42 protein-coding genes and 4 pseudogenes (2 of these 46 cut by a window edge) are annotated in these 57671 nt (G+C 59.4%); 29 read left to right on the top strand and 17 right to left on the bottom strand.

The genetic code is table 11. The features are described 5' to 3' along the window. The 13 genes from ACZ9IM_RS13220 to ACZ9IM_RS13160 form a co-directional block, all read left to right on the top strand. Nucleotides 1-38, top strand: partial view of a (2Fe-2S)-binding protein gene (locus ACZ9IM_RS13220; protein WP_476224159.1) — the 3' portion only. 199 nt of this gene lie to the left of the window's left edge; 38 of the gene's 237 nt are visible here — the last part of the coding sequence; its start codon lies off the left edge, out of view; the stop codon is at nt 36-38. Beyond that, the gene (locus tag ACZ9IM_RS13215; protein ID WP_476224158.1) at nt 35-1291 is read left to right on the top strand and encodes an FAD-dependent oxidoreductase; all 1257 of its coding nucleotides are present in this window, start codon (nt 35-37) and stop codon (nt 1289-1291) included. The genes ACZ9IM_RS13220 and ACZ9IM_RS13215 overlap by 4 nt, the downstream gene beginning before the upstream one ends. Before the next feature lie 71 nt (nt 1292-1362). Then, nucleotides 1363-2112 carry an AraC family transcriptional regulator gene (locus tag ACZ9IM_RS13210; protein ID WP_476224157.1) on the top strand — a complete coding sequence of 250 codons (750 nt, stop codon included), beginning with the start codon at nt 1363-1365 and terminating at the stop codon, nt 2110-2112. Between the two features lie 479 nt (nt 2113-2591). Then, nucleotides 2592-2951 (top strand): DUF6124 family protein, encoded by a 360-nt coding sequence (locus ACZ9IM_RS13205; protein ID WP_476224156.1) that lies wholly within the window; start codon nt 2592-2594, stop codon nt 2949-2951. A gap of 369 nt (nt 2952-3320) precedes the next feature. Further along, nucleotides 3321-4139: an ABC transporter substrate-binding protein gene (locus ACZ9IM_RS13200; protein ID WP_007903735.1), complete on the top strand. Its 819-nt coding sequence runs from the start codon at nt 3321-3323 to the stop codon at nt 4137-4139. 10 nt (nt 4140-4149) lie between these two features. Further along, nucleotides 4150-5928: a cis-3-hydroxy-L-proline dehydratase gene (gene lhpI / locus ACZ9IM_RS13195; protein WP_476224155.1), complete on the top strand. Its 1779-nt coding sequence runs from the start codon at nt 4150-4152 to the stop codon at nt 5926-5928. Next, nucleotides 5921-6586 (top strand): amino acid ABC transporter permease, encoded by a 666-nt coding sequence (locus tag ACZ9IM_RS13190; protein ID WP_476224154.1) that lies wholly within the window; start codon nt 5921-5923, stop codon nt 6584-6586. The genes lhpI and ACZ9IM_RS13190 overlap by 8 nt, the downstream gene beginning before the upstream one ends. A gap of 10 nt (nt 6587-6596) precedes the next feature. Next, nucleotides 6597-7247 (top strand): amino acid ABC transporter permease, encoded by a 651-nt coding sequence (locus tag ACZ9IM_RS13185; RefSeq protein WP_007903724.1) that lies wholly within the window; start codon nt 6597-6599, stop codon nt 7245-7247. After that, nucleotides 7240-7962, top strand: coding sequence for an amino acid ABC transporter ATP-binding protein (locus ACZ9IM_RS13180; RefSeq protein WP_007903722.1), 723 nt, complete (start codon nt 7240-7242; stop codon nt 7960-7962). Before ACZ9IM_RS13185 ends, ACZ9IM_RS13180 begins: the two co-directional genes overlap by 8 nt. Before the next feature lie 134 nt (nt 7963-8096). After that, entirely contained in the window at nt 8097-9125 is a 1029-nt protein-coding gene (locus ACZ9IM_RS13175) for a trans-3-hydroxy-L-proline dehydratase (protein WP_476224153.1), read from the top strand. A gap of 361 nt (nt 9126-9486) precedes the next feature. Beyond that, nucleotides 9487-10404 carry a dihydrodipicolinate synthase family protein gene (locus ACZ9IM_RS13170; protein ID WP_007903713.1) on the top strand — a complete coding sequence of 306 codons (918 nt, stop codon included), beginning with the start codon at nt 9487-9489 and terminating at the stop codon, nt 10402-10404. Between the two features lie 71 nt (nt 10405-10475). Further along, nucleotides 10476-11873 (top strand): fosfomycin efflux MFS transporter AbaF, encoded by a 1398-nt coding sequence (abaF, locus tag ACZ9IM_RS13165; RefSeq protein WP_476224152.1) that lies wholly within the window; start codon nt 10476-10478, stop codon nt 11871-11873. A gap of 213 nt (nt 11874-12086) precedes the next feature. Beyond that, a complete protein-coding gene (locus ACZ9IM_RS13160) occupies nt 12087-13667 on the top strand; it encodes an aldehyde dehydrogenase (NADP(+)) (RefSeq protein WP_476224151.1) in 1581 nt (526 codons plus the stop codon). Between the two features lie 167 nt (nt 13668-13834). Here the strand turns inward: ACZ9IM_RS13160 and ACZ9IM_RS13155 are convergent, their stop codons facing one another. Continuing rightward, entirely contained in the window at nt 13835-14842 is a 1008-nt protein-coding gene (locus ACZ9IM_RS13155; protein ID WP_476224150.1) for an Ldh family oxidoreductase, read from the bottom strand. Nucleotides 14843-15097: 255 nt separating this feature from the next. Here ACZ9IM_RS13155 and ACZ9IM_RS13150 point away from each other — a divergent pair, with 255 nt between their 5' ends. Together ACZ9IM_RS13150 and ACZ9IM_RS13145 are read left to right on the top strand one after the other, a co-directional pair. Further along, on the top strand, nt 15098-15550 hold the full coding sequence (locus ACZ9IM_RS13150) for an Ohr family peroxiredoxin (RefSeq protein ID WP_476224149.1): 453 nt from the start codon (nt 15098-15100) through the stop codon (nt 15548-15550). A 239-nt stretch (nt 15551-15789) separates the two neighbouring features. Beyond that, nucleotides 15790-16251 carry a MarR family winged helix-turn-helix transcriptional regulator gene (locus ACZ9IM_RS13145; protein ID WP_008071723.1) on the top strand — a complete coding sequence of 154 codons (462 nt, stop codon included), beginning with the start codon at nt 15790-15792 and terminating at the stop codon, nt 16249-16251. A 140-nt stretch (nt 16252-16391) separates the two neighbouring features. On the opposite strand, the gene ACZ9IM_RS13140 is transcribed toward ACZ9IM_RS13145, so the two are convergent. The 7 genes from ACZ9IM_RS13140 to ACZ9IM_RS13110 all read right to left on the bottom strand — a co-directional run bounded on the left by ACZ9IM_RS13140 (nt 16392) and on the right by ACZ9IM_RS13110 (nt 27732). After that, nucleotides 16392-18035, bottom strand: coding sequence for a fatty acid--CoA ligase (locus ACZ9IM_RS13140; RefSeq protein ID WP_476224148.1), 1644 nt, complete (start codon nt 18033-18035; stop codon nt 16392-16394). 31 nt (nt 18036-18066) lie between these two features. Continuing rightward, the gene (locus ACZ9IM_RS13135) at nt 18067-19845 is read right to left on the bottom strand and encodes an acyl-CoA dehydrogenase C-terminal domain-containing protein (RefSeq protein ID WP_476224147.1); all 1779 of its coding nucleotides are present in this window, start codon (nt 19843-19845) and stop codon (nt 18067-18069) included. A 7-nt stretch (nt 19846-19852) separates the two neighbouring features. Beyond that, nucleotides 19853-22369 carry an efflux RND transporter permease subunit gene (locus tag ACZ9IM_RS13130; protein WP_476224146.1) on the bottom strand — a complete coding sequence of 839 codons (2517 nt, stop codon included), beginning with the start codon at nt 22367-22369 and terminating at the stop codon, nt 19853-19855. 15 nt (nt 22370-22384) lie between these two features. Next, the gene (locus ACZ9IM_RS13125; protein WP_476224145.1) at nt 22385-23473 is read right to left on the bottom strand and encodes a WD40/YVTN/BNR-like repeat-containing protein; all 1089 of its coding nucleotides are present in this window, start codon (nt 23471-23473) and stop codon (nt 22385-22387) included. 150 nt (nt 23474-23623) lie between these two features. Then, on the bottom strand, nt 23624-24982 hold the full coding sequence (locus ACZ9IM_RS13120; RefSeq protein WP_427623653.1) for a DUF1329 domain-containing protein: 1359 nt from the start codon (nt 24980-24982) through the stop codon (nt 23624-23626). Between the two features lie 41 nt (nt 24983-25023). Then, nucleotides 25024-27036 carry a DUF1302 domain-containing protein gene (locus ACZ9IM_RS13115; protein WP_427623651.1) on the bottom strand — a complete coding sequence of 671 codons (2013 nt, stop codon included), beginning with the start codon at nt 27034-27036 and terminating at the stop codon, nt 25024-25026. Nucleotides 27037-27165: 129 nt separating this feature from the next. Next, nucleotides 27166-27732 (bottom strand): RBBP9/YdeN family alpha/beta hydrolase, encoded by a 567-nt coding sequence (locus ACZ9IM_RS13110; protein WP_476224144.1) that lies wholly within the window; start codon nt 27730-27732, stop codon nt 27166-27168. Between the two features lie 356 nt (nt 27733-28088). Between ACZ9IM_RS13110 and ACZ9IM_RS13105 the strand changes: the two genes are divergently transcribed. Then, nucleotides 28089-29141 (top strand): AraC family transcriptional regulator, encoded by a 1053-nt coding sequence (locus ACZ9IM_RS13105; RefSeq protein ID WP_427623647.1) that lies wholly within the window; start codon nt 28089-28091, stop codon nt 29139-29141. 231 nt (nt 29142-29372) lie between these two features. On the opposite strand, the gene ACZ9IM_RS13100 is transcribed toward ACZ9IM_RS13105, so the two are convergent. The 7 genes from ACZ9IM_RS13100 to ACZ9IM_RS13070 form a co-directional block, all read right to left on the bottom strand. Beyond that, entirely contained in the window at nt 29373-30383 is a 1011-nt protein-coding gene (locus ACZ9IM_RS13100; protein WP_123497775.1) for a YeiH family protein, read from the bottom strand. Then, entirely contained in the window at nt 30380-30706 is a 327-nt protein-coding gene (locus tag ACZ9IM_RS13095) for a Rieske (2Fe-2S) protein (RefSeq protein ID WP_427623646.1), read from the bottom strand. Before ACZ9IM_RS13095 ends, ACZ9IM_RS13100 begins: the two co-directional genes overlap by 4 nt. Beyond that, nucleotides 30703-31365 carry a DsbA family oxidoreductase gene (locus tag ACZ9IM_RS13090; RefSeq protein WP_476224143.1) on the bottom strand — a complete coding sequence of 221 codons (663 nt, stop codon included), beginning with the start codon at nt 31363-31365 and terminating at the stop codon, nt 30703-30705. The genes ACZ9IM_RS13095 and ACZ9IM_RS13090 overlap by 4 nt, the downstream gene beginning before the upstream one ends. Next, nucleotides 31362-32693 (bottom strand): MFS transporter, encoded by a 1332-nt coding sequence (locus ACZ9IM_RS13085; protein WP_476224142.1) that lies wholly within the window; start codon nt 32691-32693, stop codon nt 31362-31364. Before ACZ9IM_RS13085 ends, ACZ9IM_RS13090 begins: the two co-directional genes overlap by 4 nt. Before the next feature lie 91 nt (nt 32694-32784). Next, entirely contained in the window at nt 32785-33837 is a 1053-nt protein-coding gene (locus ACZ9IM_RS13080) for a beta-keto acid cleavage family enzyme (RefSeq protein ID WP_429546151.1), read from the bottom strand. Nucleotides 33838-33924: 87 nt separating this feature from the next. Then, nucleotides 33925-34773, bottom strand: coding sequence for a TauD/TfdA dioxygenase family protein (locus ACZ9IM_RS13075; RefSeq protein ID WP_427623642.1), 849 nt, complete (start codon nt 34771-34773; stop codon nt 33925-33927). 14 nt (nt 34774-34787) lie between these two features. Further along, nucleotides 34788-35768, bottom strand: a complete 981-nt coding sequence (locus ACZ9IM_RS13070) for a quinone oxidoreductase family protein (RefSeq protein ID WP_427623641.1) — start codon at nt 35766-35768, stop codon at nt 34788-34790. 231 nt (nt 35769-35999) lie between these two features. Between ACZ9IM_RS13070 and pdxR the strand changes: the two genes are divergently transcribed. The 4 genes from pdxR (at nt 36000) to ACZ9IM_RS13050 (ending at nt 40285) form a co-directional block, all read left to right on the top strand. Beyond that, entirely contained in the window at nt 36000-37502 is a 1503-nt protein-coding gene (gene pdxR / locus ACZ9IM_RS13065; protein WP_476224141.1) for a MocR-like pyridoxine biosynthesis transcription factor PdxR, read from the top strand. 110 nt (nt 37503-37612) lie between these two features. Then, the gene (locus ACZ9IM_RS13060) at nt 37613-38683 is read left to right on the top strand and encodes a sugar phosphate isomerase/epimerase family protein (RefSeq protein ID WP_476224140.1); all 1071 of its coding nucleotides are present in this window, start codon (nt 37613-37615) and stop codon (nt 38681-38683) included. 38 nt (nt 38684-38721) lie between these two features. Then, on the top strand, nt 38722-39987 hold the full coding sequence (locus ACZ9IM_RS13055; protein ID WP_427623638.1) for an MFS transporter: 1266 nt from the start codon (nt 38722-38724) through the stop codon (nt 39985-39987). Between the two features lie 16 nt (nt 39988-40003). Continuing rightward, entirely contained in the window at nt 40004-40285 is a 282-nt protein-coding gene (locus tag ACZ9IM_RS13050; protein ID WP_427623637.1) for a hypothetical protein, read from the top strand. Nucleotides 40286-40322: 37 nt separating this feature from the next. Here the strand turns inward: ACZ9IM_RS13050 and ACZ9IM_RS13045 are convergent, their stop codons facing one another. Next, nucleotides 40323-40895 carry a hypothetical protein gene (locus tag ACZ9IM_RS13045; protein WP_476224241.1) on the bottom strand — a complete coding sequence of 191 codons (573 nt, stop codon included), beginning with the start codon at nt 40893-40895 and terminating at the stop codon, nt 40323-40325. A 203-nt stretch (nt 40896-41098) separates the two neighbouring features. Here ACZ9IM_RS13045 and ACZ9IM_RS13040 point away from each other — a divergent pair. From ACZ9IM_RS13040 to ACZ9IM_RS13020, 5 genes and pseudogenes are all read left to right on the top strand, one after another. Then, a pseudogene (locus ACZ9IM_RS13040) lies at nt 41099-41457 on the top strand (DinB family protein); the annotation flags it as partial. A 238-nt stretch (nt 41458-41695) separates the two neighbouring features. Continuing rightward, complete coding sequence (locus ACZ9IM_RS13035; RefSeq protein WP_476224139.1) at nt 41696-42235, top strand: winged helix-turn-helix domain-containing protein; 540 nt, start codon at nt 41696-41698, stop codon at nt 42233-42235. Beyond that, a pseudogene (locus ACZ9IM_RS13030) lies at nt 42189-42460 on the top strand (DMT family transporter). Before ACZ9IM_RS13035 ends, ACZ9IM_RS13030 begins: the two are co-directional and overlap by 47 nt. A gap of 385 nt (nt 42461-42845) precedes the next feature. Then, nucleotides 42846-44299: pseudogene (locus tag ACZ9IM_RS13025) on the top strand (tyrosine-type recombinase/integrase). A 187-nt stretch (nt 44300-44486) separates the two neighbouring features. Continuing rightward, nucleotides 44487-44798 (top strand): annotated as a pseudogene (locus tag ACZ9IM_RS13020) (MerR family transcriptional regulator); the annotation flags it as partial. A gap of 10 nt (nt 44799-44808) precedes the next feature. Here ACZ9IM_RS13020 and ACZ9IM_RS13015 read toward each other — a convergent pair. After that, nucleotides 44809-45852 (bottom strand): NAD-dependent epimerase/dehydratase family protein, encoded by a 1044-nt coding sequence (locus tag ACZ9IM_RS13015; protein ID WP_008072392.1) that lies wholly within the window; start codon nt 45850-45852, stop codon nt 44809-44811. 632 nt (nt 45853-46484) lie between these two features. Between ACZ9IM_RS13015 and ACZ9IM_RS13010 the strand changes: the two genes are divergently transcribed. From ACZ9IM_RS13010 to ACZ9IM_RS12995, 4 genes are all read left to right on the top strand, one after another. Further along, a complete protein-coding gene (locus ACZ9IM_RS13010) occupies nt 46485-47813 on the top strand; it encodes a DUF1302 family protein (RefSeq protein WP_008072393.1) in 1329 nt (442 codons plus the stop codon). Nucleotides 47814-47871: 58 nt separating this feature from the next. After that, nucleotides 47872-49551, top strand: a complete 1680-nt coding sequence (locus ACZ9IM_RS13005) for an AMP-binding protein (RefSeq protein WP_008072394.1) — start codon at nt 47872-47874, stop codon at nt 49549-49551. 66 nt (nt 49552-49617) lie between these two features. Beyond that, complete coding sequence (locus ACZ9IM_RS13000) at nt 49618-50037, top strand: acyl carrier protein (RefSeq protein ID WP_008072395.1); 420 nt, start codon at nt 49618-49620, stop codon at nt 50035-50037. 208 nt (nt 50038-50245) lie between these two features. Beyond that, nucleotides 50246-57671, top strand: the 5' portion of a protein-coding gene (locus tag ACZ9IM_RS12995; protein ID WP_427623634.1) for an SDR family NAD(P)-dependent oxidoreductase. Its footprint extends 2591 nt past the window's final position; 7426 of the gene's 10017 nt are visible here — the first part of the coding sequence; the start codon lies at nt 50246-50248; its stop codon lies beyond the right edge, outside the window.

The following is a 57671-nucleotide window of genomic DNA, read 5'->3' as shown; positions in this document are numbered from 1 at the left end:
TGTGCCGAGACGGCATGCAGGTGGAGACACGCTCATGAACGAATACGCCGATCTGCTGATCATCGGTGCAGGCCCCGCTGGCATGGCCGCCGCCCTTGCCGCCGCACCCAGCGGCGCACGCATCGTCCTGCTCGACGACAACCCGCTGCCGGGCGGGCAAATCTGGCGTGACGGCCCTCAAGCCAACGTGCCCGATCAGGCCCTGCGCCTGCGTGAGCGTTTGCAGTCCTGCAGTAACATCCGCCGTCACGCTGGCACCCGAGTGATCGCCAGTCCCGGTCCGAAACAACTGTTGGTCGAAGATGAGGACAACGGCTGGCTGATCAGCTACGACAAACTGATTCTGTGCACCGGCGCCCGCGAATTGCTGCTGCCCTTCCCCGGCTGGACATTGCCCGGCGTGACCGGGGCCGGTGGTTTGCAGGCGCTGATCAAGGCGGGTGTGCCGGTGCAGGGTGAGCGTGTGGTGATCGCCGGCAGCGGCCCGCTATTACTGGCGAGTGCCGCCACCGCGAAAAAACATGGCGCCCAAGTACAACGCATCGCCGAGCAAGCCTCGCGCACCGCCGTCGCCGGTTTCGCCGCGCAACTGCCCCGCTGGCCCAACAAGCTGATGCAATCGTTCAGCTTGTTCGACCGCCATTACCGCACCGCGACTCATGTGCTGGCCGCCCTCGGCACTGACCGACTGGAAGGCGTGCGCCTGCAACAGCAAGGCAAAATCGTCGAACTGGCATGTGATCGGCTGGCCTGTGGTTTCGGTTTGATCCCGAACATTCAATTGGGCCAGGCACTGGGTTATGCCATCGAGGGTCAGGCGTTGGCGGTGGATGCCTGGCAGGCCAGCAGCCGTGCCGATCATTATGCGGCAGGTGAATGCACCGGGTTTGGTGGCAGTGAACTGGCGTTGGTCGAAGGTGCAATTGCTGGTCACGCGGCGGTCGGAGACCTTGAAGCGGCCCGCCAATTATGGCCGCGCCGGGCACGCTGGCAGGGTTTCGCCAGAGCGCTGAATCAGGCATTCGCCCTCGCCCCGCCACTCAAGTCCCTGGCCCAGCCCGACACCCTGGTCTGCCGCTGCGAAGACGTGCCCTACGCCGCATTGGCCGGGCACACTGACTGGCGCGAAGCCAAGCTGGCCAGTCGCTGCGGCATGGGCGCCTGTCAGGGCCGGGTGTGCGGCGGTGCGGTGCAGCACCTGTTCGGCTGGCAACCTTCGGCACCCCGCCCACCCTTCAGCCCGGCGCGAATCGAGACCTTGATGTGCCTGGACGACACCCCACCGACCTGATTCCCCCTCGGGGGTTTCGGCCACGCTGCCGAGCCTCTATGATCCCGGGGTCGCCCTCAGACCCCAGCGCCATGTATCCCTCGCTCAGCACCTTCAAACCCTGCGACCTGCCAACGCTGCTCAACAGCCTGCAGCCGATCGCGCCGCTGCTCGATACCCTCTCGGATGTGGTGTTTTTCATCAAGGACAGCGAAGCCCGCTACGCCTTCGTCAACCAGACTTTGGCCCGGCGTTGCGGTTTCAAACATCGCGAAGAGCTGCTGGGGCGCACCGCCGAAATGGTCTTCCCGGAACGCTTCGGCCCGCTGTACACCGAACAGGATCGACGGGTCCTGTCCAGCGGCCGCGAACTGGCCGACCAACTGGAGCTGCACCTGTATTACGGCAATCAACCGATCTGGTGCCTGACCCACAAACTCGCCTTGCAGGATGAACAGGGTCAGATCGTTGGCCTGGCCGGGATCTCCCGCGACCTGCAATCCCCCCAATCCAACCACCCCGCGTTCCAAAAGCTCGCCGCCGTGGATGCGCACATCCGCAGCCACTTCGCCCGCGCCATCAGCCTCGCCGAACTGACCGCCATCGCCGGCTATTCCGTGGCGCAACTGGAGCGTCACTGCAAACGGGTGTTCCAGCTCACCCCACGGCAGATGATTCACAAGGCGCGTCTGGAAGAAGGTTCGCGGCTGTTACTGCACACCGACCTGCCAATCACCGAAATCGCCCTGCGCTGCGGCTACACCGACCACAGTGCCTTCAGCCGACAGTTCCGCGCGTTGACCAGCTTGTCACCGAGTCAGTATCGGGATAATCCACGCTAGGTGGAGGTAAGGATCGTTCCCACGCTCCGCGTGGGAATGCAGCCCGGGACGCTCCGCGTCCCACTCTCTAAAGCCGAACGCAGAGCGTCCGTTGAGGCATTCCCACGCAGAGCGTGGGAACGATCAACAGGCGATGTTTAAACGACACTTCCAGACACTCACCCAGGCTACACATCCTTGCGCCGTTGCCTACGACTACGCCAGAATCCGCCGGCTTGTGCGCCTTGAGGCCGGGCTCTATCGTTTCCGGGTCGCTGACGAATCAGCGATCGGATTTGACCGTCCGAATCAATCAAGGCGCGCCAGCGTCCAAGACCTAATTCAGGCATTGTCTGAAGTATCGTGTCGCGGTGGCTGTGCGTGGGACACCTTCGGGTGTGCCGGAGTCCTTGATGTCCGGTCGGTCAACCCGCGTACAGCTGCCACCTTGTTCGTTTGACCGCGAACGGCGGCAGCTCCAGTCATCAAGGAGCTTCACCATGTTCAAACCGACACCCAACCCACCTGAAACAGATCCAACATCCCCCTACGAATCCCTCGATTCCAAAAAACTCAACGAAGCCGCCGACCGCGCGCTCGATTACTACCTCAAGCCCCCCATCCCCAAAGACACCAGGCGCAAACCCAGCACCATTTACCATGTGGGTGCAAAGGTCGATAACGAAACGCTACTGGTCAACGCCTGCGAGTCCCTGGCGTCAGCGAGCATGATGCTCAGCGAGTTCGCCGGGTTGATGGACATGCCACATCGCAACATGATGTTGGGGATTCAATCGGTGGTCATGCTCGGTGAGCTGGCAGTGAACCGGGTGCTGGATAACCTCGACCCGCGAGGTTAGCGAGGATGATCGTTCCCACGCTCTGCGTGGGAATGCAGCCCGGGACGCTCCGCGTCCCTTCCAGAGCCGAACGCAGAGCGTCCGTTGAGGCATTCCCACGCGGAGCGTGGGAACGATCAACAGGGCCCGGTGTTCCTTAAAGGGGCGCCCCGCACAACCATTGCTCCCATCTGTAACACCTGCCGTTGCGGGCCCAAGCCTCCACGGCATCACTCCCCTCCAGTTGCGCCACCGCAACACCTCTACTTCAAGGTCTGACACTAAATTCGCGCCTCGGCCTGGAAATAGGCACGTTGATTGCTATTGTTAATATCGTATACGAAATCCCCAATACGATATCCAACAGCACTTCACATCAACGAGGCCTCTATGAAAAACCCCGCATTTGCCGTAGCCCTCAGCGCTGTTCTCAGTACCTCCTTCATCGCCACCGCACAGGCCGACAAGCTCGACGACATCATCGGTTCGGGCAAGCTGCGCTGCGCCGTGACCCTGGACTTCCCGCCCATGGGTTTTCGCGATGCCGGCAACAACCCGGCCGGTTTCGACGTGGACTACTGCCATGACCTGGCGAAAATCCTCGGGGTCGACGCCGAAGTGGTCGAGACGCCGTTCCCGGACCGCATTCCGGCGCTGGTCTCCGGCCGGGCCGACGTGATCGTCGCCTCTACCTCCGACACCCTCGAACGGGCCAAGACCGTCGGCCTCACGGTGCCCTACTTTGCCTTCCAGATGGTGGTGCTGACCCGCGACGACACCGGCATCAACAGCTTCGATGACCTCAAGGGCAAACCCGTGGGCAACACCAGCGGCACTTATGAGGCCATCGCCCTGGAGAAAGACGTGAAGAGCTGGGGCACCGGTACCTTCCGCGCCTATCAGTCGCAAAACGACACGTTGCTTGCCGTCGCCCAAGGCCATATCGCCGCCACCGTGGTCACCAACACCGTCGCCGCCGCCACCCTCAAATCCGGCAAATACAAAAACCTGAAAGTCGCCGGTAATGCGCCGTACGTGATCGACTACGTTTCCCTCGGCGCCAAGCGCAACGAGTATGGCCTGCTCAATTACCTCAACCTGTTCGTCAACCAACAGGTGCGCACCGGTCGTTACAAGGAGCTGTTCGTCAAATGGGTTGGCACTGAAATTTCGCCGACCAACCTGACCGTGCCACAGGTCTACTACTAAGGTGTCCGGCATGCCTAGGCCCACTTCTCTGACCGGTCGCAGCCTGGTCGCGGGCGCCGCCGAGGGCGCCCTGCTGTTCGCCGATATCGGGTTGAGTTTCTGGGGCGGGGTCGATCCGTACAGCGGCGAGATCATTGACCGTCACCACCCGCTCAGCGGCGAATACCTGGCCGGCCGCGTGCTGGCCATCCCCAGCGGTCGCGGCTCGTGCACCGGCAGTAGCGTGTTGATGGAACTGATCAGCAACGGTCACGCACCGGCGGCATTGGTGCTGGCCGAACCCGATGAGATCCTGACCCTGGGCGTGCTCGTGGCACAGACCATTTTCGAGCGTTCCCTGCCGGTGCTGTGCATCGGCCGGAAGGCCTTCGCCGCTCTGCGCGGCAAGGCTTTCGCTCGGGTCGAAGGCGCAATGCTGAGCCTGTTCGAGCACCCGCCGGGCAATGCCTGGCAGGCACTCGACAACCCTTTGCCGAGCACCGATATCGTCACCGCGATCGAACTCACCGAACACGACCGGGCGCTGCTCGACGGCCAGCATGGCAAGGCCGCGCAGGTGGCGATGCAGATCGTCCTGCGCATGGCCGAACTGCAAGGTGCCCGCCATCTGGTGGATGTCACCCAAGCGCACATCGACGGTTGCATTTATACGGGACCGGCGAGCCTGCGTTTTGCCCAACAGTTGGTGCAATGGGGAGCAACAGTGCGGGTGCCCACTACCCTCAATTCGATTTCCGTGGACCAGCGCCGCTGGCGCGAGCTGGGCATCGACCCGGCACTCGGTGAACCGGCCAGTGCCTTGGGCGATGCCTATATGGCGATGGGTGCACAGCTGAGTTTCACCTGCGCGCCCTACCTGCTCGACAGCGCGCCGAAGGCTGGCGAGCAGATCGTCTGGGCCGAATCCAACGCGGTGGTTTACGCCAATAGCGTGCTCGGTGCACGCACCCTGAAGTACCCGGACTACCTGGACATCTGCATCGCGCTGACCGGTCGCGCCCCGTTGATCGGCTGCCATCTGGACGCGCAACGCAAGGCCCGACTGCAGATCGAGTTGCCTGCCTTGGGTGAACTGGACGACGCCTTCTATCCGCTGCTCGGTTACCACATCGGCGCGCTGGCGGGCAGCCGGATTCCACTGGTGCGCGGGTTGGAAAATCGCCAGCCAAGCCTGGACGACCTCAAAGCTTTCGGCGCGGCATTTGCCACCACCTCCGCCGCGCCCTTGTTCCATATCGCCGGGATAACCCCGGAGGCTATCGACCCGGCGCAAGTGCTGGAAGTGGATGGGTTTCTACCCGTGGTAAAAATCCGACTGAACGATCTATTGGTCAGCTGGTACGAACTTAACAGTGCCCGCGACAACCGGGTGGATGTGGTCTCGCTGGGCAATCCGCATTTCTCCCTCAGCGAGTTCGCCCACCTCGCGCGGTTGTGCCTCGGTCGGCACAAACACCCTGACGTGGTCCTCGCCATTACCTGCGGCCGTGCCGTGCTGGAGCAGGCGCGCGAAGCCGGGCATATCGCCGTGATCGAAGCTTTCGGCGCCACCCTGGTCACCGATACCTGCTGGTGCATGCTCGGCGAACCGGTGATCCCGCTGGCCGCAAAAACCTTGATGACCAACTCCGGCAAGTACGCCCATTACGCACCCGGCCTGGTGGGCCGCAAGGTGCATTTCGCCAGCATCAAAGAATGCGTCGATGCCGCCTGCAATGCCACCGCCAGCGGGCGCTTGCCGGCGTGGTTACAACCTGCCGCCCTACTGGAGAGCCCTGCGCATGTTTGACTACAGCTTCCAATGGCGCTCAGCGCTGCGCGCCCTGCCGGACATGCTTGCCGGTGCCCTGGTCACCTTCGAGACTGCGGCGCTGTCGATGATCTTCGGCGTACTGATCGCCCTTGCCCTGACCGTGATACGCGAAAGCAAAAACCCGCTGCTGCGCGGCATCGGCAACGGCTGGGTATCGATCGCGCGCAACACCCCGTCGCTGTTCCAGATCTACGTCCTGTACTTCGGCCTCGGCTCGCTGGGCCTGCACGTCAGTTCATGGCTCGCCCTGCTGGCCGGGATCACCTTCAACAATGCCGGGTATCTGGCGGAGAACTTTCGCGGTGGCCTAAAGGCCGTCCCGGACACACAAGTGCGCGCCGCACGTTCGCTGGGCATGAGCGCCTTTCAGGCCTACCGCATGATCATCGTCCCGCAGCTGCTGCGGATCGTCTTCTACCCACTGACTAATCAGATGGTCTGGGCGGTGCTGATGACGTCGCTGGGGGTGATCGTCGGGCTGAACAATGACCTGACCGGCGTGACCCAGGACTACAACGTCAAAACGTTCCGCACCTTCGAGTTCTTTGCCATCGCAGCGGTGCTGTATTACCTGATTGCCAAGGCGATCGTCGCGGCAGCCCGGCTGATGGCCTGGCGGTTGTTCCGTTACTGAGGAGCTGTCCATGTTTGCCACCGGTTTTTCCTCCAATGACCTGTTGTTCCTGCTCAATGGCGCCTGGGTCACGCTGCAACTGACCTTCTGGTCGATCATGCTCGGCTCCCTGGCCGGCTTGCTCTTCGGCCTGCTGCGGGCCTTGTTGCCGCGGGCCAGTTTGCCCCTGGCCTGGGTGCTGGATGTGTTTCGCAGCGTGCCGCTGCTGATCCAGTTCGTGCTGTTCAACTCGCTCAAAAGCATCGTCGGTTTGAACATCAGCGCCTTCAGTGTCGGCTGCATCGTGCTGGGGGTTTACGCTGCCGCGTACTTCACCGAGATCGTGCGCGCTGGCGTGCTGTCGGTGCCGTTCACCCTGCGCCGGGCCAGTCGCTCGCTGGGCCTGAGCTTCCTGCAGGACCTGCGCTGGATCGTCCTGCCGATGGCCACCCGGGTGGCTTTTCCCGGCTGGCTGAACCTGGTGCTCGGCGTGATGAAAGACACCGCGCTGGTGATGTGGATCGGCATCGTCGAACTGCTGCGCGCCTCGCAAACCATCGTCACCCGCATCCAGGAACCGTTGCTGGTGCTGTGCATCGCGGGCCTTATTTACTACGTCATGAGCCTGGTGGTCGCACGCCTGGGCGCTCGTCTGGAAAGAAGGTGGCAAGAAAATGATTGAGATCGACAACGTACATAAATCCTTCGGCGACCTCGCCGTGGTCAAGGGTGTCAGCCTGACGGTGAACAAGGGCGAGGTGGTGTCGATCATCGGCGGCTCGGGCTCCGGCAAATCGACCCTGCTGATGTGCATCAACGGCCTGGAACCGATCCAGAAAGGCAGCATTCGCGTCGACGGCGTCGAGGTCCATGACAGCGCCACCGACCTCAATCGCCTGCGGCAGAAAATCGGCATCGTGTTCCAGCAATGGAATGCCTTCCCCCACCTGACAGTGCTGGAAAACGTGATGCTGGCCCCGCGCAAAGTCTTGGGTAAAAGCAAGCGCGAGGCCGAGGAACTGGCGGTGCAGCAACTGACCCACGTGGGCCTTGGCGACAAGCTCAAGACCTTCCCGGGCAAGTTGTCCGGCGGTCAGCAACAACGCATGGCGATTGCCCGCGCCCTGGCCATGTCGCCGGACTACATGCTGTTCGACGAAGCCACCTCGGCCCTCGATCCGCAATTGGTCGGTGAGGTGCTGGACACCATGCGCATGCTCGCCGAAGACGGCATGACCATGGTGCTGGTGACCCACGAAATCCGCTTTGCCCGCGATGTCTCCGACCGCGTGGCGTTCTTTCGCAATGGGCTGGTGCATGAGATTGGTTCGCCGGATCAGGTGATTGGTAATCCGGTGCATGCGGAAACGGCGGCGTTTCTAAAGTCAGTGAAGTAAGCGGTGAATTCATCGCGAGCAGGCTCGCTCCCACAGTGGGCTGCGTCGATCACCGACTTTGTGTTCACCACAAAACCCTGTGGGAGCGAGCCTGCTCGCGATGAGGCCCTAACAGACAAAACAAGGAGCAAACCATGCGCTCATCGAAAGTCATTCACGTAGTCAGCTGTCACGCCGAAGGCGAAGTCGGCGATGTGATCGTCGGCGGCGTCGCCCCGCCGCCCGGGGCCACCGTTTGGGAACAATCGCGCTGGATCGCCAAGGATCAAACCTTGCGCAACTTCGTCCTCAACGAACCTCGCGGCGGCGTGTTCCGCCACGTCAACCTGTTGGTGCCGGCCAAGGATCCTCGGGCGCAAATGGCCTGGATCATCATGGAACCGGCGGACACGCCACCGATGTCCGGTTCCAATTCGCTGTGCGTGGCCACGGTGCTGCTAGACAGCGGCATCCTGCCGATGACCGAACCGCAAACCCGACTGGTGCTCGAAGCGCCCGGCGGCCTGATCGAGGCCGTGGCCGATTGCCGTGATGGCAAGGTCGAACGGGTAGAAATCAAGAACGTGCCCTCCTTCGCTGATCGCCTCGACGCCTGGATCGAAGTCGAAGGCCTCGGCTCGTTGCAGGTCGACACCGCGTACGGCGGCGACAGTTTTGTCATCGCCGACGCCGAACGCCTGGGCTTTTCCATTCGTCCTGATGAGGCTGCCGACCTGGTGGCGGTCGGGCTGAAAATCACTCGCGCGGCCAATGAACAGCTGGGCTTCGTCCATCCGCTGAACCCTGAGTGGTCGCATATTTCCTTCTGCCAGATTGCCGCGCCCATCGTCGTTGAGAATGGCATCGCCACTGGTGCCAACGCGGTAGTGATTCAACCCGGCAAGATCGACCGCTCGCCCACCGGCACCGGCTGTTCGGCGCGCATGGCGGTGCTGCAGGCCAAAGGCTTGATGCAAGTGGGCGAGCGCTTTATTGGCCGCTCGATCATCGGTTCCGAATTCCATTGCCGCATCGATTCCCTGACCGAAGTGGCCGGGCGAGCGGCGATCTACCCGTGTATTTCCGGCCGGGCCTGGATCACCGGCACCCACCAATTGCTGCTAGATCCAAGCGATCCGTGGCCACAGGGCTATCGCTTGTCAGACACCTGGCCGGGTGCCTGAGGCCGAAGCAGAGCTTTTGTGGCGAGGATGTTTGTATGGAGAAGGTGCTTTTGTGGCCAGGCAGCTTTTTGTGGCGAGGGAGCTTGCTCCCGTTCGGCTGCGCAGCAGTCGTGAAACCAGAGTACCGATTGTTTCAGACAAACCGCGATTACAGCATTGGGGCTGCTGCGCAACCCAGCGGGAGCAAGCTCCCTCGCCACAAAAGCCCCCCTTACCACAAGGGCTGCCTCACCACACAAGCTCCCTAGCCACAGTGATTTCACCCACCAGCAAAAAACCCTGATTGATTGAAAAAAGCACTAGCCGAATATTGTCACTTGAAATATCGTATACGAAATACAAAAACGAACCGGAGGCAACAATGAGCAAACGTATCAACTGGAGTGGCGTCTTCCCCGCGGTGACCACTCAATTCAACGATGACTTCTCCATCAACCTGGAAAAAACCCATCAGGTGATTTCCAACGTGATCCGTGACGGCGTCTCAGGCCTGGTGGTGTGCGGTTCGGTGGGGGAAAACACCTCATTGACCGCCGAAGAAAAAATCGCCGTGACCGAAGTCGCGGTCGACGCCTCCCGGGGTCGCGTGCCAGTGATCTGCGGTGTGGCCGAGTTCACCAGCGTGCAAGCGGCCAAGGTCGCCAATGCTGTGCGCCGGGTCGGCGTCGACGGCGTGATGCTGATGCCGGCGCTGGTCTATGGTTCCAAGCCGTTCGAAACCGCCGAGCACTACCGTTACGTGGCGAAAAACGCCGACGTACCGTTGATGGTCTACAACAACCCGCCGATCTACAAAAACGACGTCACCCCGGACATCCTGATTTCCCTGGCCGACTGCGACAACGTGGTGTGCTTCAAGGATTCGTCCGGCGATACCCGCCGTTTCATCGACGTGCGCAATGAAGTCGGCGACCGTTTCGTGCTGTTCGCAGGTCTCGACGACGTGGTGCTGGAAAGCATCGCGGTGGGTGCCGAGGGCTGGGTCTCGGGCATGTCCAACGTGTTCCCGAAAGAAGGCGAAACCATCTTCCGCCTGGCCAAGGCCGGTCGCTTCGCCGAAGCCATGCCGATCTACGAATGGCTGATGCCGATCCTGCACCTCGATGCCCGTGCCGACCTGGTGCAGTGCATCAAGCTCTGTGAAGCCATCGCCGGTCGCGGCAGCGCGCTGACCCGTCCGCCACGCCTGGCACTGCCGGAAGCCGATCGGGTGTTCGTCGAGCAGATCATGGCCAAGGCCCTGGCTAACCGTCCGGAGTTGCCAGACGTCGGTCTCTGAGTGATTGCCGGGCGGGTCTTTGCGGACCCGGCCCGGCTGCCTGTTTTTGCGCCTCTACAGGAAACGCCAGCATGTCCAATCCTCTACACACGCAAAGCGCAACCACCCCCTCGGGACTCAAACGCGTAGTGGCCGCCGCCATGGCCGGCACTGTCGCCGAGTGGTACGAATTCTTTCTCTACGGCACAGCCTCCGCACTGGTCTTCGGCCAGTTGTTCTTCCGCCAGACCGACAGCCCCATCGACGGCATCATCGCCGCCTTCGCCCTGTACGCGGTCGGCTTTCTCGCTCGCCCATTGGGCGGTCTGGTGTTCGGTCACTATGGTGACAAATTCGGCCGAAAACGCCTGCTGCAATTGAGCCTGGTGGTGGTCGGTATCACCACTTTTCTGATGGGCTGCCTGCCCGGCTTCGACCAGATCGGCTATGCCGCGCCGGTGTTGTTGGTGCTGCTACGGCTGATCCAGGGCTTTGCCTTTGGTGGTGAATGGGGCGGTGCGATTCTGCTGGTGTCCGAACACTGTCCCGACAACCGTCGCGGCTTCTGGGCCAGCTGGCCGCAAGCCGGGGTGCCGGCCGGCAACCTGGTGGCTACGGTCGCGCTGCTGCTGTTGTCGTCGAACCTGTCGGAAGAACAATTCCTCGCTTGGGGCTGGCGCGTGGCGTTCTGGTTCTCGGCGGTGGTGGTGCTGATCGGCTACTGGATTCGCACCAGCGTCGATGACGCGCCGATCTTCAAAGAAGCCCAGGCCCGTCAGGCGCAGACCAAGCAACAACAGCTGGGCGTGGTCGAAGTGCTGCGTCATCACTGGCGCGCGGTGCTGGTCGGGATTGGCGCACGCTTCGCCGAGAACATCCTCTATTACACCGTGGTGACCTTTTCGATCACCTACCTGAAACTGGTGGTGCACAAGGACACCTCGGAAATTCTGCTGCTGATGTTCGGTGCGCACTTGGTGCACTTTTTCCTGATTCCGTTGATGGGGTATCTGTCGGATATCGTCGGGCGCAAACCGATCTACCTGACCGGCGCGGTGCTCACTGCGTTCTGGGGCTTTATCGGTTTCCCGATGATGGACACCGGCAACAACTGGCTGATCATGGCGGCCATCATCCTGGGCCTGGGCATCGAGTCGATGACCTATGCGCCCTACTCGGCGCTGATGGCCGAAATGTTCCCGACCCATGTGCGCTATACCGCACTTTCACTGTGCTACCAGGTGGCGCCGATTTTCGCCGGTTCCCTGGCACCGCTGATCGCCATCACCTTGCTCAACAAATATCACAGCTCGACACCCATCGCCTGGTACCTGGTGGGCGCCGCGCTGATCTCCATCGTGGCCGTCGGCCTGACCCGGGAAACCCGTGGCAAGTCGTTGCATCAGGTGGATGCCGAATCCGCTGCGCGCATTGCTGCCCTTGATAGCGCCGCGCCGGCCATGGCACGCCGGGGTGATTCGTTGGTTTGAGCGTTGTACCTGTTCACACCCCACTCTGTGGCGAGGGAGCTTGCTCCCGCTCGAGCGCGCAGCACTCGCAAAATAGGCAATTGTTGCCGCTATTTTGGGGCCGCTACGCAGCCCAACGCGAGCAAGCTCGCTCGCCACAAAACAGCGCACGGCTCAGCACCTTGATTGACCTGCAACGGTCCTGCCTCACCTTTCCCGACAGGAGTTTTTTTGATGCCCGAGATCATCGGCCACAACTACATCGGCGGCGCCCGCAGCGCCGCCGGCAGCATCACCCTGCACAGTCACGACGCCGGCACCGGCGAAGCACTGCCCTACTCGTTCATGCAAGCCACCGCTGAGGAAGTGGACGCAGCCGCCCAAGCCGCAGCTGCCGCTTACCCGGCGTTTCGCAACTTGCCGGCAACTCGCCGTGCAGAATTTCTTGAGGCGATCGCCACGCAACTGGATGCACTGGATGATGAATTCGTCGCTCTGGTCACCCGCGAAACCGCCCTGCCGACCGGGCGCATTCAAGGTGAGCGCAGCCGTACCAGCGGCCAAATGCGTCTGTTCGCTCAGGTTCTGCGCCGGGGCGATTTCTATGGTGCGCGCATCGACCGCGCGTTGCCCGACCGTCAGCCATTGCCACGGGTCGACCTGCGCCAATACCGGATCGGCGTCGGCCCGGTGGCCGTGTTCGGCGCCAGTAATTTCCCGCTGGCCTTTTCCACCGCCGGCGGTGACACCGCTGCGGCACTGGCCGCCGGTTGCCCGGTGGTGTTCAAGGCCCACAGCGGACACATGGCGACCGCCGAGTACGTGGCCGATGCAATCATCCGCGCCGCCGAGCAAACCGACATGCCCAAAGGTGTGTTCAACATGATCTACGGTGCAGGCGTCGGTGAAGCGCTGGTCAAGCATCCGGCGATCCAGGCCGTCGGTTTCACCGGCTCGTTAAAAGGTGGTCGCGCGCTCTGCGACATGGCCGCCGCACGGCCACAACCGATCCCGGTGTTCGCCGAAATGAGCAGCATCAACCCGGTGCTGGTATTGCCTGAAGCCCTGATCGCGCGTGGCGAGAAAATCGCCGGTGAACTGGTGGCGTCGGTGGTCCAGGGTTGCGGTCAGTTCTGTACCAATCCGGGGTTGGTGATCGGTATGCGCTCCCCCCACTTCAGCACTTTCATCGCGCGGCTCAGTGCCTTGATGGCCGAACAACCGGCGCAAACCATGCTCAACGCCGGCACCCTCGGCAGCTACGAAAAAGGCGTGCAGGCCTTGCTCGACCATCCGAGAATAATCCGCCTGGCGGGCCAGGATCAGCACGGCAATCAAGCGTGGCCGCAACTGTTCAAGGCCGACGCCAGTCTGCTGCTCAAGGGTGATCCGCTGTTGCAGGAAGAAGTGTTCGGCCCGACCACCCTCGTCGTCGAAGTGGCCGATAAGGCCGAGTTGCGACAAGCACTGAACAATTTGCACGGTCAACTCACCGCCACGTTGATTGGCGAAGCACAGGACCTGAAGGAACACGCCGATCTGCTGGTACTACTGGAACAAAAGGTCGGCCGGGTGCTGTTCAACGGCTACCCCACCGGCGTCGAAGTCTGCGATGCCATGGTGCATGGCGGGCCTTATCCGGCGACCTCCGATGCCCGTGGCACCTCGGTCGGCAGCCTGGCCATCGAGCGCTTCCTGCGCCCGGTGTGCTACCAGAACTGCCCGGACGCCCTGTTGCCCGACGCCCTGAAAAACGCCAACCCGCTGGGTATTGCGCGACTGGTTGATGGCAACAGCCACCGCGAACCGGTTTAACAACACGACCTCATGTGGGAGCGAGCCCCTGTGGCGAGGGGGCTTGCCCCCGTTGGGTCGCGAAGCGGCCCCGGCATTTCATATAACGCCTTTACGACTGCTTCGCAGCCGAACGGGGGCAAGCCCCCTCGCCACACAGCCTCGCTCCTACAGGATTTTCATCGCATTCAAGCCAGCAATGCTTTCAGGTCGTTGTACAGCGCCTCGGGAATCTGTACTCCCTCCACCACACTGCGTGCCCGCGCCGCATAACGCCGTTGCGACGGCAAGCGCGCACCCTGCCCTTCAATGCCCTGAAACAACACTTCGGCCCGGGCCAAATGTTCCTCGGTGGCCGCCCCCAGAAAACGTCGCGGATCCAGCGCAATGATCAACTCGCCATGGTACGGCGACGACTTGCTGCCCGCGTCATAGGCCAGCGATTCTGCACTGGTCAGATCACCGATCAAAGGCCCGGCGATCAACTCCACCATTGCCGCCAGCGCCGAGCCTTTGTGCCCACCGAACGTCAGCATCGCGCCGCCGTCGAGCACGACGTTGGCATCGGTGCTCGGCCGGCCCTCAGCGTCCACGCCCCAACCCTCGGGAATCGCCTTGCCGGCACGTCGATGCAACTCGATATCGCCGCGGGCAATCGCACTGGTGGCGAAGTCGAACACAAACGGATCCTGCCCCGCACGCGGCCAACCAAAGGCAATGGGATTGGTGCCGAACACCGGCACACGTCCCCCGGCCGGAGCCACCCAGGCATGACTCGGATTACACGCCAGCGCCACCAACCCGGCAGCGGTCAACTGCTCGATCTCCACCCACAGTGCCGAGAAATGCACACAGCGATTGATCGCCAACGCCGCAATCCCGTTGGCCCGGGTTTTCTCCGCCAGCAACCCAAGCCCGGCCTGAAACGCCAATTGCGAGAAACCACCAGCGGCATCCACCCGCACGATCGACGGCGCCTGGTCGATCACCTGCGGCTCGGCATCGGCTGACACCTTACCGGCCCGCAGGGAATTCACACAGCCCAGAATCCGGTACAAACCGTGGGAGGCACAGCCATCGCGCTCGCCGGCGATCACCGTCGCCGCCACCGCTTGCGCGTGGGCCAGATTAAAACCGTTGTGCAACAGGATCGATTCGGCCAACTCGCGGGCTTCGATCAGGGTCAGTCGGATCATGCTCATCTCCTTGGACAGACCGGTCAGGGTGGGCCATTCCAAGGCTCACGGCTTGATCGCTTTAGGTCAGGTTGATGACGAATTCGGCATATCGTTGAAACCGTCGACGTTATTGTGTGGCCGCACCACTCGTCGGCAGACGCAACGCGATCAATTGACATCGATGGGGGGCTGCGCAATTATTATTACATCGCATACGATACAAACGTATACGACACACAAATCACATCTTTTGAAACGTAGAGGATCCACCCCATGAGCAAGATCGAAAAAGTACTGGCCACCGGCAAGACTCACACCACCATTAGCGCCGCTGGCAACACTTCGCGTGGCCATAACGGCAGCCTCGACATCCAGCTCTCGTCGCCTGGAAACGCGAAACTGGCGCACGAGTTCAAAACCATTGCACCGCACCCAACCGCAGAGCAGCTGTTCGCCGGCGCATGGTCGGCCTGCTACACCGCCGCCGTCGGGCTGGTGGCCAATGAAATGAACGTGGTGCTGCCGTCTGATCTGTCCGTCGACATCGAAGTCGATCTGGGTCAGACCGGTCCGGCGTACTTCCTCCAGGCTCGGTTGACTCTGCGCGTACCAGGTCTGGCGCATGACATCGCGACGACGCTGGCGCATACCGCAGATCAAATCTGCCCGTACTCGAAAGCGACGCGGGGTAACATTGACGTGGCCCTGAACGTTCTCACGGCATGACGCACCGCACGGTCGACATGCCATATATGTCGCATACGCTTTAAGCGTATGCGAATCACAAACCCTTCAACACTACATCGACGTGGCCATAAACGCCCTCACCTCATGATTCACCGTATGGCCGGTTCGATGTTGCTGTCGAACCGGCCACAGTCGAAAGTCAGAGCTGTTCCGACACAATCGCATACGCGGTATATTTTGCCTTTGCGAGCCTTCAACTTTGGCCAACGAGGAAGCACATGAAACCCACCGACAAGACGGCTCCTGCCAACCTGAAGCTCTCCGACTTCCTGTGTTTTGCGGTCTATTCCACGAACCTGGCCTTCGGCAAAGCCTACAAGCCGATACTCGAGCAGTTGGGGCTCACCTATACGCAATACATCACCATCGTTGCGTTATGGGAGGAAGACAATCAAACCGTGGGCAGCCTGGGCGAGAAGCTGTTTCTCGAATCGAACACACTCACACCGATCCTGAAGAAGCTGGAAGCGATGGGCTATCTACAAAGGCAGCGTGATCCCGAGGACGAGCGGCAGGTGCGCATCAGTCTGACGAAGAATGGTCGACAGTTGCGCGAAGGCCGCCCCGAAATGGGCCTCTCCGACGCAACGGGCCTGACACCAGACGAATTCACGCAGATGCAGAATGCGATCGTGAAGCTGCGCAACAATCTCATCAAATCGACGAAAGCCGGGGAATGAGTGGCTACTGATCGTTTTTTTAATCGGGGGTATTTTTCGGGCATGAAAAAGCCCAACCTTTTCAGATTGGGCTAGTCATTGAATCATAGGGTCGGGACGGTGTGATTCGAACACTCGCCCCTAGGTCCTCATCTTCTTTTTCAGCTCAATTCGCTTTCCCGGATGAGCTTCTTGTTAATCTTCCCGACACTGGTTTTAGGGATCTCGGCGACGAACTTGAACTGCTTGGGGATCGCCCATTTGTTAATACGCCCACGCTCGACAAACCCTTGCAGGTGCGCCTCGAGGATCTTGCGGTCGAGATACTGTCCAGGCTCGCACACCACCAGCGCCATCGGCCGTTCGCCCCATTGCTCATCGGCAATGCCCACGACCGCGACCGACATCACCGCCGCGTGTTCACTGATCAGGCTTTCCAGTTCCAGGGAGCTGATCCACTCCCCGCCCGTCTTGATGACATCCTTGATTCGATCTTTGATTTCCACCCCTCCCAAGGCGTCGATGGAGGCCAGATCGCCGGTGTGCATCCAACCGTTGTGCCATAGCTCGGCGCCCTTTTCGGGCTCCTTCAAATAGCCTTGGGTCAGCCAGGGTGCGCGCACCACGATCTCGCCCAGAGACTCGCCATCGTGGGCAACGTCATTGCCATTGGCATCGATGATTTTCAGGTCGACCATCGGCACCGGCGTACCCGTCTTGATGCGGGTGGCCAGTTGGGCTTGCGTGGACTGTTCGAGGTCCTTATCACGCAGGTAGGTCAGGCACAGCAATGGGCAGGTTTCCGACATGCCATAACCGCTGTGCACCTGAATACCTTTGGCACTCGCTTCGCTGGCAATTCCCAGCGTCAGTGCGCTGCCACCCAAGAGCATCTTCCAGCCATCGAAACGGGTCTGGGCTGCTTCTTCACAGCTCAGGATCATTTGCAAAATGGTCGGCACACAATGGGAAAAAGTGACCTTCTCCTCACGATGCAACCTGACCAGGCTGTTGGGTTCATAGCGGCCGGGGTACACCTGCTTGAGCCCCATCAGGGTAGCGACATAAGGCACACCCCAGGCATGCACGTGAAACATCGGGGTGATGGGCATGTATACATCATTGGAACGCAGCAACGGCAGGCCTTGATAGACGCCCAACGTGCCCACGGCATTCAAGGTGTGCAAGACCAATTGGCGGTGGGTGAAATACACGCCTTTAGGGTCGCCAGTGGTGCCCGTCGTGTAGAAAAGGGTCGCGACGGAGTTTTCATCGAAATCGGGAAAGTTGTACTGGTCTGCGGCCCTGGACAACAGGTTTTCATACTCCCCCAGCACCGGTAGCGACGTATCGTTTGCCGTATCGTCCGTGAGCTGCAGGTAGCCTTTGACGGTTTCAAGCCGTCCGTGAATCTGTTCAACCAGCGGCAGGAAATCATCATGCACCAGCACCAGGTCGTCCTCGGCGTGGTTCATGGTGAAGAGCACCTGATCCGGCGAAAGGCGAATGTTCACGGTATGCAGTACCGCACCGATCATCGGTACGGCAAAAAAGCACTCCAGGTAGCGATGGCTGTCCCAGTCGAGCAGGGCCACGGTATCACCGGCCTTCACGCCAGCTGCGGTCAAGGCATTGGCCAGCCGGCGTATCCGCCGGTTGAGGGTCTGGTAGCTGTAGCGCAGTTTGTCGGCGTAGACGATTTCCCGGCCCGGTTCGTAGCGCACGCCGGACAGCAGCAATTGCTTGATCAGCAAGGGGTAGGCATAGGCGCCGTCGGCGGGCGGAATTATTTTTGTCGCCATCATGGTTGGGGTTCCCGGTCCTTTTTACGTGGGCTCAGAACTGCTCTGCATCCAATTGATAGAGGCATTCGCTGCCAGCCTTGGCCGACGCGCTCAACGAGTGGATGCGTGGCAGCAGACGGGCGAAGTAGAAGCGCGCGGTGGCCAGTTTGCTGGCATAGAAAGCGTCCTTGGAGTGCGTACTCATGGCGGTTTTGGCCATTCGCGTCCACATGTAGGCGTACGCGGTGTAGCCGAACACGTGCAGGTACTCGACCGACGCTGCGCCGATTTCATTCGGGTTGCCCTGGGCGCGGTCCAACAGCCATGCGGTCAGTTCGTCGAGGGTGTCGACGGCGGCGTTCAACGGTTTGGTGAACTCACCGAGGTCAGCGCAGGCATTGGCGGTAAAGTTGCGGATTTCCGAAGCGAACAGCCGGTACAACGCCCCGCCACTGCCGACGATTTTGCGCCCGGCCAAATCCAGTGACTGAATACCGTTGGTGCCTTCGTAGATCTGGGTGATGCGCACATCGCGTACCAGTTGCTCCTGGCCCCATTCGCGAATGTAGCCGTGGCCGCCGAAGATCTGCTGGCCATGCACCGTGGTTTCCAGCCCCATGTCGGTGAGGAACGCCTTGGCCACCGGGGTCAGCAGCGATACCAGCTCCTGGGCGCGGGTGCGGGTTGGCGCGTCATCGCTGTACTTGGCGGTGTCCAGTTGCAGGGCCACGTAGCTGGAGAACGCGCGCCCGCCTTCGTTCAAGGCTTTCATGGTCAACAGCATGCGTCGTACATCCGGGTGCACGATGATCGGATCGGCAGCTTTGTCCTTGTTCTGCGCGCCTGTCGGCGAACGGCTTTGCAGGCGGTCACGGGCGTATTCGACGGCGTTCTGGTACGAACGCTCACCCAACGCCAGACCCTGGATACCCACGCCCAAACGTTCGTAGTTCATCATGGTGAACATCGCCGCCAGTCCCTTGTTTGGCGCATCGATGATCCAGCCGATCGCCCCGTCAAAGTTCATCACGCAGGTGGCGGAGGCCTTGATACCCATCTTGTGCTCAATGGAACCGCAGGACAGCGAGTTGCGTTCACCCAGCGAGCCATCGGCATTGACCAGCACCTTGGGCACCAGGAACAGGGAAATCCCCTTGGGGCCGGCGGGTGCATCCGGCAACCGGGCGAGCACCAAATGAATGATGTTTTCGGTCAGGTCGTGCTCTCCCCCGGTGATGAAAATCTTGCTGCCGCTGATCTTGAAACTGCCGTCGGCCTGCGGTTCGGCACGGGTGCGAATCAGGCCCAGGTCCGTGCCGGCATGCGCCTCGGTCAGGCACATTGAACCGGTCCAGGTGCCTGCGTACATGTTCGGCAGATAGCGTTCCTTGAGTTCCTGACTGGCGTGGGCATTGATCGACAGGCACGCACCGGCGGTCAGCATCGGGTACAGGCCGAACGACAGACTGGCCGAGTTGACCATCTCTTCGACCTGAGCCGAAATGGCCTTGGGCATGCCCATGCCACCGAACTGCGGATCACCGCCAACACCCACCCAACCGCCGTCGGCGAATGCCTGGTAGGCCGCGACAAAACCGTCCGGCGCCGTGACCGCGCCGTTGCTCCAGGTGCAGCCCTGCTCGTCGCTGCTGCGGTTCAGCGGTGCGATAACTTCGCCACTGATTTTGCCGGCCTCTTCAAGGATCGCGGCGGCCGTTTCTTCATCGATCACCTCGGCCAGGCCAGGCAATTGGGCCCATAGCCGGGACACCTGGAAGACTTCGTTGAGTACGAAGCGCATATCGCGCAAAGGAGCTTTGTAATCAGACATGGTTGGCTTACTCGGAAGTGGTCAGGGCATGCGGCATACCCTGGCGTTGAGAGGTGTCGGTTTCAGTGGCTTGCGCCACTTGGGCTTGCGGAACGGGGTGACGCAGCAGGAAGTACGACAAGGCTGGAATCAGAATCAGCGCGCCGAGCATGTTCCACAGGAACATGAAGGTCAGCAGGATGCCCATGTCGGCCTGGAACTTGATCGGCGACCAGACCCAGCACACAACGCCCGCCGCCAGGGTGATGCCCACCAGGCCCACCACCCGGCCGGTAAACGACACGGCGTTGCGGTAAGCCTGACTCAGCGGCAGGCCCTGGCGCTGGTAATGCAACTGCACGCTGAGCAGGTACAAGGCGTAGTCCACGCCGATGCCCACGCCCAGTGCGATCACCGGCAGGGTCGCGACTTTCACGCCAATGCCCATGGCCACCATCAACGCTTCGCAAAGGATCGAGGTCAGAACCAATGGCAACAGGGCGACCAGGGTCGCGCGCCAGCTGCGGAAGGTGATCAGGCAGAACAGCGTCACCGCCGCATAGACGTAAAGCAGCATGGTGCGATTGGCCTCGCGCACCACAATGTTGGTCGCGGCTTCAATCCCGGCCGACCCGGCCGCCAGCAGGAACTGGCGATCTTCGCTGTTGTTCTCCCGGGCGAACTTTTCGGCGATGCCCACCACGGCATCCAGGGTCTCGGCCTTGTGGTCCTTGAGGAAGGTGATCACCGGCATCAACGAGCAATCGGTGTTGAACAACTCCGGGGAGTTGACCGAGGCTTGCTGCGCGGCGTAGTTCAGCACGTCCTGATTGCGCTGGATGCTGTTGAGCTTGGGGTTGCCTTCATAAGTACCGGCGGTGATCTGGCGCACCGCGTTGACCAACGAAGCCGTCGCCTGCACGCCCGGATACTGCTGCAGCTCCCAGGCCAGACGGTCGGCGAGGACCAGCGTCTTGTAGTTCAAGCAGCCTTCCGGCGCGGTCTTGATCATCACCGCGAACAGGTCGCTGGACAGCGCGTAGTGGCTGGTGATGTAGGCGTTGTCACGGTTATAGCGAGAGTCGGCACGCAACTCCGGTGCGCCACTTTCCAGGTCGCCGATCTTCAACTGCAAGCTGACCATGAAGCCGCCGATGCCCATCAGTGCCGCGACCAATACCGCACCCGTGGCCCATTTGGCCGTGGTGAAGCGGTCGAGCAAGTCCCATAGTTTGCCGAAACCTTTGTGCCCCTCTGCACGCGTGTCGATTTTCAGCGCACGCTCGGCCGCCTTGGTGCCGACGCCGACATAAGACAGCGCCACCGGCATCAGCAATAGCGAGGTGAAGATCAGCACCGCCACACCGATGCTGGCGGTGATCGCCAGGTCGCGGATCACCGGAATGTCGATCAGCATCAGCACCGCGAACCCGACAGCGTCGGCCAGCAACGCGGTGACGCCGGCAATGAACAAACGGCGGAAGGTGTAGCGTGCGGCGATCAGTTTGTGGGTGCCACGGGCGATGTCTTGCATGATCCCGTTCATCTTCTGCGCCGCGTGAGACACACCGATGGCGAAAATCAGAAAAGGCACCAGCACCGAGTACGGGTCGATGGCATAGCCCAGCCAGGCGACGATGCCGAGTTGCCAGACCACCGCAATCAGCGAGCAGCCGACCACCAGCAAGGTGCTGCGAACACAACGGGTGTAGGCGTAAATGATGATCAGTGAAGTGACGACGGCCAGGCCGAAGAACATTATCACCTGGATCAGGCCATCGATCAGGTCGCCCATCAGTTTGGCGAAACCGATCACCCGGACTTTGTACTGGCCCTTGCCCTCCTCCCCGGCCTTGCGCGCAGCGCTGTCACCGACGAACTCGATCTTGTCGCGCAACTGCTCCTCGAGCATCTGCGAAAAGGCGTGGTAATCGATGCGCTGACCGCTGGCCGTGGCTTTGTCCAGCAGCGGAACAATGAGCATGCTCGATTTGTAGTCGCTGGCCACCAGACTGCCGACGATACCGGCGCGGGAAATGTTCTGGCGCAGCTGTTCTATTTCTTCCGGCTTGCCCTGGTAGGTATCGGGCATCACCGGGCCACCCTGGAAACCTTCCTCGGTGACTTCGGTCCAGCGCACCGCCGGGCTCCACAACGACTTCATCCAGGCACGGTCGACGCCTTCGGTGACGAACAACTGATCGTTGACCTGTTTGAGCACGTCGAGATAAGCGGGATCGAAAATATCGCCCTGGGTGTTCTCCACCACCACCCGTACCGAGTTGCCCAGACCGCGCAGCGACTGGCGGTTTTCCAGGAAATTCTGAATGTACGGCTGGCTCTGCGGAATCATCTTTTCAAAGCTGGGGCGAAGCTCCAGGCGAGTTGCCGCCATGTAGCCCAACACCACGGTGGCCAGCGCCATCAGCAGCATGAACAACGGACGGTAGTTGAACACCACCCGCTCCAGCCGGTTGCCGGAATGGCGGTCGAAATCCCGCAGATCGCGGATCACCGGCATGGTTTCTTGTTTGATATTGCCCATGTCTGGGTTCTCGCTCTAAGGGTTCGAGGGCTTATCAACGGACAGCGTCCGTGCACCACGGCTGCCAACCACCACCAGCGCACCGTCGGCGGACTGAGTGGCGCCGGTCACCGGTGTCGGTGCCTGTTGCTGAACCAGATGCAATTGCGCGCCTGCGCCCTGGCTGACCAGCATCTGCCCGCCCTGGGTGAACAAGCGGTAGTTGCCACGGCCATCGACGAGGCCGGCGGTGATGCTGACGCGCAGGCCACTGTCCAGCGGGGTCCAGCTGAGACCGCCATCGGTGCTGCGCAGCACATTGCCGCGCAAGCCGTAGACGAGCGCTTCGCCGGGCTTGCCGAGAACACCGAAGAAACTGCCCTGATAGGGTGTCTGCATGGCGGCGAACCGCTGTTGGGTGTCATCCCACTTGAGCAGCAGCCCCTGCTCTCCAGCGATGTACAGCGCATCGCCAGTGGAGGCGATGGCGTTGAGGTGAAAGCCCTGCGGGTTATCGGTGCGGTCCTGGAACGGTGCCCAGCTCTGGCCGCCGTCTTCGGTGCGCAGGATCAGGTTGAACACCCCGACCACGTAACCGAGGCGCTCGTTGGCGAACCAGACATCGAGCAACGGTTTGTCGGCGCCCTGCGCCATCAGGCGCTCACCTTCGGCGACCAGCAGTGGCCATTGTTCGTTGCCGGGTTCTGCACTGGCCAACGCGCCGTAATGGTTGACCAGCAAGGCACCAATCTCGCGGCCGTCCAGTTGCTTGCGCCAGGTCGCACCTGCGTCGTTGCTGTGCAACACCACGCCATCACCGCCCACCGCCCAGCCTTGGGTGGCGGAAGGAAAGCTCACGGCATTGAGGTCGGCACTGACCGGCACCGCCGCCTGCTGCCAGTGTTTACCGGCATCATTGGAATACAGAATGTGGCCACGCTGCCCGACGGCAACCAAGCGGTCGCCAGCGCGGGCCATGCCAGATAGCGGGCTGTTGACGGCCAAGGCGCTGACCCTGGCCGGCAGATCCAGCACGTCGACATAAGCGGACGCCTGGCTCAGGCCCAGCAACGTTACAAGCAAGGCGCCGAGCGCCAACTGCAGATAATTTTTGTACGAACACATACCGCGTCCTCTTCGGAAAACCGCGCCGGGACACACGTCCGTGTGCCTGACGTTCCAACCTGGCGCCCAAAACGATCGGCATGCACCGACCGTCGTGCGGTCCCCTGCCTGGCAGGCAGTGGACTGCACGGACGCTTTGTCACGGTTTGCTTAGCGAATCCCGTTACCGGCCAGGGACTCAGGCGACCACTGCGCCTTGGAGAGCGGATCGATGTACTTGATGCCGCCGTAAGGGCCAACCACACCGTTGATGTTGTAGGAACCACCCACCAGGTCATAAATCATGAAGGGCGTGGAATCCGGGATCTGCTTGTCGTAGCTCTGACTGAGGAATGCGAAAGAGCCACGGTACAGCTGACCACGGGCGTCATATTGGTCAGAGGCCAGAGCGGTCCAGCTGTCTTCATCGAGGTAGAAGCGACGCTTCTGGTAGATGTGCCGGGCGCCGGACTTGAGGTTGCCCTCCACCACCCAGACCCGGTGTTTTTCCCAGCGCACGTAATCCGGTGCCAGGTGATTGGCGGTGGTCAGCGATTTGGGGTCTTGGGCATAGGTCAGCTTGTAGGTGTTGTAGGGCACGATCATTTCCTGCTTGCCCACCAGCTTCCAGTCGTAGCGGTCCAGTGCACCGTTGAACACGAAAACATCGTCGTAGGTGCCGGCACCGGCGGTGCCAGGGTTAGGCGTGTCGTAAGCCAGGTTCGGTGCGAGCTTGACCCGACGCTGGCCAGGCAAGTATTGCCAGGCGCGACGCGGTTGCTGCAGCGGGTTGGCGGCGTCCTTGAGCATCACCGCTTCACCGGCCCGGCGCGCAGGGCCGGTATAGGACAACTTCATCTGGTAGTACACATCGGCGCTGCTGATCGGCTGCGCGAGGTTTTCGTAGATCGGATAGGAAATGAACGCCAGTCCGGTGGTCGCCAGGCTCGGCACGCCAGCGGAGTCGACGTTCCAGGAGTCGTACTTGGAGTTGATGTTGACCCCCTGGTAACGCAACAGGAAGTTCCACATCGCCTCGTTGCCCGACTGCGGAATCGGGAACGGCACACCGGGCAGTACGTTATCGATGGCCAGGCCACCTTCCAGGGACTTGGCACCGGTGGCGTTTTTCACGCCATTGTCCAGCACCGCCTTGGGCAACGAGACGGTGCGGTGGGTCGGGTAGACATTGACGTGAAAACTTGGGAAACGCTTGGCCAATTCCACCGTGGTTGCACTGAGCGAGCCCTTGTACTGATCGACGTTCTTGCCGTCGATTACCAGCAACGGTTTTTCGTTGACGAAGGGATCCGGACGCATGCTGTCACCGGATTTGAAACTGGCCGGCGGCGTGGTCAAGCCACCGTCATAGGCGGGGATGGAACCATCAGCGTTCCCGGCCTTTTCGGCCCCGACCAGGGTCAGGCTGCTGCCCAACCTGGCAGCGTCCTGAGTTGAAACAGCGGCCTGAGCCTGGGCGGCAAGGACCAAGGCCAGCGAAGCGGCCAACACGGTTTTTGCGTATTTCATCTTGTTATTCTCCTGCTTGCATTGAGCAAATCAGTGGTGCATCAAAAAGTGGTTTTCATCGTCAGGTAAACGGCGCCACGGTCCTCAGTCGTGGCACCACCACCGGAGAAGGCCGAGTAGCCGCCGCCGTAACACGCGTAGTTTTCATTGCCGCTAAAGGCATTGGGGGTGGAGCCGTCGCCGCTGCCGGCATTGGCCGCGCCGGTACTCAGACCGCTGGCGTCGCACTTGTCGGTCTTGCCGAAGGAGTCCACGTACTTCAGGTCGATGAAGTATTTGTTGTACACAACAGCACCCACGCCCACGGCATAGTTACCGGTGTCTTTGGCACCGCCACCGGACACCGGTGACACGCCGTCGAGACCGACGTTGATGGACATCGGTGCGTTGAGGTCGACACCGGGAAACACCTGATACCAGGTCGGTGTGAAGTTGACCGCGATGCCCCAGTTGTCCCGGGTCGGCTGGTCGATGCCGCGGTAGGTGTCCTTGCCCTTGTAGAGCGCTTCGTTCTTGCTATCGAGCTTGAGCAGGTTGCTGTAGTACAACTCGGCGAGCAGGCTGGCCGAATCGAACACCGGGGTTTTCGGGAAGGTCATCAGGCCGTTGAGCGTCCAGTGCAAGGTGTCGCCGGTGGCGGCCATGCTGTCGCCCTTCTGCGGAGTGTCATAAACCACACCGGTGGCAGCCGTACGCGCCGGCAACAGACCAAGACCCGCGCCCAGGCCTAGCGGACTGTTAGTGCTGACAACCGCCGGAATACTGGCCAACGGCATGTTGTGACGAATGTTCAGGTCCGAACCGACGCTCACCCCGCCAACATCCTTGGACAGACTCAGGCCAACGATCTTGATGTTGTCGGCATAGGCCATTTGATAGGTGGCTGTGCTCAGCGAGTTGAGCGTGTTGATCACCGCAGGCACTTGCCCTGCCGGCCGGGTGCCATTGGGGTTGGCCGAACTCAGGCCTCTGGCATCCAGCCAGGCTTGCGGCAGGATTTCCGAGGTTTCGCGGTAATAAACGCCGAGGGTGCCATCCAACCAGGCCGGCGACCACTTGGCCATCACGCCCCAGTCTCCGCGCTTGTCCGGCGTCAGGTCGTGACCGCGACGCACATTGGTCAGCCCGTTGCAGGGCGCCAGACCACAACCCAGCGGACTGCCCGGCACCACGCCATTGGTGTTGCCCAGCAGGAACGACTGCGCACCGAAACCGACCAGATCAGAACCGCCATAGTAAGTACCGGCTTCAGGCAGGCGGGCGGCATCCCAATCCAGGAAATACTGGGCGCCCACGGTCAACTCGGGATTGACGGTGAACGACATCGACAACTGGTTACGCGGAACGAACAGCTCCTTGGCTTCGGTACCCGGCGAGGCAGCCAGTTTGGCCAGGTCCAGGCCCGATTGGCCGTAACTGTTCGAGTGCACCGGGTTGAGGATGGTCTCGCCCCAGAACACGTTGTGCTGGCCGGCCTTGACGCTCAACAGCGACTCCTCGCCCACTTCGGTGCTGTAGAACACAAAGGCATCGAGGATTTCGCCGGATGGACCGGTGTAGTAACGCTGGGCGTAGTTGCTCAGGTGCGGGCTGCCATTGCCGACATTGTCGCCGGTGACCCCGGCCAGGCGCGGATCGTTGGCAACCAGACCCGACCGTGCGTCATTGCCGTTGACGAACGGGTTGGAATTGGAACCGGTGTTCTCGTAGGCCTTGTCGTACCAACTGGCGGCGCTGACGCGAAAGCCCATGTGGTTCTGGTAGACCACATCCATTTCGGTCAACAGGTCAACACGGTTGGTGATGTTGGTCCCGGCCTTGCGGAAGTTGTAGTCGCCATCGTTGTTGTTCGGTGTCGCCAACATGCGCTTGTCGGCGCTTTCGGTGCGTACGCCGTAGTTGTACTTCACGGTGTTATCAAAACGCACAGTCCAGTCCGGGTTACCTGTGTCGAGTTCGACCGCCTGCACGACCGGCACGGCGGCGGCCAGAATGGCCGAGGCCAACAAGGTGTAACGCGAGGGTGCGAACCCGTGACTCTTATTGTTGTGCATTGCGTTGTCTCTCCGCCTTTTTGTATTTGTTTTAAGCGCAGCCGCCCTCGCGCAACCCTTGTTTCAGGGGTTTGCGTTTTTCAGGAGTGAGGGCAAATACCGGATGGCTGGGGCCAACCGGCGCCTGAACTAGCGATCCAGCTCCAGGATGAGTGCTTCGGCTTGCGGCCAGTGGCCAAACCCTGCTGCCGGATTGAGATGACCCACCTCGCCCAGGTTGAGCAGTTCACTGCCCCAGCCTTCTGCCAGGCGAGTGGCGGCATCCAGGCTGGCGAGGTGGTCGTTGGTACTGACGGCCACCAGACTGCGGAACGGCAGTGGCCCTTTTGGTAGAGGATTCCAACCCTGGGTACGTAGGGTTTCGGCAGATGGGTAGCCTTGCGGCCAATGAGCATCGAGATCCGGAGGCGTGGCCAGCAGCGCGCCCTTGATCGGCCGACTGTGCTGCGCAGCCCAGTGCGCGACCATCAGCACACCGGCGCTGTGAGCAACCAGAATCACCGGCCCGTCGATCTGCTCCAGCTCGCGCCGAATCGCTTCGACCCGCTTGGCGCAATCGAGCTTGTCGGTTTCCAGCGGCGGTACACTGCGCACTTTGCAGAGCCTTGCCTCAAGCAACGTTTGCCAATGCTCGGCAACGTGCTCACGCAGACCCGGTACGATCAGAACAGTTGCGGCAGTTTGCAGTTTGTCCACTTTCAACACCTTCGCTTTCTCGATGACTCGACTGGCTCTATCGCCAGGGGCTTTTTGTAGGACTGACATTAAAGAGCGCCCACCCAAGGCGCTTTTCATTGGACGTCAGGCACTTTTCTTTTCATGACAGATTTGCCGAGGCTGGCGTGCCCCGACCATTGGTCGAAAAGCCCCGCAGCTTCTCTGTGGGTCACTGTAATCAATGGGTGAGCGTCGATTGCTCGACAAAAACGCAGGGGCTTCTGGACAGAATCGGGCGAGCGCCCTCGACAACGTCACAACTGTTCAATTGCTGATGTGCTGGATATAGTCGCCACGCTCATCCGAATCGCAACTGGCCCAGGAAAGACCTTCGCATGCCCAAGCTTGTTCGCGCCGCTGTCTTGACCAACTACCTGGAGGTCACCCAATACCTGGGGTTCAACCCACGTGATGTGCTGGCCGGCGTCGGCCTGAGCAAAGCGCTGTTGCAAGCGCCCGAACACCGCATCCCCATTGATGCCGCCGTACGCCTGCTGGAAGATTCGGCCGCCGCCAGTGGCTGCCAGAGCTTCGGCCTGAGCATGGCCGAGTCGCGCCAGCTCTCGGACTTCGGTGTGGTCAGCCTGCTGCTCAGCCACCAGCGAACGCTGCGAGATGCCTTGCAGGTCGTGGTGCATTACCGTCATCTGATGAACGACTCATTGGCCATCTTCATTGAAGAGGCCGGCAAGATGGTGATCATTCGCGAAGAGGTGGTCACCGAATCGCCGATGCCCAGCCGGCAAGCCACCGAACTGGCCATCGGCGTGATGTTCCGCCTGTGCGCCGCGCTACTCGGCAGCCACTGGCACCCTTACAGCGTCAACTTCACGCACCAGCCTCCCGACAACCTGCAACTGCATCGGCGCCTGTTCGGTTGCAAGCTGGAGTTCGGCAGCGAGTTCAACGGCATCGTCTGCTCCGACGCCAGCCTCGACGTGACCAACCCCAATGCCGACCCGGCCATGGCACGCTACGCGCAGAGCTACCTCGACTCGCTGCTCAGCCATGAAGGTCCATCAATGCTGTTCGAGGTGCGCAAAGCCATCTACCTGCTGCTGCCGATGGGACGCGCCACCATCGAGCAGATCGCCCAGACCCAGGGCATGAACGTACGCACCCTGCAACGCCGCCTGAAAGACGACGGCTGCGCCTTCAACGACCTGATCAACGACGTGCGCCGCGATCTGGTGTTGCGCTACCTGGAAAACCCGAATTACTCGTTAGGGCGCATTGCCGACATGCTCGGCTACTCCATGGCGAGTTCTTTCACCCGCTGGTTCATCACCCAGTTCGGCATGCCGCCCGCCGCATGGCGCAGCGCGCAAAAGCACCCCGTCAAAGCTCCACCGGACCTGAGTACCCTGCCCGGCTCCAGCGAACCCTGAAAACGGACGCAAAACAGGCAAAAAAAAACGGCGACTGCTGGCACAGTCGCCGCAAAAGAACCGGTGTTATGACACCGGCCGAGGAGTCCTGTGGCGAGGGAGCTTGCTCCCGCTGGGGTGCGAAGCAGCCCCAAAACGCGCCGCGTACTTTCTGAAAAAATGCAGTGGCCTTGGAAGAGGGGCGCTTCGCACCCCAGCGGGAGCAAGCTCCCTCGCCACTGTTTTGTGTGCCTACATTCCCCAGCGCAGCAACAGCAGCACCAGCACGACAAGGAACACCGTCTCCCCCACCATCAGCAGGATCGGCTTGATGCCCACCGCCGCCAGCTCCTTGAGCTGGGTTTTCATGCCCAGGGCGCTGATGGAAACCACCAGGCACCAGCGCGACAAGTCATTGACCGATCCCTGCACCACCGGGGCTATCCAGCCGGTGCTATTGATACAGGCCAGAATCAGAAACCCGACGGCGAACCATGGCAGCAGCGGCGGCCGTTTGCCGGCCGGGTCGGCTCCCTGCATGCGGGTAATCATCGCGGCGCAGACGATCACTGGCAGCAGCATGGCAACCCGCATCAGCTTGATCACCGTGGCCGTATCGCCGGTCTCGGTCGACATGCTGTAACCGGCACCGACCACCTGGGCGACATCGTGGATGGTCGCTCCCAAGAACACGCCCGCCACTTGCGGCGACAACGACAGCCAGTTGGCAATCATCGGGTACACGATCATCGCCAGGGTCGACAGCGCCGACACCCCGATCACCGTGAATAACGTTGCGCGTTCTTTCTGCGGATGGTTCGGCAATGCCGCCGCCAGCGCCAACGCCGCCGACGCACCACAAATCGCAGTGGCCCCGCCAGTAAGCATGCCGAACAAGCGTTGAAACCCCAGCGCTTTGGCCGCAATCACCGAGACGCCGATCGTCACCACCACCACAATCACCACCAGCGCCACAGGCTTCCAGCCCAGCGCGGCAATCTGTTCGAGTGTGATGCGCATGCCCAACAACGCCACGCCAATGCGCAACACCGTACGTGCCGTGAATTCGATGCCAGCCTTGCAGGCGCCATCACCGGCCAGGAAGTTCAGCGCCATGCCCAACAGCAAGGCAAACAGCATCACCGGCGCGCCGTAATGCTCGGACAAAAAGGACGCGGCCGCCGCCACGATCAGACTGACGACAAAACCTGGCGCCAGTTCGCGCGTTCGGCTGTGGATACGGGTGAGAGCGATAGTGCTCATGGCACGGACTCCTCGGGAACGATGACGATGAATACCTGGCCGTCAATGATCTCGACGGGGTAGTTGGCGACTTTGAGCTGGGTTGAATTGAGCAAGTAACCGCTGCGCAGATCGAAGCGCAGGCCATGGGCGCAGCACTGAATCACCCGCCCCTCAAGACGCCCGCCACACAGCGAAGCGCCCTGGTGCGGGCAACTGTCGTCAATGGCGAACAGGTCACCTTCGACGTTGAATAACGCCAGGCTTTTGCCATCGAATTCGAACAGCGCACGACCACCCGCCTGCGGGAGTTTTCCGGCAGGTACAGGGACACGAAGACTCATGCCGGTTGCCGCTTGTGAGCACTTTCTTTCAGTGCCTGGCTCATGGCCCCGAGTAATGCCACTGCAGGTTGCGCGCCCACCACCGTCATGCGGCGGTCGAACTGAAAGCTCGGCACGCCACTGCTCGCCCCGAGTGACCCTGCAAATGGAGTGGCGTCACCCATCAGGCAGTCGGCCAAGGCCTCGACATCAATGCCGCAGGAGCGGGCAATCGCGAGTAAGGTCTCACGGCAACCCAGGTCTTCGCCCTTCTGGAAATAAGCGGCGAACAGGCGCTCGAGCAAGATGTCACGCTGGGCAACATTGCCTCGCTCGCAGGCACGCTTGAAGAGACGATGAGCGTCTGCGGTGTTAGGCATTGTCGCGATGCGGCTCAAGTCAATGGCCAATCCGACCGCCGCAGCAGCCTGCTGTACCTGGGCCTGGCGCATGGCCACGGCGTCGGCATTGCCCAGACGCTTGCGATAGAAGTCGGCGAAGGGCTCACCTTGTACCGGCAACTGAGGCAGCAACTGCACGCCATGCCACACCGTGGTGATCTGCACATCCGGGTGGCGACTGCGAAACTGTACCTGCGCATGCTCCAGTTGACGCTTGCCAATCAGGCACCACGGGCAGATGAAATCGAAAAACACATCAATACGTAAACGACCACTCACAACTTCACCTCTAACGCCGCTTTGCCAATCGAATCGAGGACTTGCTCGCCCTTAAGCCGGGCAATGTCCTTGTGGTAATGACACTTGGCATAAAAGAACACGGCCGCAGCCGCGATGCTGACCAGTGGCACCAGCTGAAAAGCAGCCTGCAAGCCGATAAGGTCGGACACCCTGCCGGTGATGAACGGCCCAGGCGCCAGCCCCAGCATGTTGTTGGCCAGGGTCAGCGTGGCGAAGGCCGTGCCATGGACCGAGTAATGGGTCAGGTTGGCAACCATGGCTCCACAAGGGCCGGTCGTGCCGGCGGCAATCAACATGCCCAGGCAGATCAGTACCAATTGCACAGGCCCTGCCGGCAGCGCGAATGCCGCCGACAACAGCAGACAACTGCCCAGGCAATAGGCGATGGCCAAAGCGACTTTGCGCTCCGGCGAATGGCGACACAGTCGATCGCTGAGCATGCCGCACAGGATCATCCCCGCACCGCTGCACAGCACGATGATCGCGGCGACGCCGCCCGCCTTGTCGGTGGCCATGTCGTAATAACGATTGAGGTAACTGGGCATCCACACAATGACGGTGCCGCCGACGAACAGTTGCAAGCCACTGCCGATGTAGGCAGCGATCACCGAGCGGCTGGAAAACAACGTACGCAACGGACGCTTGACCGCGGCAGCCGTCTTGTTCGCCGCCTGAGCGGCACGTTGCGGCGCAATGCGTGCTTCCTTGACGATGATCGGATAAAGCACCGCCAGCAGCAGACCGAACAGCGCCATTCCGGCAAACGACCAGCGCCAGCCAAGCTTGGCGGCGATTGCACCGCCCAGCGCCATCCCTAGCACCGAACCGAACATGCCACCCGCCATGAACGCACTGGCCAGGGTTGCACGCATGTGTTTTGGAAACACCGAGATCACCACGGCGATGCCGACGCTGCCGTACGCCGCTTCGCCGACGCCGACCATGAACCGTGCAATGAACATCTGCTGATAGTCCTGCGCCAATGCGCAGCCCAGCGTCGCCAGGCTCCACAGCAAAGCCATCAGCGCCAGGCTCTTGACCCGGCCGAAGCGATCCGCCAGCAATGACAGGGGAATGGTCAGCAGCCCCACCATCAGGGCGACAATGCCACTGAGCAGGCCGAGCTGGCCGTCACTCAGGGCCCATTCGCCCTTGAGCATCGGGAACACCGCGTTCAGCACCTGACGCGACATGTAATCGGAAATCAACAAACCGAACGTCAGCGCAAAGACGATCCAGGCATACTTGCGCGCAACGCCGACGCCACTGCAGTCATCATCGTCTGCGGCGATTGGGTGAAAGGCCATGCAGCCTCCTCAAAGCTTCGTTTTATTGTTGTTATCAAGCGTGTTGCAGTGCAGCGAGCGGGAGGCCATTGCCCCCCGCGTCGTCTGCCGATCAGCCGCGTTGCGGCACACCTTTCTGCCCGGCCTTGCGGTTGGGGGCCATGCCATTGGCCAATAGGGTTTCTTCGATGCTTTGGTACTGCACACCGATGCGGTAGATCTCACGGGCCTCTTTACCCGTGGCGATTTCACGACCCAGTTCATGGGCGATGCGTACGGTTTGCTTGATCTGCGCAACCGAGCCGAAACGATCGCCCTTGTGATCAATAATAGTGTCTTCATTGCCCACACGCGGGTGCATACCCATGGCCATCGACATGGTGTTGAACGGCATCACGTTTTTGAGCAGCGACTCGGAGGTCAGGGTGCAACCGTCTGGCGCGCGGTGGATGAAGTTGAAGAAGTTGAACGGATTGGGGCCATCGAAACCGCCGCCGATACCGATCCAGGTCAGGTTCAACGGGCCCTTGTAGACGCCCCTGCGCACCAGGCGCTCAAGGGTTTCCATGGCGTGCATGCCAGTCAGCTGGAAGTGCGGCTGGATGCCGTTGTCCATCAGACGCTTGAGGTGTTCGGCGACCCAGGCCGGGCCGGCCGGTACGGTCATTTCGCTGTAGGCCGCCTGATAGGCAGGATTGGCCAGGGACGTGCCTTCCAGGTATTCCGGATACAGCAGCTCCATGATGTTCATCTGGGTGGTGTTGATCGCCACCGTGACCTGATCCGGTTTTGGCGTCAGCTCGGCCAGCATGTGCCGTGTATCGTCAGACAGCCACTTGGCGGCTTCACCATCGCTTTCCGGCGCGAAGGATATCGAACCACCGACCTGGATGATCATGTCCGGCACGGCTTCACGCACGCCAGCGATCAATTCGTTGAACTTGGACAGACGCTTGGAACCCTTGCCGTCCAATTCACGCACGTGCAGGTGCAATACCGTTGCACCCGCCTCATAACACTCAACCGCCTTCTGCACCTGCTCGTCCATGGTCAGCGGGATGTCTTCAGGGAAATCTTCCGGCATCCACTCGGGGCCATACGGGGCCACGGTGATCACCACCTTTTCCATGTTTTCCGGGTGCAGGGAATCGTCGAAGAATTGCATGAGTTACTCCTGTTCTTATGATTGTCGCGCCCACCCGGGATCGTGCCGGGCAGGCGTGTTTACGAGTGCGAATGCAGTTGCGGTCGATCAGTAAGTCTTGTCGCCGATGATCCCGGCGCGTTCCATCTTGCGATGGCACGGCGGGTAATCCATGACGGCGTAGTGCTGGGTACTGCGGTTGTCCCAGATGGCGATGCTGTTGGGTTTCCAGCGCCAGCGCACCTGATACTCGGGGATGTAGGCCTGGCTGATCAGGTAACGCAGCAGCTCACTTGCGCCCGGGTTGGCGTCCTGGCCGAAGCGCACCCGCTCGGGGGTGTGGTAGTTGCTCAAGTGCGTCGTGAAGGCGTTGACGAACAGCACCTTCTCCAAGGTTTCCGGGTGGGTGCGCACCACCGGGTGTTCGGCATCCGGATACATCGCCTTGAGCGCCAGACGCTTTTCGATCGGCATGGCGGCACCGAAACTCGCTTCGATGCTATGGCGCGCGCGCAGGTCGGCGATCTTCACCTTCACGTCTTCGGGCAAGCGCGCATAGGCCTCGACCATGTTGGCCCACATGGTGTCGCCCCCAACCGGAGGGCACTCTACGCAACGCAGCACGCAGCCCATCGGCGGCGCCTCGCGCCAGGTCGCGTCGGTGTGCCAGGCGTTTTCGTAGCGGTCCATCGGCTGGTCCGGATTCTTGTAGATGCGCACCAGCCCTGGATGATCCGGATCACTGCCGGCCACCGGATGATCCTCCAGTTCGCCAAAGCGTCGGGCGAATGCCACATGCTCGTCGCGTGTGATGTCCTGATCACGCAGGAACACCACCCGATGCTTGAGCAGCTGAGCACGAATCTCGGCAAAAAGACCGTCGTCATGGACTGCATCGGCGAGGTTGACGCCCACCAGTTCCGCGCCAATGTTGCAGGTCAATTGTTCGACTTTCATGGCAGACAACTCCCTTAAATGACGAAAATCGATGAGCCCGTGGTTTTGCGTGATTCCAGGTCGCGGTGGGCCTGCACGGCATCCTGCAAAGCATAGTGCTGGTTGATCTCAATCTTGATTCGACCGCTACCCACATGGTCGAACAACTCGCCCGCCAACGCGGCTTTTTCCGCCGGGTCAGCGATGTAATCGGCCAGGGCCGGACGGGTCAGGAACAGTGAACCTTTCATCGCCAGCAGTACCGGATCGAAAGCCGGGATCGGGCCGGATGCCGTGCCGACGCACACCATCAAACCGCGACGCTTGAGCGAGTCCAGCGAGCCCATGAAGGTGTTCTTGCCGACACTGTCGAACACCACGTTGACCCCTACGCCGTCCGTCAGCTCGCGAACGCGCTGGGCGACGTCTTCATGGCTGTAGTTGATGACATGCTCGCAGCCATGGGCCCGGGCAATTTCACCCTTTGCCTCGGTGGACACAGTGCCAATGACGGTCAGGCCAAGCAGCTTGGCCCACTGCGAAACGATCAGGCCTACACCACCGGCAGCGGCGTGCAACAGAATGCTGTCGCCGGCCTTGAAATCGTAAATGCGTCGCATCAGGTACGAGGACGTCAAGCCGCGCATGGTCATGGCTGCGGCAGTCTCGAAACTGATGGTTTCGGGCAATTTGATCAGCGGCGCGGCCGGGATCAGACGCTCGGTGCTGTAGGCACCCAGGGTATTGAGAAAACCGGTGTAGGTGACGCGATCACCGACTTGTACGTTGGTCACCCCTGCGCCGATGGCCTGGACCACACCGGACGCTTCAACCCCCATGCCGTTGGGCATCGGGATCGGGTAAGTACCATTGCGAAAGTAGGTGTCGGCATAGTTCAGGCCCACCGCCACATGACGAAGACGAACCTGGCCTGGACCGGGATCGCCGACTTCGACCTCTTCATAACGAAGGACTTCGGGACCACCGGTTTCGTAGAAGCGTACGGCTTTGGCCATTTTTTCTTATTCTCCAGTCTCAAGTTGGGCGTGCTGCGTCGAATTGCGCTGATTGGACTGTAGGACGCCGTCTGGTGAGTCGCTTCTCATCAGACGACAATGGCTTTTCATTTCATGACAGCGGGCACTGCATCAACAGCTGCCATGGATGACTTATCCAGTGTCTCTCGATACCCTGCGGGTACCTGATGGTGTTCCAGGTCAAACCACCTCCCTCCAGACGAGCATGTAATGAAATCCCCTGCAGGTTTGCTGCTGTCGGCTATTGAGCTGGACCGTGCCAGCGCCATCCCCCTGTACCGCCAACTCTATTTGCAGATTCGCAAACAGATTCTCAGCGGAAAGATGCAAGGGGGCGTGCGCCTGCCGTCGTCACGGACCCTGAGCAAGGAATTGGCGCTGTCGCGGATCACCATTCTCAATGCATTCGACCAGCTGATTGCCGAAGGCTTTTTGGCCTCGCGCACTGGGGCGGGCACCTATGTCGGCGATGAGTGGGAGAGCCGAGGGATTGCCGACGAAGAGCAGCGCCAGCCACCGCGCCTGTCCGACCTGAGCCAATCCATGCTGTCGCTGCGCAGCAGTCACTTTCGCGGGGTTTCCTATACCGATTGGGATCCTGCGACCCCTACCTCATTCCTGCCCAGCCACAGCACCTACGACGCGTTCCCCCTCGCTGTGTGGCGGCGTTTGATGAACCGCCACCTGCTCAAGCCGACCAAGGCCATGCTTGGCTATGGCGAACTGCAAGGGTTACAGGCCTTGCGCGCGGCGATTGCCGAGTACGTCTTTGATGCCCGTGGCATCGATTGCAGTGCCGAGCAGGTGGTGATCGTTTCTGGGGCCCAGCAAGCCTTCAACCTGTTAGGCATGCTGTTGCTCAATCCGCAGGACAGCGTATGGATGGAAGACCCGGGACACATCGCGGCGCGCATTGCGTTGCAGGCCCAGGGGGCTCAGGTGGTCCCGTTGCGGATCGATGAACAAGGAATTGATATTCAGCAAGGCCTGGCCGAGTGCCCTGACGCCCGACTGGTGTTCACCACGCCATCTCGCCAGCATCCCTTGGGCGTGACCATGAGTTATGCGCGGCGCCAGGCACTCATCGACTGGGCCGCGCAGTATCAGAGCTGGATCATCGAGGACGATTGCGACAGTGAATTCCGCTACAGCGGCCGCCTCCTCCCCGCGCTCTACGCCATGGACCGGATGGCTCGAGTGATCTACGTCGGCACCTTCAGCAAAGTGCTCTTCCCCTCGCTAAGACTGGGTTACGTGATACTGCCGCAAGCCCTGATCGAACCCTTCTGTACCCTGCGCGCGGTGATGGATCGCAGCCCGCCCACGCTGCTCCAGGCGACGACGGCGGACTTCATGCGCGAAGGCCACTTCCTCGGCCATATTCGCCGCATGCGTGCGCTGTACCAGGCTCGCCAGCAAGCATTGGTCGAGCAACTTCAGCAACAGCTGGGCGGCTTCTTCAACATCACCCCGGTGGAAGCCGGCATGCACCTGATCGCCTGGCTGCCACTCACGCTTGATGACGATGCCATCGCCAGGGAACTGGCCCGGCACAACATCCACACCTATGCCCTGAGCGACTACTGCCTTGAGCATGTCCTGCCACCTGCCCTGCTCATCGGTTTCGCCGGTACGCCTGAGGGCCAGGCGCAAGAACGCGTCGAAGCGCTGGCCCGGGCCTTGAGCAAAATGGGGTACCTGCAGGCCACTTGAAGCAAGCAAGTGGTCTTATGATTTAACTGATAATGGATCTATCGAGAGTTCCTGACTGGCGCGATAAAGGCTGCGCCGGTAGACCCGGCGTCTGACCAGGAACGACTCGAATGAACAATAAGATCCAAGAGCGATTCAATGCCTTGCTCAGCCACAAGGCTGCCGAGGCAGGAACACCTCCCCTACTGACTGAAGCACTGGCCCGCCAACTGCTCGACCGCCTCGGGCAGATGCGCTTGTTTGCTCATGCCTATCCCTTGCTGACCAACCTCACCCATGGCCGTGTCACGCCAGCCGATTTGCTGGATTTCGCCTATCGCCACGAGCTGCAGGGTCTGAGCCTGCATTTGCTCGACGGCGAGGAAAACAGCCTGAGCCAAATGACGCCCACGCAATTGCAAGCGTTTGCCGACAAGGCCAATGCGCTCGCACTGGATGTGCACCTGGAAATCAGCAGCACGCTGAGAAAAGATGTCGATCAGGTGATCGCCATCGCCAAGGCGCTTGGGGTTCGCAACATCCGCGTTTACTCACGCTACGAGGGGGCGCTGTCCCGGGTCATGGACGTGATCGAGTCAGACCTGCATTACCTCGCGCAGCAGGCAGATGAGCACGACCTGTTCTTCGACTTCGAGCAGCATGAGGAACTCAAGAGTGTCGAGATCGCGCAACTGCTGAGCCGGCTAAACCACCCACGGCTGCATGCCTTGTTCGACTTCGGCAACATGATCAACGCCTGCGAACAGCCCTTGCCGGCGCTGCGCACCCTGGCGCCGCACATACGCCAGACCCACCTCAAGGGTGTGCGCATCGTCCCCGAGCAAAACGGCTTCGGCCATTACGGCGTGCTGCAGGGCTGCGATGAAGACGACCTGCCAAGCGCCCGCATGCTGTTCGAACTGTTGATGCTCGGCGACGCAACCCCACAAGTGATCGCCTTCATCCTTGAGCAGGAAAATCACTACATCGCCCCGGCATTCCGCCAGACCTTTGAGGCTGCCGATCCATTCATTGCGTACCGGGAAATGAGTGACACACCACTCCCGGACGGCTACTCGCTCGAACGAATGCTCGCCGACGAACACCGTTGGGCGAACAACCAGGTCGCTTATGTACGAGGCCTGCTGGCCGAGTTCCGAACCCTGGCCGAGTTGACCCTGGCCAACCGCGTTAATCCCTGAACCTGACGTTACTACCTGATTACGCCTGGAGAACAATAATGACAACTCGAGACAAGGCCAAATGGCTCAGATTCCTGATTCTCATCCTCGGTGGTGGCACCATCTACAAACTGGCGAACCTCAAGGACGCCTTCTATATCCCCATGCAAGAATTCATGGGCTTGAGCCACACTGAAATCGGCCTGCTGCTGAGCGCCAACGCCATCATCGCCACTGCACTGTTTGTCGTCGGCGGCATGCTCGCCGACCGCTACGACACGCGCAAAATGATTCCCATCGGCCTGATCGGTACCGGCGGCCTGGGGCTGTATCTGGCGACCTTTCCGCCCTTCAGCAATCTGCTGATCGTATTCAGCCTGCTGGCCGTCTGCGCCGATTGCTTCTTTTGGCCCTCGCTGCTCAAAGCCATCCGCAACCTGGGTGACGATCAGGAACAGGGTCGGTTGTTTGGACTGTTGGAAGGTGGGCGTGGCGTCATTGATACGCTTGTGGCTTTTTCGGCGTTGGGCGTTTTCGTCGCCATGGGCTCCGGTGAAACCGGGCTGAAATCGGCCATCCTCTTCTACTCGGTCATCGACATTCTGGCCGGAACCCTGACCTGGTTCCTGCTCAAGGGCGGCAGCGCACAGTCGATCGCCAAGCCGAAGAACGGTTTGGCGAACCTGCTCGAAGCCATCAAGGTGCCGGGTATCTGGCTGGTCAGCCTCAACGTGTTCATGGTCTACATCGTCTACTGCGGCCTGACCTATTTCATTCCCTACCTCAAAGAAATGTACGGGCTGCCCGTGGCACTGGTGGGCGCCTACGGCATCATCAATCAGTACTTCCTCAAAATCCTCGGTGGCCCCGCCGGTGGCTTCATTGCCGACAAGCAATTCAAGAGCACCAGCCGCTATCTGAAATGGGCATTCCTGGCCTTGCTGCCGCTGATGGGCGTCATCCTGCTGATCCCGAAAAGCCCGAGTTTTATCTACGCAGGCATGGCCGCCACACTGTCCTTCGCGCTGATTGTGTTTTCCATGCGCGGCGTGTTCTGGGCGCCCATGGGTGAAGTCGGCATCCCTTCGCACATCACCGGGTCAGCCTTCGGTATCGGCTGCCTGATCGGCTACGCACCGGGCATGTTCGCTTACGTCATCTACGGCGCAATCCTCGACCATTTCCCGGGTCAGCAAGGCTACAACTATGTCTTCAGCTTGATGAGCCTGTTGGCCATTGTTGGATTCATGGTGTCCAGCCTGCTGTACAAGACCGTTCAGAATAAATCGGTGGCAATGGGTGGGATTGGTGCGGTGCAAAGCTGATCGGGAGTCGCCTTCATTGAACAGGCCAAAGCCTTTCGGTGGAGCGCTCACCCTGGACTTGAAATCGTTGAGGGTTGCGACTATCAGTGAGGTTCAATCCTTCGAGGGCAATCACATGCCAACGACTGAAGAATCGATAATTGCAGCAGCAAGGCTGCGCGCCGCCTACCGGGGAGAAAACGAGGCACTGGCTGCGGCTTCAGCGCTCGAAGCCCTGGCAGTGCTGAAAAAAACGTTAAAGGGAGATAAGTACCAAGAGGCGCTCGAAAGGCTGTATATCGAGTATTCAACCTCTTGATCCACCTGTGCCGCCTTAGCGGCGGCACATTGTTCACTTATTGAGGACAGTTTGAACTCGCATCTCCCCTGACGCCCGCTGCACTGGCGACTATCAGCGCCACTACACAGGCAACCAACAAGAACAGAGCAAAAGCACCCATCACATGCAAGTAAGGCAGTACGTGATTCCACGCTCGAGCTACCCCCAGGAAAGCAGCAAATAGCCAGCTGCTCATAGAGAGAGCGCCCAAGAGAGCCAGGCGAGTGCGACCGGAGTTGCGTAACAAGACAAAGGGGGCCTTCTGCAGCAGCGGGAAACCGATCCGATGCAACAAAGCACCATTGAGGCTAAGCAGCGCGACAACACTCACCTTGGCCCAGAGCTTTTGATTGAGCAGATACGCGCTCCCCTCATAGAGGTAACCCTCTAGCACCAGCAGCAAGCCACTTCCCCAAAGAGCCAATAGCGCGAGCGTGACGATTTTTTGGGTCTCGTCGAGATACTCACGCTGCATCTCACTCAACACATCCTTGCGCCAGCTCCATAGCTTTTGATCCGCCTGTAACACCCTCCCCAGAGCAATACAGGTGGCAATCAGATGACCATACACGAGTAGCATTTTGAGCATTACCTTGACCTTATTTTTATATGGGCAATGCACTCCCTCGCACCCTTTAGATGAAACTAAATGATACAGATTCATATTTGTATCAACAAGTTACACAATCAGCCATCCATCTGGAAGCGGCTGTTTTTGCGGGGTTTTTCCTAGATCGGCGCTTGCGGAGCTGACGAATCTGCTCGGTTAACGTCAGCGAGCCAACGGGTGGGGGCAATGTAATCTGGCTGAAGCGATTCGCCAAGCATCCAACGAACCACTTGGCACTGGAGCTGCCGAGGCAGCTTTCTGATCCGAATCGCCTCGATCAATTGTTGTGCTCTGATTCGAGAGCTCTCAGCGTATCGAGAATGGCTCGACCGAATAATCATCAAATGGGCTCAATGGCCCCTTCAATTAGGCAAACATGAAGGGTGTAGTGTCCGATAAGGATTTTTACAGCCTGGTCATGCATTTTTTTAACCATCAGACCCATCATCGAGGCCAGGTTACAACTCTGCTTTCGCAGGCGGGTGTCGACGTAGGCGATACGGATCTAGTCGTTTTGATTCCATCCGAGTCCCGCACTTAGCAACAACTGCTTCGCTGAGGTTCCAGGCCTTTCGTGTTAATCCCCCTTATCAAAACGAACGTACGTTCGATCATTTTTAAAGATTTTATGACTGCTGAAACGTATCATCACCGAAATTAGCCGGTTTTAACCGAAATACACTCCGCATTGCACTGCGCCATCTCCGCTGACCTCGGAATTTCTACATTTCGAGCCAGCTAGCGGAAGAGCAATACAACAAAGAAACAGCCTCACTTAGATGAATATCGATACGCCCCCCTCCAGACGACTCTCCGCTTTCGAGGCGCATGCCCCCATTGAAAAGAGCATGTTCAACGCAATACGCGCACAAAGCTCAAATACATGGGTGCTAGTCGAGCCTCTGCGATTACTTATTAACAATGAAATAACTATTAATCTAACCAAGATGGAGTACGCAGTACTCGACTTGTTAATAGGCAGCAGAGAACGGATAGTAAGTAATGATGCAATTGCCAAAAAGCTAAACAAAAACCTTGACCACTATAAGGGGCTGGCGATGTGCCTCAGCAGGCTACAAGCGAAGTTCAAGAAGTCCGCTAGAGGAGATAACCTTTTCCGCTCGGTGAGAAATCGCGGTTACTGCATCGTCCAAGCAATACACATTGAGAAGGACTTATCTCACAGACATAACGCATGCGATGAAAAAACCTGGAAGCGTTGCTCGCCTAATCTCCGCCACAGCATCTACTTGCTGGCTGGTGCATCCGCCGATTGGGTTGAGGTATGTAGCAGCTCTGGCACGAGAGGTGCGTATTAACCAGGCGACTATCGCCCTAAAGGAAAGCCAAGGTTTTGCACGCTGGTTTCCAGTGCTTATTTCGGTGGGTGGGTATGGGCTCGAAATAGTCTTTCTGGGGCTGGCTCAGAAGGACCTGCCCATGTCATTAAATACCTCGATGTGGCCCGGCCTTGGTTAACACTCATCACTGTGATTGCGGCCTTCAGATATCAACAGATTCCCAGCTTTACTGCTGCAGGATGAATCACCCTTATCATTGCCGGAATCATTCTGGTCAATATTGCAAGCGTGAGCGCCAAAGCCTGCGTCCGCCCACGCGGAAGCCGTGAGGATTCCACCCAGAGCCGGTGGTTTTGTGGGGAAAAAAACGACCAAAAATAAAAAAGGGTCGCGAGATAAAATCTCGCAACCCTTTGAATTATATGGTCGGGACGGAGTGATTCGAACACTCGACCCCTAGCACCCCATCTTCTTTTTCATACTTCTTGAAAGCTTCCAAAATTTTACTCTGGATTTTTCTAAGCTAGTATTTACTTGAGCTCCAGCGGTGTTCTGCTCTACGAGAGTCCAGTAACGCCCATCAAGAGCCGACGTTTTTGTGGGGGGAAAAGTAGGGGGAACCCATTTTATGGCCAAAATCACCATCAAAGAACTCGAGTCGCTGACTCCCAACGATGCCGGCCGAATCCTCCGGGAGGATGGCAATCTAGCTGGTCGAATCTCAGTCCGTAAGGACGGTGTGTCGGTCAGCTTTTCTATCGTTATCGCTGGGGCGATCAGAACAAAGAGTACGCCTGCGGGTCCTGGCCGCGCAGATCCCTGACGGACATCCGTAAAGCACGCAACCAGGCACGTGCGCTCATCGATGAGCAGATCAATCCCAACGAGCAAAAGAAAACCGCCAAAGCACAGGCGCATGCCGCGACGAATGCAAAAGCCGAAAAGGAAAAGTCGACGAAGGTGCAAACACTAACCGTCCAGGATATGGCCAAGGCCTGGCTGTTGGATGGCGTCGCGCGTAAAGACGGCAATGCCGAGTTGCAACGACGTTTTAACAAGGACCTATACCCGGCACTCGGCAAAACATCGGTGAGTAGTGTGTCCGAGCACGATATTCGGGCGCTGATCCGGGCGGTCCTCAGCCGCGGCGCTCACCGGCAAGCCATCAGCTTTTTCGCCGACCTCACCCAGATGTTCAGCTGGGCCAGAAAGCGCCAACCCTGGTGGGCGTTACTGGTTGAGGGTGATCCGACGGAACTGGTCGACATCTCCCCCCTTATCCCTGCCGACTACGAAGCAGAAAGAAGCCGGATCCTTTCCTCGGCGGAGCTGTTGGAGTTGCACAACCGCTTCCAACACATGACCGCCGATTACCACGCCCTCCCCGCCGGTCAAAAGTACGAAGGTATTCGGCCGTTAAAAAAGGAAACCCAGCTCGCGCTCTGGATCAGCCTGGGCACGCTGTGCCGGATTGGCGAGTTGCTGCAGGCCGAATGGAAAAATGTGGATCTGGAACAGCAGACCTGGTTCCTCCCCAGTGAAAACGTCAAAGGCTCCCGGGGCAAGAAACAGGACCACCATGTCTTCCTCTCGCCCTTCGCGCTACATTTCTTTCAGGAACTCAAGACCCTGACGGGAGATTCCCAGTGGTGCTTTCCGAACAAGCAGGATGATGGGCATGTGGACGTAAAAGTGGTGAGTAAGCAGGTCGGCGATCGCCAGGCCCGCTTCAAAAACCGCAAGGCGCTGTCAAGACGGCGTAATGACGACACGCTGGTGCTTGCCGACGGCCAAAACGGCGACTGGACGCCGCATGACCTGCGCCGTACGGGCGCGACCATGTTGCAGGCCTTGGGGGTCAGCCTGGACGTCATCGACCGCTGCCAAAATCATGTACTGGCCGGCTCGCGGGTGAGGCGCCATTACCTGCATCACGACTATGCCGAAGAGAAGAAGCGCACCTGGAATCTGTTGGGCGATCGACTCAGCGCCGTGTTGTTTTCAACATACGAACATCCACCGACCGAGTCGATGATGTCTTTTCCAGACTACGCCGCCACTGGATCTCTGCCGCCCCCATAGGCCAAATTCTTCAATACTGAATCCCTCAGTTTCGTAATCAGCGGGGTCGGATTCGGGAAAAATCCCCCCGCCCTCGTCAAGGTGCGGATTCACGCTAAACTTTTGTTGCTAGCTGTTGTGACGGTTACGGGCTGACTGGCGATCAAATGTACGAGGCATTTAACGCATTTAAAAAAGGAATTTAAGCATGTTCATTGGACGACTCGCCGAGTTGACCGGCTGCACACCAAAAGCCATTCGACTGTATGAACAGATGGGTTTGATAAACGAGCCGGAACGCGACGGTCGATACCGGACCTACAACGCTCACCATCTGGAGATCGTCCACCTCATTCGTAGAGCACAAATTGCCGGTTTCAAACTGGCAGAGATGAGTCCCCTGATCAGCGCCAAAAACAAGCTCAAAGCCTTTCCTTTGGCGCTGGCAAACGAAGCCGTCAACGCCAAGCGTCAGCAAGTGAAAGAAAAAATCGCTGAGTTACAGGCGCTGGACCTTCATTTGATCGAGCTCAAAGGCGAGATGAACTCATTGTTCGGTCCTGCACCGACGTCAATTCTTCATAAGGCTGAGTCGATCGCCTGCCCAGATAAACAAAAGCTGACATCAGCGCCTCTTCGGGCGGTCGCGGGCTGAACCCCAATTCAGTCTTCGCCTTGACGATGCTGTACTCCTGCCGAACGTTATGGAACAGGCGCACCTGGCTGAGCAGTAACTGGGCAGGCTTGCCCGTCAGTTGCGCGGCCCGTTCCTGCATCCAGGCAATGCAGACCAATAGCCACTGCGGGGCTCGCGGTGGCTGGCGATAACCCGGCGAAAGCGCATTGGCGGCCTCGATCAGGTTGGCGAGCGACGATGAGCGCTCATTCGCAAGAATATAGCGCTGCCCTCCCCTGCCCTTTTCGGCGGCCAGAATCAAACCTTCCGCCACGTCGCGCACATCCACGAAATTGAAATGGAACCCTGGGTCCAGCGGGACCTGACGCTGTTTGACTGACTCCAGAAACCCCATGGTATCGGTCAGTTGGGTCGCGTTTGGCCCCACCATCGCCGAGGGCAGTACCGACACCATCCAGAGCCCCAGGTCGTTGGCGGTCCGCCAGGCCATTTGCTCGGAGAGAATCTTGGATTTGTAGTAGGCATTTTCGGCCTCGTCATTCCAATGCGCTTCATCCAGAGCACTGCCGTCATGACCAACCGCGGCGACGGAACTGACATAGACGACACGCTTGACGCCCGCCCGTGCAGCGGCCTCCAACACGCTACGTGTCCCCCGCACATTGGGCTCGACAATCTCGGTTTCCGGGCTTTTGGCCCAATGCTTGAAAACCGCCGCCACTTGAAACAGCACGTCGACACCGTCCAATGCCTTGAGCATTGCAAGCCCGTCCAGCAATTCGGCATAGACCAGTTCGCAATCAAGCCCCGCGAAGGGCGCCGTGTTACCGATGTCACGCACTCCGGCTCGGACTCTGTAGCCCTGACTGAGCAATGCTCTGACCAAGGTGTTGCCCAAGTGCCCATTGGCGCCCGTGACCAGACATAACTTGCTCACTGAAACTCCTTCTTCTGGAAGAGAACCATTCTGTTCAGGATCGAGAAAATCATAGAGTCTGTCCCGCAGGACAGAGTCAAGCGTGTCTTGGCACGTTAGTTCGAGTTATCAGAAAAACATGCCGCCGAAACATTTAGACACATCTGAGCAACACAATATTTAGAATATTTAACACCAGCAAGCATGAAACGATCGTTCCAAGTTTAAAAAAACACCATATAAAACACCACCTTATTCATCTGTCCCTTAGGACAGATGAATCGTGTTTAGCAAAAAAAAATTTCGAATCACACTTGTTGAGTTACAACGCGAGCACTGATAGCATTTCGCTACTGATCGAGAGCTCCACTCTTCGACTGATAACGCATGGACGCAGTAATGGATTTCAGCCCACAACTTTTATCTCTCCGCCAATTCTGTGAAGCGCTCTTCCCGACCGCTTTCCGTACGGCGATGTTTTTCTTGAGCGCTAACCTAAACATCAAGTCCTATCCTCACGCCCATCTTTAGTGCGTTTCCCGGCCGCTCTTGGCCCGGCAATTAAATAACTAGACAGCTTTAATAAAACGCAACCATTGCGACATTTCCGCGTGAACGATTAAAAATATAATACTTCGATCTAAGGCGTGCTCATGTTCAAACCATTCGTCTTCGCTATTTCAGCGCTGCCTGCACTTGCGCTCGCCGGAGAGTTCAACTCCGACTCGAAGATTTCATACCAGACTGCTGAAAACATATCCGTCGACAAGCTCTCCAAGTCAGAAACACGGTTCTATAACGCGCTGTCTTACGAAACCGACACCGATGCCCGTTTTCTGTTATCCACCCGCATCAGATGGAACATGAGTGGCCAACTTGAGCCAGGAGAACCCGATCAAACCGCGCTCTCGCCCATCAACGATGGCCGTAAGATCTATGACAACTATCCTTTTCAGTTCGAACTGCGTGAACTCTATTTCAGAGACACCCTGGGTGAAGACGGAACGCTGATTCTCGGCAAACAACAAGTGGTGTGGGGCCAGGCCGATGGGGTCACGGTGCTGGATATTGTCAACCCCATGAATTACCGCGAGTTCATCCTCGAAGACCCCGAAGAAGCCCGCATCCCGACATGGATGGCCAACATCGTGGTGCCGGTGGGCCAGTTTGATCTGCAATTGCTGTGGATCCCCGACCAGACCTACACCGACTTTCCGAATTACAACGAAGGCGAATTCGCCATTCGTTCGCGGCGGTTGATACCCCAGGCACCTCCCGGGTTGACGTTGCCCGTTGAGCGACGTCGCGCCGAACGCCCCGACCGGCCCATTAAAGATTCTGACGTCGGCATGGCCCTGACAACCAGCGTTGAGTCATGGGATTTCTCGCTCAACTACATGTATCACTACAACGACGCTCCGTTCTTCGAAACTCAAGTATCCATGGCGGGTACGCGCCCGGTGATTGTTGTTCGCGAGCGTTATGAAAGAACCCATACCTTTGGTGGCAGTGCCAGTACTTCAATTAATGATTTCGTCTTGCGCAGCGAGTTGGCCCACACCACTCACCGCTCGGTAATCGACTACGACCTGAATAGCGAAAACGGACGATTCCAGACCAACGACACCAGTTACGTCTTGGGACTTGATTATTATGGCGTAGAAGAAAGTGTATTCAGTGCTCAGTTCTATCAAAGCATCCTGGGTGAGACCACCGAGTACCTGCCACGCAAGAAAGTCGACAGCATCATGACCTTTCTCTACCGAAAGGACTTGCTGCACCAACGAGACAGTTTTGAAGCCCGATGGCTGACCAACAATAATGATGGCGATGGTTTGTTTCGTCTTCAGTACACATCGAAGCTGAGTAAAAACATTAAAGGAACCGTCGGACTTGATGTTTTTTACGGCGATAAGAATGGACTATTCGGACAGTTTAATAACAATGACCGCATTCAGTTAAAACTAGACTTTTACTTTTAACCCCCCTACCGCCAACGACCCCGAGTTTGCTTGGGACCGACTGCCTGCGAGAATGAAAATGCAGACCATCAATCATAGATTCAGCCATGCAATGACCCAAGGCGATGCCGTTTGGACGTTCGCTGATACGAATTGCTCGTACACGATTGCCGAAATAGGTGCGATTGTTGATACCTGCTCGTCGAAACTGGCCAGTCAGGGACTGCGGCGGCAGGACCGGGTGGGCCTGGTCCTGAACAACAGTATCGAACTGGTCGGCTATCTATTGGCTTGCTGGCGATTGAACCTGGTGGCGGTCCCCCTCAGAACCAAATCGGGCAAATATCTGAACTACGCGGATTTCCTCGCCAGTTGTGACAGCTCTTGCAGCTTCAAACTGGTGCTGTGCGACGGTGCAATCACGGCCGAGGACATCGAGCAATGGCGTTCACGCACGGGTCTTGAGATTCACTCGGAGCCCACATTCAACCCTCAATGCGTGGAAGTACTGCCGCTGGGTGCAGATGTCCAGCCAGAGGACATGGCGATCATTCAGTTCTCTTCCGGCAGTACCGGTTTCCCGAAGGGCATCATTGTCACCCATGACATGATCATGAATCAGTTGAGGCACATCGAGCTGTCCCACAACGCCAGCAGGCACGGTATCCCCATCAAAAACAGTGCCTCCTGGACGCCGATTCATCATGACATGGGCTTGTTTACCGGCGTCTTGTTGCCCATCTACGCCGCTTGCAACCATCTGCTCGCGACACCCGACTACTACATGCGCAATCCGGCGCGTTGGTTCAAGTTGCTATCAGAGAAACAGGCAGACTTGAGCTTCATCACCAATTCGGCGCTGGTGGCGGCACTTCGAACGGTGAAGCGTTTATATGGTGATGAACAAATTGATCTGTCCCGACTGCACCTCTACATCTCGGCAGAGAAAATCAGCGCGTTGGTACTAAGAAAGGTCAGGGAGCGATTCTCGCCTTTGAAGTTGCTGCCGGAACATATTCACTCAGCGTATGGAATGGCTGAAAACAGTCTGGGCGCGAGTTGCAGTAAACTGGGTGAGCTCAAGATTCTGATAGTCAGCATTAGTCCCGACGGTGATGTGAAACTCGCCGCCAGTGAAGATGAAGATCGCATTGAACTGGTTTCATCAGGACAAGCCAACGCTCGCCATCGCATTACGGTGCGCGACGCGAATGATCGCCCGTTACCGGAACTCAAGCTGGGCGAAATTAACATCGAGAGCGATTGCCTGACGCCCGGTTACTTGAACATGCCGGAGGCCACCCTCGCCAAACTGAAAGACTGTCGTCTGCGCACAGGTGACCTAGGGTTTTTCCATGAACAGGAACTCTACTTTTATAGCCGCCAGGACGATTTGATTATCATCGGCGGCAGAAACATTGTCCCGGACGACATTGAAGAAACCATCGAGAGTTTTGACTTTGTCCGCGCCTCCGGCAGTGCGCTGTTGTCGATGGAAAACAGCAACACGGGTTTGATGGAACTTCACCTGGTGCTTGAGGGGGATGCCAATGACAACAACAGTGAGCGCGCGCAAAAACAGCAAACCCTGACGTTGGCGGTTCTAGACACTCACGATGCGTTGTTGAGTCGGGTTCATTTCTGCCCACGAGGAAGCATTGAAAAAACTTCAAGTGGCAAGAAGCGCCGGCGGGTCATACGCCAGCGTCTGATCGACAAGCAACTCGTTGCTTTTTCGGCGCAGCACACCAGTCCCTGAATCACCCGGGCGCCTGTAACGCTCACCTTACCACCAATGCTATTTCACACATGGAGCAGTGACAGAATGAACGAGCATGCACTTGACCCTCTGACTTACGCGCCCCCGGCCTTATCGTCAGTCACGCGTGAAACTGTTGGAAACTGGATTTCCAGTTGGTTGACCGAACGTGATTACGATGAGAGTCAATCGATTTCCATCGACACACCGTTCTCTGAAATGGGATTGAGTTCAATCGACGCCGTTGAACTCGCCGCTGAACTTTCCCATGTTTCAAAAGTGCAATTGGATTCGACGATCGCCTGGCATTGGCCCACCCCTGATTCACTGGCAGGTTATGTGGCCGATACCGCCAGGGCCTATGTGCCAACGTCGGCCGAGGAGCCCGCAGGGCACAACGCGGCTTTCTTGCATCTGGATGAACAGGGCATGGCAGAACTTCTTGAGAGCTTACTACACCCACACAGTTTGACGCCGGCCACGTGATAACACGCGGCCAGAACTATCTGACCACTCGCTGACTTAAGTATCGAGCTGCGTTGCTCCTGAAAGAACCACTCCATTTAAATAAGCGCTGACCATCGATGTGCGGCCTCTTTCGCTGCAGGTTGGCTCGTGGTCACGGTTTGGCAATTTGCAGCACTTTTTTACTCGCCCTTTTGCGGGTGACGGCTAACTTCTTGAGATTAAAACAATGAAATCGACAGACACTACAACTTCGGGAATCAAGGAGCTTCTGGAAAACTCTGTCTCCGAAATCCTCAATCTCAGGCAGAAAGTCCAACATCTGCAATCTGGCATCAACGAGCCTGTCGCCATTGTCGGGATCGGTTGCCGGTTCCCCGGCGGAGCGAACACGCCCGACGCATTCTGGAAATTGCTCGAAGCGGGTAACTGCGCCGTTCGCAATATCACGGATGAACGTTGGTCGGCCGAAGACTATTACCATCCGGACGCCGACATTGCCGGCAAAATCTATAGCCAGCATGCCGGGCTGATTGACCGTGTCGATCATTTCGACGCGCAACTGTTCAAGCTTCCCGCCCATGAAGCCAATCTGATGGATCCTCAACAGCGCCTGTTGCTCATGGTCTGCTGGGAAGCACTGCGTAACGCCAACCAGAATCTGGACGCGTTGAAAGGCAGCAAGACCGGTGTGTTTTTCGGGATGAGCACCAGTGATTACGCACGCCTGGCCATCGATCAGAAAGCCCCCGAAAACATAGATGCTTATGCGTGCCTGGGGAATGCGCCTAGTGTCGCGGCGGGTCGTGTCTCCTACCTGTTTGGCTTCCATGGTCCGACACTTGCCCTGGACACTTCCTGCTCCTCGTCGCTGCTCTCCGTGCATCTGGCCTGCAACAGCCTGCGTTCCGGCGAGTCGACAATGGCCCTGGCCGGAGGGGTCAACCTGATCCTGGCGCCGGAAAACAGCATCGGCTTATCCCGGATGCAAGCCTTGTCCCATCATGGCCTGTGTCGCACTTTCGATGCAGAGGCCGACGGCTACGTGCGTGGCGAGGGTTGCGGTGTCGTCGTATTGAAGACGCTGACGCAAGCTCGCAAGGACGGCGACCATATCTACGCGGTCATCCGCGGTTCGGCCGTTAACCATGACGGCGCCAGCAATGGACTGACGGCCCCCAATGGTCGCATGCAGCAAGAAGTGATCGAACGGGCGCTGAAAGACGCCCGAGTCAGCGCCGCCCGTATTCACTATGTCGAAACCCATGGCACGGGTACCCCGCTGGGCGACCCGATTGAAGCCAACGCCCTGTCGCGCGCCTTGCGCCGAGACCTGTCCGATATTCCACTGGTCATCGGTTCGGTCAAGACCAACATCGGCCATCTGGAATCGGCCGCCGGCATCGCCGCGCTGATCAAGTTGACGCTCTCGCTCAAGCACAATCTAATTGTGCCCCACCTGCACTTTTCCAAGCCCAACCCCCATATCAATTGGGGCGATAACACGCTCGTGGTTCCCACGCAAAGTCGTGCCTGGCCACAAACCGACGAGCTCAATTACGCCGGTGTCAGTGCATTCGGGTTAAGCGGCACCAATGTCCACATGATCCTGTCATCGGCCGAGGAAAACACCGATACCGGCGAAGCGGATCCCGCCTCGGGCGTACTCACCTTTGCCGCCTCCACGGCTGAAACCGTGAAGCAAACGAGTCGCCGATGGAGCGAGTTCCTGCTTGAGAGCCCGCTGCCTTTTGCTGATGTCTGCAATAGCAGCAACGCCTATCGTCAGTCCGGAAAACACCAGCTCGCGGTGGTAGCCGAAACAGCAGACCATGCACGTGAACTACTTGCGCAATTTGCCGCGGGAGAATTATCCGAGCATGTTCACCATGGCATCACCCCGCTGCGCCGCCCGGCCGTTGCCATGCTGTTCTCGGGTCAAGGAGCCCAGTACGCCGGGATGGGAGAACGTCTTTACGCCACCCAGACTGTCTTCCGGGCAGCCCTCGATCAGTGCGACACGCTCTACATCGCCGAGGTCGGCCACAGTATTAAAGACATTCTGTGGGGCAGTCGCACGACAGAACTGAGCCAGACCGATTACACCCAACCCGCGATCTTCTGCCTTCAGTACGCGCTGACCCGACTCTGGGCAAGCATCGACGTCAAACCCGCCGCGGTGATCGGCCATAGTCTGGGCGAGTACGCCGCAGCCTGTGCCGCCGGTGTTTTCTCCCTTGAAGACGGCCTGCAGCTGATCATCAAGCGAGGTCAGCTGATGACCGCACTGACGTCGCCCGGTGACATGCTGGCGGTGCACGCCGAGCGGCAGGCTGTGGAGCTGATGCTCGCGCCGTTTGCCGGCCAGGTTTCGCTGGCGGCCCAGAACACCCTCAATGACGTGGTCATTTCCGGTGACGCCTCGGTGGTTGCGCAGCTCAAAGCCAGTCTCGATCAACAAGGCATCCGTAACACCGCTTTGTCGGTCTCCCGGGCATTCCACTCGGCGCTCATGCAGCCCATGCTCGAAGCGTTTCGTCGTTATGCCGAGCAGATCCGCTACAGCGCTCCCACCGTGTCGTTCTACTCCACCGTCCTGGGCCGGCGTGTCGAAAACGAGGTGTGCGAAGCCGCCTACTGGGTCAATCAGGTGGCCGCGCCGGTGGAGTTTCACGCCGCCCTGCAAGCGTTGCTTCACGAACACGACCATTTGCTGCTGGAAATCGGACCGAGCGCGACCCTGGTGGATTTGGCCAGCCGCAGCCTGCCGCCAGGCGATGCACGTGCAACGCTGTATTCTCTGCGCAAGGGGCACGAAGACAACCGGGTGCTGCGCAACAATCTGGCCCGACTCTACGTGCAAGGTGTGCTCTCGCGCATTCCCGCCAACAACGTCGTTGCACGCAAGCTCGCGCTGCCGTTCGAGGTACTCGATGAACAACCCTACTGGATCGGCGGCGGAGCAAAACCACCGCTCAAGAGCAAGAAACGCCCTGCGACGCGCCTGCACTCGAATCAGCGCCTGAGTCTCTACCGGCAATGGCACGACACCGGCAGTTTCCGCGGGCACCCACAACCGTTGATCGGTCGCTGGTTGCTGATCAGTGAGTCGGCCGACTTTCTGGCCGCCGTTCAGGACACCGCCTTCACTAAAGTGCTCCCCGCTGAACTGGATGCGAGCCTGCACGAAACCGGCCTCTCGTTTGACGGTGTCCTATATGTCGCGACCCCTACCAGTGCTGACGTTGCCCGGGCCGCCATGGCGCACATCGAGCGCTTCGTCTCGCTCAGCACCCGGATCTGCGCGGCAGAATGCCTGGTGCCCGGGGCGCGTTTTGTCGTCGCCCATTACAACCAGGGCCCGACCTCACGACTCATTCACAGCGGTGGTGTCGGACTGACCAAGACACTCGCGCAGGAATACAGCCACCTGCAATTTGCCCAACTCGACTTGTCGTCATCCGGTTCGTTGGCCGAAGACGCCCAACGCCTGCTCGATTGGCTCGCGGCCCCTGTTACAACCGGAGTGCCGTTCGAAGTGCACCTCGAACGGGACAATGCCTACGAATGCCGACTGGAGAACGCGGTTTGCGCCGGGCAGTCAGTGCCGATCGCAATCAAGGCCGACCGTAGCTATCTGATCACTGGTGGCCTCGGCGCACTCGGGTTGATGATCGCCCAGGCCCTGGCCCACAAGGGTGCCGGTCAGTTGCTGTTGATCTCACGGCGTACCACCCTGGATGAGCGGCAACAAACCCTCATCACCAGTCTGCGGGAACACGGTTGTGACATCAGGATCTTGTCGCTGGATGTCAACGACATCGATGCCCTGCGCGACCTCATCACCGAGTGCGACCAGTCGCTGCTGCCCCTGGCCGGCGTCGTGCATGCCGCCGGTGCGCTCAGCGACTGCCGGCTCGACAGCCTGGCACCCGGGGCGTCTGAACCCGTCGTTTCGCCGAAAGTGCTGGGTGGCTGGCACTTGCATGAACTGACTGCCCAGCTGAATCTGGATTTCTTCGCCCTCTTCTCTTCCGCCTCGGCGGTATTCGGCAATTACGGCCAAGGGATTTACTGCGCGGGCAACAGCTTCCTTGATGAGTTGGCGATCTTCCGCAACGCTCAAGGTCTGACCGCCACCAGCTACGCTTGGGGTCCGTGGGCCGGGTCCGGCATGGCGAGTGCAGACGCCGTCACCTCCGCGGCGCTGCACGCCCAGGGCCTGGCGCTTCTCGACCCCGTCGAAGGACTTGAGTCGTTCTTCAGCCTGCTCTCGGGTGCCTCGCCCACTCCGGTGGTGCTCGACCTGCAACCCAAGGCTCTGGAAGCCCTGCGGCACAACCCCGCCAGCCCGGCGCTGATGAGGCTCTATGGCCAACAGGTGTTGTCGGCGGCGTTGGCACAGGACGCAGAAACCATCATCTCCCCCCTGCGTGCCTACGTCGAAAGAATGCGCCCGCTGGCGCCGGAAAAAGCCATAGAACGCTTGCTGCGTGACAGCATCGCCGAAGTCTCGGGCACCGAAGTCAAAGGTGACTACAGCGCCGACTCGCCGCTGATAGAAATGGGCCTGGATTCGCTGATGGCGGTGCAGTTGCGTAATCGGCTGTCGAAAATGACCGGTGAAATCCTGCCCGTCAGTCTGTTGTTCGACTACCCGAGCCTTGCTCAACTCGGCGCCTACCTGGTATCGCTGCTCAAGGACCACGCCTCCGTCGCCGCGATGAGCGACGCGATCCCGGCGACCGCGTCCTCCGTCGAACAGGACATCGCGATCATCGGCATCGGTTGTCGCTACCCGGGTGGTGTGAATCACAGCGCGTCTTTTTGGGCGATGCTGGTCGAGGGTGTCGATGCCATTGGTGAAGTCGGCAATGCACGCTGGAACAGCGATGAGTACTTTGATGCAGACCCGGATGCGCCCGGAAAAATGTACAGCCGCTGGGGCGGTTTGCTCGATGATGTCAGCGGCTTTGATAACAGCTTCTTCAACATCAGCGCGCAAGAAGCTATCAGCATGGATCCGCAGCAACGGCTGTTGCTGGAAGTCGGTTGGGAGGCGCTGGAACACGCCGGTGTAACACCCTCGGCGGTAGAGAAAGGCGGGATCTTTGTCGGTTGCGGTCCCAATGAATACAGCCACGTCCTCAATGCGCAGGGCGGGCCCGAGACCAGTGCCTATTTCGCTACCGGGAACTCGATCAGTGTCAATGCCGGTCGCCTCGCCTATTTCCTGGGCTGGGAAGGCCCGGCCATCGCCATTGATACTGCCTGTTCGTCAAGCTTGGTCAGTGTGGCACTGGCCTGTCAGAGCCTGCGCAGTGGCGAGTGTTCGGTGGCGTTGGCCGGGGGCGTGAACCTGACCCTGTCGCCGCACACGAACGTGGCCCTGTCCAAGGCGCATATGTTGTCGCCTGATGGTCGTTGCAAGACATTCGACCAAAGTGCGGACGGTTATGTGCGCTCCGAAGGCTGTGGTCTGGTTCTGCTCAAACCGCTGAACGATGCCTTGCGTGATGGCGACAACGTACTGGGGGTGATCAAGGGCAGTAGCATCAATCAGGATGGACGCAGCCAAGGCTTGACCGCGCCAAACGGCCCGGCCCAGGAGCGCGTCATGCGTGCGGCGCTCACTCGCGCCGGGGTCGAACCCCATCGTGTGCAATACCTTGAGGCGCATGGCACCGGCACACCGCTGGGCGACCCGATAGAAATGCGCTCCATCGAGGCGGTCTACGGCGAACGTGGCACCCACCACCCCCTCTACGTAGGGTCGGTCAAAACCAACATCGGTCACACCGAGGCCGCGGCCGGCGTCGCCAGCCTGATCAAGCTGTCGTTGATGCTGCAACACCGCACCATCACCCGCAACCTGCACCTGAAAAACCTCAATCGGCACTTCAGCTCAAATGTCCTGGGTGAAACCCCCAGCGTCATTGTCGCCGATCAACTGCGTCCGTGGCCGTCGACGGATGGCAAGCCCATCGGCGCCGTCAGTTCGTTCGGTTTCAGCGGGACCAACGCTCACTTGTTGCTGGCCGCAGGCCCCGACTCACCCACCCATGCCGTCCCCGACGACGCAGGCGGGGCTTATCTGCTCCCGCTGTCTGCGCGAAACATGGCTTCGTTGACTGAACTGAAGCACAAGTACATCGAACAGCTTCAGAGTAATGAGCCCGATCTGGCCAGCCTGTGCCATAGCGCCAGTACCACTCGCTCGCATTTCGAGGTCCGTCAGGCGTTCGTCGCCACCACAGCGCAGCAGCTGTGCCAGCAGTTGCAGCTGCCAGCGGACGACACACCGCGGCCCAACAGTAACAGCCCGGCCACCGTCGCCTTTCTGTTCACAGGCCAGGGCAGTCAGTACCTGGGCATGGGACGCGCGCTCTATCTGCAGGCCCCGGTGTTCAAACAGGTTCTGGATCAGTGTGAGCAGCTTATGCGTCCTTATCTGGCGGGTTCGATCCTGGATGTGCTGTGGGCCAACAGTGCCGAACAGTTGAACGACACGTACTACACGCAACCGGCGCTTTTCGCCCTGCAATATGCCTTGGGCAAACAGTGGATGGCCTGGGGTGTCATGCCTGACTACGTCCTGGGGCACAGCGTTGGTGAATACGCCGCCGCCTGTCTGTGCGGCGTAATGACCCTCGAGGAAGCAACCAGGCTCATCTGTGCCCGCGCACGGTTGATGGTCGAGCACTGTGAAAAAGGCTCGATGCTGGTGGTCTATGCCGATTGCCCCGGCACTCAGGCACTGCTGGACACTCTTGGCGATGTCACGCACAAACTGTCGATCGCAGCCCATAACGGCCCGACCAACACCGTGGTTTCGGGCTGCTCTGAAGCGATGGCGCAGTTGATCGAGTTGTGCGCCGAACGCGGGATTGACGCACAGTCACTGCGGGTCTCTCACGGTTTCCATTCGCCCTTGATGGCACCGATGCTGGAGGCATTTCGCAGTGTGGCGCAAGGCATCCGCTTCAAGCCTGCGTCCATGACCTTTGTGTCGACGGTCACCGGGACGGTCCTAGGCGACGAATGCGCCTGCGCAGATTATTGGGTTCAACACGTGCAAGCCCCCGTGCTGTTCGATGCGGCGCTGACCACGCTGGCAGCGCTGGCGCCGCAGGTCGGGCTGGAAATCGGGCCGGCCACGCAATTGATCGGCATGGCCAGGCGCTGTGTGTCGGATGCGCCAATCTGCTGGCTGTCTTCCCTCAAGGCGAAAACCGACGATCAATCGCAAATGCTCACGTCCCTCGGTGAGCTTTACAGCCGCCAAATAACACCTGTCTGGTCAGCGTTGTTTGTGCCCACCCGCACCTATCAACGGGTCACTCTGCCGACCTACGCCTTTCAACGGCGTCACTTCTGGCCACTACAGAACGGCCCACAGCTATTCCCTTCCCGTCAGCCCCACTCCGTGGCGCAGCGCGCCGAGCTGCCGAAGCTGGGAGAGAAAACCATCAGCGCCACCGGCGATGTGATCTACCAAACCCGCTTCGGCGCCGACATGCCGTTCCCGATTACCGATCACCAACTCTACGGGACCATTGTCATCGCCGGTGCCACCCACCTGGCCATGACGGCCCTGATTGCCGAGAACCTGAACATCGCGCTCGGCTACGAGCTGAGCGACATCACCTTCCCCG

Source organism: Pseudomonas sp. TE12508 (assembly GCF_056279485.1).
The sequence above is the reverse complement of the archived record's forward strand: the minus strand, read 5'-3'. Positions and strand labels throughout refer to the sequence as shown.

Coding starts and splice junctions, on each gene's coding strand:
- ACZ9IM_RS13215 (WP_476224158.1), top strand. CDS start 35: ATGAACGAATACGCCGATCTGCTGATCATCGGTGCAGGCCCCGCTGGC.
- ACZ9IM_RS13210 (WP_476224157.1), top strand. CDS start 1,363: ATGTATCCCTCGCTCAGCACCTTCAAACCCTGCGACCTGCCAACGCTG.
- ACZ9IM_RS13205 (WP_476224156.1), top strand. CDS start 2,592: ATGTTCAAACCGACACCCAACCCACCTGAAACAGATCCAACATCCCCC.
- ACZ9IM_RS13200 (WP_007903735.1), top strand. CDS start 3,321: ATGAAAAACCCCGCATTTGCCGTAGCCCTCAGCGCTGTTCTCAGTACC.
- lhpI (WP_476224155.1), top strand. CDS start 4,150: ATGCCTAGGCCCACTTCTCTGACCGGTCGCAGCCTGGTCGCGGGCGCC.
- ACZ9IM_RS13190 (WP_476224154.1), top strand. CDS start 5,921: ATGTTTGACTACAGCTTCCAATGGCGCTCAGCGCTGCGCGCCCTGCCG.
- ACZ9IM_RS13185 (WP_007903724.1), top strand. CDS start 6,597: ATGTTTGCCACCGGTTTTTCCTCCAATGACCTGTTGTTCCTGCTCAAT.
- ACZ9IM_RS13180 (WP_007903722.1), top strand. CDS start 7,240: ATGATTGAGATCGACAACGTACATAAATCCTTCGGCGACCTCGCCGTG.
- ACZ9IM_RS13175 (WP_476224153.1), top strand. CDS start 8,097: ATGCGCTCATCGAAAGTCATTCACGTAGTCAGCTGTCACGCCGAAGGC.
- ACZ9IM_RS13170 (WP_007903713.1), top strand. CDS start 9,487: ATGAGCAAACGTATCAACTGGAGTGGCGTCTTCCCCGCGGTGACCACT.
- abaF (WP_476224152.1), top strand. CDS start 10,476: ATGTCCAATCCTCTACACACGCAAAGCGCAACCACCCCCTCGGGACTC.
- ACZ9IM_RS13160 (WP_476224151.1), top strand. CDS start 12,087: ATGCCCGAGATCATCGGCCACAACTACATCGGCGGCGCCCGCAGCGCC.
- ACZ9IM_RS13155 (WP_476224150.1), bottom strand. CDS start 14,842: ATGATCCGACTGACCCTGATCGAAGCCCGCGAGTTGGCCGAATCGATC.
- ACZ9IM_RS13150 (WP_476224149.1), top strand. CDS start 15,098: ATGAGCAAGATCGAAAAAGTACTGGCCACCGGCAAGACTCACACCACC.
- ACZ9IM_RS13145 (WP_008071723.1), top strand. CDS start 15,790: ATGAAACCCACCGACAAGACGGCTCCTGCCAACCTGAAGCTCTCCGAC.
- ACZ9IM_RS13140 (WP_476224148.1), bottom strand. CDS start 18,035: ATGATGGCGACAAAAATAATTCCGCCCGCCGACGGCGCCTATGCCTAC.
- ACZ9IM_RS13135 (WP_476224147.1), bottom strand. CDS start 19,845: ATGTCTGATTACAAAGCTCCTTTGCGCGATATGCGCTTCGTACTCAAC.
- ACZ9IM_RS13130 (WP_476224146.1), bottom strand. CDS start 22,369: ATGGGCAATATCAAACAAGAAACCATGCCGGTGATCCGCGATCTGCGG.
- ACZ9IM_RS13125 (WP_476224145.1), bottom strand. CDS start 23,473: ATGTGTTCGTACAAAAATTATCTGCAGTTGGCGCTCGGCGCCTTGCTT.
- ACZ9IM_RS13120 (WP_427623653.1), bottom strand. CDS start 24,982: ATGAAATACGCAAAAACCGTGTTGGCCGCTTCGCTGGCCTTGGTCCTT.
- ACZ9IM_RS13115 (WP_427623651.1), bottom strand. CDS start 27,036: ATGCACAACAATAAGAGTCACGGGTTCGCACCCTCGCGTTACACCTTG.
- ACZ9IM_RS13105 (WP_427623647.1), top strand. CDS start 28,089: ATGCCCAAGCTTGTTCGCGCCGCTGTCTTGACCAACTACCTGGAGGTC.
- ACZ9IM_RS13100 (WP_123497775.1), bottom strand. CDS start 30,383: ATGAGCACTATCGCTCTCACCCGTATCCACAGCCGAACGCGCGAACTG.
- ACZ9IM_RS13095 (WP_427623646.1), bottom strand. CDS start 30,706: ATGAGTCTTCGTGTCCCTGTACCTGCCGGAAAACTCCCGCAGGCGGGT.
- ACZ9IM_RS13085 (WP_476224142.1), bottom strand. CDS start 32,693: ATGGCCTTTCACCCAATCGCCGCAGACGATGATGACTGCAGTGGCGTC.
- ACZ9IM_RS13080 (WP_429546151.1), bottom strand. CDS start 33,837: ATGCAATTCTTCGACGATTCCCTGCACCCGGAAAACATGGAAAAGGTG.
- ACZ9IM_RS13075 (WP_427623642.1), bottom strand. CDS start 34,773: ATGAAAGTCGAACAATTGACCTGCAACATTGGCGCGGAACTGGTGGGC.
- ACZ9IM_RS13070 (WP_427623641.1), bottom strand. CDS start 35,768: ATGGCCAAAGCCGTACGCTTCTACGAAACCGGTGGTCCCGAAGTCCTT.
- pdxR (WP_476224141.1), top strand. CDS start 36,000: ATGAAATCCCCTGCAGGTTTGCTGCTGTCGGCTATTGAGCTGGACCGT.
- ACZ9IM_RS13060 (WP_476224140.1), top strand. CDS start 37,613: ATGAACAATAAGATCCAAGAGCGATTCAATGCCTTGCTCAGCCACAAG.
- ACZ9IM_RS13055 (WP_427623638.1), top strand. CDS start 38,722: ATGACAACTCGAGACAAGGCCAAATGGCTCAGATTCCTGATTCTCATC.
- ACZ9IM_RS13045 (WP_476224241.1), bottom strand. CDS start 40,895: ATGCTCAAAATGCTACTCGTGTATGGTCATCTGATTGCCACCTGTATT.
- ACZ9IM_RS13035 (WP_476224139.1), top strand. CDS start 41,696: ATGAATATCGATACGCCCCCCTCCAGACGACTCTCCGCTTTCGAGGCG.
- ACZ9IM_RS13010 (WP_008072393.1), top strand. CDS start 46,485: ATGTTCAAACCATTCGTCTTCGCTATTTCAGCGCTGCCTGCACTTGCG.
- ACZ9IM_RS13005 (WP_008072394.1), top strand. CDS start 47,872: ATGCAGACCATCAATCATAGATTCAGCCATGCAATGACCCAAGGCGAT.
- ACZ9IM_RS13000 (WP_008072395.1), top strand. CDS start 49,618: ATGAACGAGCATGCACTTGACCCTCTGACTTACGCGCCCCCGGCCTTA.